This window comes from Modestobacter excelsi, from assembly GCF_005930495.1.
Classification (GTDB): Bacteria; Actinomycetota; Actinomycetes; order Mycobacteriales; family Geodermatophilaceae; genus Modestobacter; species Modestobacter excelsi.
The window spans coordinates 1-55508 of sequence record NZ_SJEX01000017.1 but is presented as its reverse complement, the minus strand read 5'-3'; the positions used below and the strand labels follow the sequence as shown (position 1 = coordinate 55508).

The following is a 55508-nucleotide window of genomic DNA, read 5'->3' as shown; positions in this document are numbered from 1 at the left end:
TGCACGACCCGGGAGTAGTCGCCGTGGATCACCTCGCCGACGACGTAGGCGTCGGGGTGCCGGGCCCGCACCCGGGGGAGCACGGTGGCCCAGAACGACGCCGGGACGGCGTAGGCGGCGTCCAGCCGCCAGCCGTCGGCGCCGCGGTCCAGCCACGCGGTCATCACCTCGGTGACCCAGTCCGCGACCGCCGGCGCGGAGTGGTCCAGCGCCACCAGCTGGCCGTGGCCCTCGAACGTGCCGTACTCCGGCTCGGCGTCCGGCCCGTGCGGCCAGCGCAGCCGGAACCAGTCCGCCGTCGGCGCCGCCGGGCCCTGGTCGAGGACGGCACGGAAGGCCGGGTGCTCCCGGCCCACGTGGTTGAAGACGCCGTCCAGCAGCACCCGCAGGCCGCGGTCGTGCGCGGCGGCCACCAGGACGTCGAAGTCGGCGTCGTCCCCCAGCCGCGGGTCGATCCGCGCGTGGTCGACGGTGTCGTAGCCGTGGGTGCTCGAGGCGAACACCGGACCCAGCGCGAGCCCGTTGGCGCCGAGCTCGACGGCGTAGTCCAGCCACGAGGTCAGCCGGTCGAGCCGGTGGGTGACCGCGCCGTCGGCCGGTGCCTCCCGCTCCGCGCCGACGAAGCCGAGCGGGTGGACGTGCCACCACACCGCGTCCTGCACCCAGTCCGGCATCGCCGTCCCCTCTCCGGTGTCCGGCCCCGAACGCTACGGAGGGCGACCGCACGTCCTCCCGGCGGGCGACGGCCGCTGGACGGAAGCCGGAGCCGGGGTCCGGGGCGCGCCGCAACTACCGTCGGAGGACGTGAGCACCCCGGGGACCTCAGGACCACCCGCCGCCCGCCCCGGCCTGGTTCCGGTGCTGGTGTACCTGGCGATGCTGGTGGCGGTCATCAGCAGCCTGGGCGCCCCGCTGGTCCCGGCGATCGCGGCGGCCAACCACGTCTCGGTCACCAGCGCCCAGTGGTCGCTGACGGTCACCCTGGTCGTCGGCGCCGTCGCCACCCCGGTGATCGGCCGGCTCGGCGACGGCCGGCACCGCCGCGCCGTGGTGCTCGTCGTCCTCACCGTCGTCCTGCTGGGCAGCGTGCTGGCCGCGCTGCCGCTGGGCCTGGGCTGGCTGGTCGCCGGGCGGGCCCTGCAGGGGGTGGGCCTGGGGATCACCCCGCTGGCCATCGCCACCGCGCGCACCGCGCTGGCCGGCGAGCGGTCCCGGTCGACGGTCGCGGCGCTGTCGGTGACCGTCGCGGCCGGGGTGGGGCTCGGCTACCCGCTCACCGGCGCGATCGCCGAGCTCGGCGGGGTGCACACCGCGTTCTGGTTCGGCGCCGGCGCCAGCGCGCTGGCCATCGTCGCCGCGGCGCTGGTCTACCCGCGGTCCCCGGAGGTCCCGCCGCGCCGGCTGGACGTCGCCGGCGCGCTGCTGCTCGGCACCGGTCTGGCCACCGGGCTGCTGGCGCTCGGCGAGGCGGAGACGTGGGGCTGGACCTCGCCGGCGGTCCTCGGGCTCGCCGTCGTGGCGGTGCTGGCGCTGGCCGGCTGGGCGGTGTGGCAGCTGCGGGCGGCTGCGCCGCTGGTCGACCTGCGGCTGGCCCGCGGCCGCACCGCGGCCACCGCGCACGGCGCGGCGCTGCTGGTCGGGCTGGCCAACTACCTGCTGCTCGCCTCGGTCCCGCGGCTGGCCCAGACCCCGGAGTCCACCGGCTACGGGTTCGGGACCTCGATCGTCGTCGCCGGGCTCGTCCTGCTGCCCTTCTCCGTCGCCAGCTTCCTGGCCAGCCGGGCGGCCCGGACGCTGGAGCGCGCCGTCGGCAAGCGTTGGGTGCTCCCGGCCGGTGCGGTGCTGCTGGGCACCGGCGAGGTGCTGTTCGCCTTCGTCCGCACCGACCTGTGGCAGGTCTTCGCCGCCATGGCCGTCGCCGGCTTCGGGGTGGGGACGGTGTTCGCCGCGCTGCCGGCGTTGATCGTCGGCGCCGTCCCCGCCGGGGAGACCGGCAGCGCGATGAGCCTCAACCAGGTGCTCCGCTACATCGGGTTCGCCGTCGGCAGTGCGCTGAGCGCGACGGTGCTGGAGGCTGCGACCGACCGCGGGGCGGAGTGGCCCGACACCTCCGGCTACGCCGCCATCGGGCTGATCGGCCTCGGCGCCTGCGTGGCGCTGGCCCTGCTCACCGCGGCACTGCCGGCCGGTGCCCGTCCGGCGCCCACCCCTTCAACCGCTGCCGCCCCGGCCCGCTGAGCGGACCGGTCAGGCCTCCAGCAGTGCGGACATCTCCGGCAGGTCGAAGAACTGCGCGGTTGCGCGGGCGGTGGGTGAGCCGGCGTCCGGGTCGGCTCCGGCGGCGAGCAGGGCCCGCACTGCGTCGGACGACTGCTTGAACACCGCGGCCGCCAGCGGGCTCTGCCCCCGGTCGTTGATCCGGGCGTGGTCGGCGCCGCGCTCCAGCAGCGCCGCGACGGTGCCGGCGTGGCCGCGGTAGGCGGCCAGGATGAGGAGCGTGTCGCCCTTGTCGTTGGTCAGGTTGGCCGGCACCCCCGCGTCCAGGTAGGCGGTCAGCTGCTCGGTGTCGCCCTCGCGCGCGAGGTCGAAGACCTTGGCGGCCAGCGCGATGACACCGGGGTCGATCGGTTCGCTCACGGTGCCGAGCCTAGGTGCCGGTCCCGGCGCTCCGGCCGGGACCGGCTCCCCGGTCAGCGTGCGGCGACCCGGTCGGCGAGGGCGAGCACGTGCCGCCAGGCGTCGTCGCAGGCCTCGGCCCACTCCCCGAAGGCGCGGTCGAAGAAGGAGTGCGGCGCCCCCTCGTAGACCACGTCGTCGACGTCTGCCCCGGCGGCGCGCATGGTCGCCGCGAGCCGGCGCTGGTCCTCCACCGGCGTCGCCGCGTCCGCCCCGGCGATGATCATGACCACCGGCCGGCGGGCGGCGCCGGCCGCCTCCCCCACCATCTCGGGCTTGCCGTAGAAGCCGGCGCTGCCGGCCAGGTCCAGCTCGCCGGCGGACTGCCGCCACGCGTGGCTGCCCCCGAAGCAGAACCCGACGGTGATGACCGGGAGACCGGGCTCGGTGCGGCTGCGGAGGTACTCGATGCCCGCGGCGGTGTCGGCGTCCACCCCGGCCGGGGTGGTCTGCGGGATGTGGGTCCTCCAGTCGAAGTCCTCCCCCCGGGTGCCGCCCTCGGCCACCCCCGCCGTGCGCCCGAACCAGTCGATCGCCACCGCGGGCAGCCCGGCCTCGGCGAACCGCTCGGCCAGCGCCACGTAGTACGGGTGCAGGCCCCGGATGTCGGGCAGGATCACCACGCCGGCCCGCGCCGGGCCGGCCGGTGCTGCGTACGCGGCGGAGAACTCGGTGCCGTCGGCGGCGCTGAGGGTGAGGGAGCCGCGCTCGGCGACGTCCCCGGAGCGGGGCGGTGCAGGCGGACGGCTGTCGTGGTCGTGGCACATGCCCCGAGTTCTACCTGCGCTCCCGCCGCCCCGCCTGCCCGGGGTCGCTCACGCGTCGGCGGTGCCCGCCAGCACGCCGGGGTCGCCGCCGAACACCGACGCGGCCACCTCACGGCGGGCGTCGGTCAGCCAGCGGTACTGCCGGTTCGCCTGCTCAATCAGCGAGTCGAAGAGCACCGGGTCGATCCGCGGGTCGACCTCCGCGGCGATCCGCAGCGTCTCGAAGCCGCTGCGCTTGCCGCGGACGGCGGAGGCCAGGAACTCGAACTCGACCAGCGAGCTGAGCGGCGAGCGGCTGAGCAGGTGCCCGTTGAGCTTGAGCCGGCTGGCCTTCTCCGCGACCCACACGGCGGCCTGCTTGTACTGCCGCACCGGCAGCCCGAGCGCCTTCGTGGTGGCGGTGAGGTCGCTCTTCTCCTGGCGCAGCTCGTCCAGCAGCTGGCGCAGGCCGTCCTCGTGGGGGCTGCCGCGATGCGCGCCGATCATCCGGGTGACCAGCTCGATGCCGCCCGCCGCGGAGGCGATGTGGTCGTTGCAGTAGACGGCCAGCAGCTCGGGGTGGGCGACGGCGCCGGGAGGCGTCGGGGTGTCGGACACGTGGTCTCCTCGCAGCAGGTGCCGGGTCGGCGTGCCCATCCTGCCGGGTGATCAACCCGGCGGCACCCGCGGCCGGTCACCGGCGGTTGCGGCGGCTCCAGCTGCTCCAGGAGTTGTCGTTGCTGAACACGCTGGTCGCCTCGGCGTCGCGCCGTGACTCGCGGACGTCGCGCCACACGTCGGCGGAGTGCAGCACCCGGGAGCCGCGGCGGCGGACCGCGCGGTCCATCAGCCACCCCACCAGCAGCAGGGCGCTCAGCGCCGCGAGCAGGACGAGCCAGAACCAGACCATGCCGCATGGTGGCGTACCGACACGACGCAGCACCACACCGTCCGCATCTCATGTGTGAGATACGGTGCGCGGCGATGACGCTCACCGATGACACCACCGGCCAGTCGCTCCGCCAGATCGGCGCGCTGGTCCGCGACGCCCGCCGGCACCACGGCCTCACCCAGTCCCAGCTCGCCGAGCGGCTGGGCACCAGCCAGAGCGCGATCGCCCGGATCGAGCAGGGCAACCAGAACCTGACCCTGGAGCTGCTGGGCCGGCTGTCGGCCGCACTGGAGAGCGAGCTGATCACCGTCGGCCGAACCGGCCCCACCCACCTGCGGGTCAGCGGCGGCACCCCGCTGCACGGCAGCGTGACGGTGAAGTCGTCGAAGAACGCCGCGGTGGCCCTGCTGTGCGCCTCGCTGCTCAACCGCGGCCGGACGACGCTGCGCAACGTGTCCCGGATCGTCGAGGTGGACCGGATCCTCGCGGTGCTGACCTCGATCGGCGTCTCCGCCACCTGGGACGCGGCCGGCCGCGACCTGACGATCGTCGTCCCGGAGCAGCTGGACCTGTCGGCGATCGACGCCGACGCGGCCCGCCGGACCCGGAGCATCATCATGTTCCTCGGCCCGCTGCTGCACCGCGCGGAGGAGTTCGAGCTGCCCTACGCCGGCGGCTGCGACCTGGGCACCCGCACCATCGAGCCGCACATGATCGCGCTGCGGCCCTTCGGCCTGTCGGTGGAGGCCCGGGCCGGGGAGTACCACGCGACCGTGCAGCGGCCGGAGTCCCGGGACCGCACGATCGTGCTGACCGAGCGGGGCGACACCGTCACGGAGAACGCGCTGCTGGCCGCCGCGCGGCACGACGGCACCACGACGATCCGCAACGCCAGCCCGAACTACATGGTCCAGGACCTCTGCCTGTACCTGGAGCTGCTCGGCGTGGGCATCGAGGGCTTCGGGACGACGACGCTGCGGGTCACTGGTCAGCCGGTGCTCGACGCCGACGTCGACTACCCGCTCAGCGAGGACCCGGTCGAGGCGATGAGCCTGCTGACCGCCGGCATCGTGACCGGCTCGGAGCTGACCGTGCGCCGCGCCCCGATCGAGTTCCTCGAGATCGAGCTGGCGATCCTCGCCGAGATGGGGCTGCGGTTCGACCTCTCGCCGGAGTACGCCGCCGACAACGGCCGCACCCGGCTGGTCGACGTCACCATCCACCCCTCGCAGCTGCGGGCGCCCATCGACAAGGTGCACCCGATGCCCTTCCCCGGGCTCAACATCGACAACCTGCCGTTCTTCGCGGTCATCGCCGCCACCGCGACCGGCGAGACGGTGATCCACGACTGGGTGTACGACAACCGGGCCATCCACCTGTCCGACCTGACCCGGCTGGGCGCCGACGTCCGGCTGCTCGACCCGCACCGGGTGCTGGTCTCCGGGCCGACCCGGTGGTCGGCCGCGGAGATCGTCTGCCCGCCCGCGCTGCGGCCGGCGGTCTGCATCCTGCTGGCGATGCTGGCGGCCAAGGGCACGTCGGTGCTGCGCAACGTGGACATCATCGCCCGCGGCTACGAGCAGCTCTACGAGCGCCTGGTCGAGATGGGCGCCCAGATCGAGGTCTTCTGATGAAGGACCCCCTTGCCCCCCACCACTCGCAAGCTCGTGGCGGGGCCCGGCAAGGGGGCCGCTGATGGCTGCCGACCGTCAGGTCCAGGGCGGGACGACCACGCCCTCCAGGTCGCGGAGATCGGCGGCGCTGAGCCGGACCACCCGCCAGCCGGCGGCCTCCAGCCGGGCGATCCGGGCCTCGTCGCGGACGATCTGGTGCACCCGCACCTCACGCGGGCCCCTCCAGAGGACCGACGGCGGCCGGACCACGGTGACAGGGTCGTGGGTCGCCGCGAACGGCGCACCGTGCCACGCGGCGGCCGAGTGGCCCGCGATCGTGGTGCCGGCCGGGAGCAGCAGCGCCACGGCGGAGCACCGGAGCCGGTGGTCGAACTCCAGGCCGGGATCTGCGTAGACCCCGTGCACCAGGCGCCGGTAGCTGCGCTCGCGCAGTTGCCTGCGGGTGATGACGCCCTCAGCGATCGCGTGACTCCCGACGAACACGCCGGTCAGGTGGTTGCGCACCTGCCGGAGCGTGCCGGGGCCGCCGGGTCCGCGTCCTCGCCGTCCACAGGCGCGGGCCGTGTTGGCCGACATGGCTCTCGAGGTCAGGACCTCAGCAGGACGGCGACGCCGACGCAGGCGAGGGCCCACAGGCCGCTGGCCAGCGTGCCGATGATGAAGCGCTCCGAGGCGACCGGGGCCTTCAGCTCGTTGAACCGCCCGAGCCCCTTCACCGCGATCAGGACGGCGAGCCCCTCGGCGAAGCCGGCGAGCACCGTGGCCGCGATGGCGGTGCGCTCCAGGACCCCGATCCACGTCCCGCCGCGCAGCACCTCCGGGTCCGACGCCCGCCGCCGGGAAGGGCCGCGGTCGGGGTCGGCGGCGCGGAGCACCGCGGTCGCGACCGGACCCCCGCCGAGGGCCGCGGCGGCCACCGCGAGCAGCACGCCGATGGTCTGCACGTCCTCCCCCACCCGGCCGGTCCGCCAGGCCAGGGCGCCGGCGACGCCGAGCACCGCGACCAGCAGCGAGGCGCTCAGCGCGCTGCGCCGGGTGTCGCTGCGCGGGGTGAGGACGGCGCCGGCGGCCGCGAGGACGCCGAGCAGCACGAGCGTGGCGATGCTCATCCGACCGCCCGCGCCAGCAACCGGGCCGCGGCCGGGCACAGGTCGCGCTCGACCTCCCAGAGCCCGGCGGCCAGTCGCTGACCGACCGCCTGCCGGGAGATGCGGAGCTCGGTGGCGGCCTCGGCCTGGGTGCGCCCCGCCTCGACCAGCCCGATGGCCTCCCACGCCTGCTCGCTGCGCCGCTCGACCAGCGCGGCGAGCGCGGTCAGCACGGCCTGGGCGTCGGCAGCCGGGTCGGCGACCACACCACGGACGGCGACGCGGACCGGTCGCCGCTTGGCCGCCTCCACCGCCGCACGGGCGGCGATGAAGGCAGCCCCGGCGCCCGCGCGGGTGCTGCCGGGCAACGGGGTCTGCACCGGACCCGCGCCGATCCCGACGCTCCAGCCGCCGTCGCGGACCAGCCGGCGGACCACGTCGACGACCACCACCGGGTCGTCGAGCACGCCCTGGAACTCGTCACCGGCGGTGCGCTCGAAGCGGAGCACGGTGGCCACCCCCGAGAGTGCGGCCAGCACGCCGGGCACCCGGTCGGCGCTGCGCCTGCTGCCCCGCTGGTCGACGGTCATCACGAACGGCACCCCGCAAGTCCAGCACCTTGCGGACACAAAAGCAAGCCTAGAGGCTTGTCGGACACCGGCGGGGTCAGGAGGCGGTCAGCTCGGGGGGAACCCGCCGGTCGCGATCGGCCCCCAGCGCTCGATGGTCACCCGCAGCAAGGCCTTGCCCTGCCGCTGCATGGCGGCGCGGTACTCGTCCCAGTCCGGGTGCTCGCCGCTGATCGCGCGGTAGTAGTCGACCAGCGGCTCGAGGGCGTCGGGCAGGTCGAGCACCTCGGCCCGACCGTCCACCTGGACCCAGGCGCCGTCGAAGTCGTCGGACAGCACGCAGAGCGCCACCCGCGGGTCGCGCCGCGCGTTGGCCACCTTCGCCCGCTGCGGGTAGGTCGAGACCACCACCCGTCCCCGGTCGTCGACGCCGCAGGTGACCGGCGACAGCTGCGCCGAACCGTCGCCCCGGTGGGTGAGCAGCAGGGCCTTGTGGCGGGGACGGAGGAAGGCGAGCAGCTCGTCGCGCTCGACCCGGTCGGCGGTGGCGGTCCGTGGCATGAGGTGAACCTACGACCCTGGTAGGACAGCGGGACGGGACCGTCCGTGCGCCTCCCGCCGCGCGACGGGTGGGGGGACGCCGGATGTGTTGGGATCAACGCATGCCCGCCGACCGTTCCGCCGAGCCCGTCACGGCCGCCGACCGCCCGCCGGCCGGGGCCTCTCCGACGGCCGACACCCCCCCTGCTGCCGGCGCTGCCGCTGCCGCCGACACCTCCCCGGAGGCCGGGGTCAGCGGCGCGACGTCCCTCGGGCCGGACGACATCGAGCAGGAGACCATCGGCACCCGGGCGCCGGTCCCGGGGCCGCAGCGCTCCGAGCGCATGCAGGCGGCGACCCGCAGCGTCGCGATCGCCTCCGCGCAGCTCATCCTGATCGTGATCGCCCTGGTGATCCTCGGGTACGTGTTCGGCAAGCTGTGGGTGGTCCTGCTCCCCGTCGTCCTCGGGTTGCTCTTCACCACGGTGCTGTGGCCGGCCACCCGGTTCCTCCGCAAGCACCACTGGCCACCGGCCCTGGCGTCCGCGACGGTGCTGCTGGTCTTCCTCGGCGCGATCGGCGGCATCATCGCGGTGATCGCGCCGCAGGTGGTGGGTCAGGTCGAGGAGCTCGCCGACGGCGTCACCGGCGGGCTGCAGCAGGTGCAGGAGTACCTGGCCGGGCCCCCGTTCAACCTGGGCGACGAGCAGGTCGGCAACGCCGTCGACTCGGTGATCAACACCGTGCAGAGCAACGCCCAGAACATCGCCGGCTACGCGGTCACCACCGCGACCACGATCGGCAACGCACTGGTCAACCTGGTCCTCGCGCTGGTGCTGGCCTTCTTCTTCCTCAAGGACGGCCCCAAGTGGACGCCGTGGCTGGCCGCCCAGACCGGCCCGCGCGCCGCGCCGCACGTGGCCGCGCTCTCCGGCAAGGCCTGGACGACGCTGTCGGAGTTCATCCGCCAGCAGGCGCTGGTCGGCTTCGTCGACGCGTTCTTCATCGGGCTGGGCCTGCTGGTCCTCGACGTGCCGCTGGTCCTGCCGCTGTCCGTGCTGACCTTCTTCGGCGCGTTCATCCCGATCATCGGTGCCTTCGTCGCCGGCGCGTTCGCGGTGCTGATCGCGCTGGTGAGCAACGGCGTCACCACCGCGATCTGGGTCCTGGTCATCGTGCTGCTGGTGCAGCAGCTGGAGGGCAACGTCCTGCAGCCGATCATCCAGGGGCGCGGGCTCAACCTGCACGCGGCCGTGGTCATCCTCGCGGTGACCGCCGGCAGCAGCCTGGCCGGCATCATCGGCGCGTTCCTGTCGGTGCCGGTGGCCGCACTGATCGCGGTGGCCTACCGGTACGGCCGCGACCAGCTCGACGGCCTCACCCCGGAGGTCGGCCCGGACGGGACCAGCCACCAGCTCACCGGGGACTCCTCCGGCGCCCAGCTGGTGCGGCGGCCCGCCGAGGCCGAGCCGCCGGTCAACCCCGAGTCCGAGGACGCCACACCGCAGGAGGCCGCGGCCGGCGGTCGCGGGCTGGGGGTGCTGGGGAATGCCCGGCGTCGACTGCGGCTTCACCGGTGAAGACACCCTCATCCCTGGGAGGACGGACCCGTGCCGCAGCGACCGGAGGACCTCGTCGAGGTGCTCCCCGACGCCGAGCCACTCCTTGCCCGCGAGGCCGCGGTCTCGTCGCCCGAGGAGCGCGCCGGGCTGGTCCTCGTCCACGACCTGGCCGGTGAGTTCGACGCCGCGCACGCCGGCGCCCTGGCCGGCGCCCACCTGCTCGACGCCCTGCCCGCTACGCTGATCGCCCGGTTCGACGTCGACGCGCTGGTCGACTACCGCGGCCACCGGCCCCGGATGGTGTTCAGCGGCGACCGGTACGAGTCGGTGGTCGCCCCCGAGATCGGGCTCTGGGCGCTGGAGGACGACGGCGGCACCCCGTTCCTGCTGCTGCACGGCGCCGAGCCGGACTTCGCCTGGGAGCGGTTCATCGCCGCGGTGCAGCAGCTGGTCGACCGGCTGGGCGTGACCTCGGTGGTGGCGCTGCACGCCATCCCGATGCCGGTGCCGCACACCCGCCCGGTCACCGTCACCGCGCACGCCACGCGCCGGCAGCTCATCGAGTCCTACCCGGTCTACTGGGGCGAGATGCGCATCCCCGGCAGCGTGGGCGCGCTGCTCGAGCTGCGGCTCGGCGAGGCCGGGGTGGACGCCCTCGGGGTGGCCGCCCACGTGCCGCACTACCTGGCCCAGGCCACCTACCCGGCCGCCTCGCTCACGCTGTTGGAGCACCTGGAGACGCTGACCGGGCTGCACGTGCCGACCGAGACGCTGCGCGAGGCCGCGGAGGCCAACCGCACCGAGGTCGACGAGCAGATCGGCCGGTCGAGCGAGAACACCGCCGTCGTCGCCGCGCTGGAGGAGCAGTTCGACTCCTTCACCGCCGCCCGCGACGACACCGGGCTGCTCGGCTTCGGCGGGGAGATGCCCAGCGGCGAGGAGCTCGGCGCGCAGATCGAGCAGTTCCTGGCCGAGCAGGACGGCGACTAGGTCTCCGGGTCGCCCACGTCCATCCGGCGGACCAGCGGCCCGTCCAGGGTGTAGGTGTGCAGGACGAAGGCGTGGCTGAGCAGGTCGCCGTCGGAGTCCCGCACCACCTGCTCGACGAGCACCTCGACCCGGCCGTCCGGCAGCTCGCGCACCCGGCGGGGTGTCACCTGCAGGTCGACCGCCTCCCACTGGCCCAGCCAGTAGGCGCGGACGGCGTCGGCACCGACCACCCGGGTGCCCCGCATCGCGTCCGGCCAGTCCACGTCCGGGGCGAGGTGGGCCACGACGGCGTCGATGTCGCGGCCGGTGAAGGCCTCGTACAGCGCGGCGATGCGGTCCATGGCGGGACGGTACCCAGCCGCCACCCGACCCTGGCACGGTCAGCCGAGCAGCACCCGGGCGACGGCGAGCGCGTGCCGGTCGACCGGCGGGCGCGCCGCGGTCCGCAGCCAGCCGGCGAGCGGACCGGCGACCGCCGGGGACAGGGTGCGGATCCACTCCGCCGTCCGCGCCCGGGCCTCGGCCACGTGCTCGGACCCGCCGTCGGCGGACACCGCGACCACCTCCGGACGCGAGGCGAGCAGACCCCGGACGGTCCAGCTGCCACCGGTCGTGCGCCCGGCGAGGGCCTCCACCCGCTCGGCGGCGGCGAGCAGCAGGTCCACGTCCTGGTCCGCCATGTCGCCAGTGTGGCCGACGTCGAGGCGCGGGGGCGGACCTGCGCCGGTCCCCGCGGCGGGTGAGACTCGGGTCACCCGTCCCCGACCGCGCCGGGGGGCGGGGAACGGAACAGTCGACCTCGCGAGGAGCGACCCATGCTGTCCGATCGATCACGTCCGGTCATCGAGGCCACCCTGCCCATCGTCGGCGACAACATCGAGGAGATCGCCCGACGCTTCTACGCCCACCTGTTCGGCGCCCACCCGGAGCTGCTGGACGGCACGTTCAACCGGGGGAACCAGGCCGAGGGCACCCAGCAGGTGGCGCTGGCCGGGTCCGTCGCGGTGTTCGCCAACGCGCTGCTCGAGAGCCCCGAGCAGGTCCCCGAGCACCTGCTGGCCCGGATCGCGCACAAGCACGCCTCGCTGGGGATCACCCCGGCCCAGTACGAGGTGGTGCACGAGCACCTGTTCTGGGCCATCGTCGACGTGCTGGGCGACGCCGTGACACCGGCCGTGGCCGAGGCCTGGGACGAGGTCTACTGGCTGATGGCCTACGCGCTGATCAACATGGAGCGCGGGCTGTACAGCTCCCGCGGCGTCCGGCCGGAGACGGTCTGGCGGGAGTGGGAGGTGACCCAGAAGGTCGCCGAGACCCCCGACGTCACCACGTTCCGGGTCCGGCGCACCGACGACCGGCTGGTCAAGACGTCCCTGCCCGGCCAGTACGTCACGGTGAAGGTGCAGATGCCCGACGGCGTCCACCAGCCGCGGCAGTACAGCCTGACCCGCGCCGACGACGGTGAGCACCGGCAGTTCTCCGTCAAGCGGGTCCACGGCGGTGACCGGCCGGACGGCGAGGTCTCCGCCCTGCTCTGCGACCAGGTGCAGGTGGGCGACGTGCTGACGCTGTCGCTGCCCTTCGGTGACGTCGTGCTCGACGACTCCGGCCGCCCGGTGGTCTTCGCCAGCGCCGGGATCGGCATCACCCCGATGGCCGGGATGCTGTCGCACCTGACCGCGGCGCGCTCCCGGCTGCCGATCACCGTGCTGCACGCCGACCTGGACGAGGCGTCCTTCGCGCTCCGGGACCAGGTGTTCGGCGACGTCTCGCGGCTGCCGCACTCCACCATGCACGTCTGGTACGAGCGCGGGGCGCACACCGACCTGCCGGTCGACGGGGTGCACGCCGGGACGATGGACCTGGACGACGTCGCCCTGCCCGAGGGCGCCGCCTACTACCTGTGCGGCCCGCTGCCGTTCATGCGGTCGGCGCGCAGCGCCCTCCTGGACCGCGGCGTCCCGGCGCGCGACATCCAGTACGAGGTCTTCGGCCCGGATCTGTGGCAGGCCGACCTGGCCACCGAGCCCGCGCCCGATGCCCACCGGGTGCCCGCCCGCTGAGACCCCGCACAGCGCTGCGGGCCGCGACCGGGGAGTCCGGTCGCGGCCCGCAGGTCCGTCGGGGCGTCAGCCCCGCTGGCTCAGCTGGCCAGCACCTCGTGCTCGTTGGGCACGCAGTGGGTCATCGTCAGCCCGCTGACGTCACGCGGGCCGTTCTTGCCCAGGTTGGCGGCGCGCTGCAGCTCCGCCTCGGTGAGCGTCTGGGTCTGCAGCGGCGCCAGGCCACGGACGTCGTCCGCGCTGATGCCGATGCCGTCGCCGACGCGCTTCCCCAGCTCGTCCTCGGCCATGAACAGGTGCCAGACCATCCGCTCCTGGATCGGCCGGTCGCACTGGGAGAGGCCGTCGACCAGGTTGGCCACCAGGTCGTCCTTCTCCCACTCCTCCGACAGCAGGTACCGCTGGCCGGCCTGCGTGTAGTCGTCGGTGCGGTCGATCCGCTTGCGGGTGAGCCGGCCGGTGATCTCCGGGCCCTGCTCGTCGTGCGTCGGGTACTGCGCCTCACGCAGGCCACCGGTGATCGACGGCTCGTAGTTCACGTGCGGGTTGGTGCCCTCGGCGCGGTCCTGGTGGAAGGCCATCTGACCGTCGCGCTGGTTGGTCGCCACCCGGGTCCGGGGCGCGTTCACCGGCAGCTGCAGGTAGTTGGGGCCCACCCGGTAGCGCTGGGTGTCAGAGTAGGAGAACGTCCGGCCGACCAGCATCTTGTCGTCGGAGAAGTCCAGCCCGTCGACCAGCACGCCGGTGCCGAAGGCGATCTGCTCGCTCTCGGCGAAGAAGTCCTCCGGCGCGCGGTTCAGCGTCAGGGTGCCGACCTTGCGCAGCGGGAAGTCGTTCTCCGGCCACGTCTTGGTGTCGTCCAGCGGGTCGAAGTCCAGCTCCGGGTGGTCGTGGTCGTCCATCAGCTGGACGTGCAGGTCCCAGGAGGGGAAGTCGCCGCGCTCGATGGCCTCGTAGAGGTCCTTCGTGTGCACGCCCAGCTCACGACCCTGCGCGATCTCCGCGTCGGCCTGGGTCCAGGACTTCACGCCCTGCTGGGGCAGCCAGTGGTACTTCACCAGCTTGGTCTCACCAGCGGCGTTGACCCACTTGTAGGTGTTCACGCCGAAGCCCTGCATGAAGCGGTAGCTCGACGGCGTGCCGCGCGGGCTCAGCACCAGCGTGATCATGTGCATCGCCTCGGGCGACTGCGACCAGAAGTCGAACACCCGGTTGGCGACCTGCCGGTCGAAGTTCACCGGGTCGGGCTTCTGCGAGTGGATGAAGTCCGGGAACTTGATGGCGTCCCGGATGAAGAAGACACCCAGGTTGTTGCCGACCAGGTCCCAGTTGCCGTCCTCGGTGTAGAACTTCACCGCGAAGCCGCGGGGGTCGCGGGTGGCCTCGGAGGAGTCCCGGCCGCCGGCGACGGTGGAGAAGCGCAGGGCGACCGGGGTCTCCTTGCCCTTCTCCTGGAACAGCTTGGCGCGGGTGTACGTCGAGATCGGCTCGTCGCCGACGGTGCCGTCGGCCACGAAGACACCGAACGCGGTGGCGCCGCGGGCGTGCACCACGCGCTCCGGGATGCGCTCCCGGTCGAAGTGGCTGATCTTCTCGAGGAACTGGTAGTTCTCCAGCGTGGCCGGGCCACGGGCACCCACTGTGCGCTGGTTCTGGTTGTCGTAGACCGGGTGGCCCTGACGGTTGGTCAGGATCGGCCGGTCGGCCTCACTGGCCGCCGGTCCCTGCGATGCGACGTCGGTCATGCGCGAACTCCTTCTCGGATCGAACTGCTGGTGGTGCCTGTTCCGTACCCGTGCTGCCTGCGCGCGACCTGGCAGTCCGCGCAGAGCCCCCAGAAGACGACCTCGGCCTCGTCGACGGCGAACCCGGCTGCGTCCGAGGGGGCCAGGCACGGGGCCGCCCCCACGACGCAGTCGACGTCCGCGACCAGCCCGCACTCCCGGCAGACCAGGTGGTGGTGGTTGTCGCCGACCCGCAGCTCGTAGAGCGCCGGCCCACCGGCCGGCTCGATGCGGCGGGCGAGGCCGCTCCCGACGAGCGCCTTCAGCACCCCGTAGACCGCCTGCGGCGAGATCGACGGGTGCACGGCGCGCGCCGCGGTGGCGATGGTGTCGGCGTCGACGTGCGGGTGCCCGACGAGGACGTCCAGCACCGCGAGCCGGGGCCGGGTGACGCGGAGCCCAGCGCTGCGCAGCTGCTCCTCCCAGGCCGTCTCCATCGCCGACGACTCAACCCCGTTTTCTTGAGCCAGTCAAATCAAGCGGAGGCGAGGATGGACGGGCCTTGACGGTCCCCCGGTCCTCGACGTGCCGGGTCACCGCCCGGGCCGGCACCACCGGGTCGGCGGCCCCCGGTCAGGGCTGGCGGCCGAGCAGGGCGGCGAGCCGGTCGATCGCCGGCGACCCCTCGGCGGCCGGCAGGGTCGGCGCGAACGGCTGCCGGCCCTCCGGCAGCCGGCCGAGCAGGTCGCGGCTGAACGCCATCTCCCGGTCGGCGAGCTCGTCGGCGAACGGCGCGGCGCGGCCGGTCGCGCGGGCCAGGTCCCAGCCGTGCACCAGCGTCTCGACGGTCCGCAGGTGCACCACCGCCGGCCCGGGCAACGTGCCGACGGGCAGGGTGTGCGCCCGGTCCAGGACGCCCGGGGCAGCCAGCGCCTGCAGCAGCTCGGCGGCCGAGGTGTCGTAGGCCGCGGCGGGGTCGTCGCCGAGCTGGTCGACGTGCCCCCGGCGGCCGAGCTGGTCCAGCGGCGGCAGCGGTTCCCCGCGCAGCACCCGGGTGCAGAGCCGGCCGCCCCCGACGAGGTGGCCGACCAGCTGGCGGACGGTCCAGCCCGGGCACGGCGTCGGCAGCTGCCACTGGTCGTCGGTCACGGCGTGGACCAGCTGCCCGGTGCCGTCGAGTGCGGCGGCCAGCGGTGCCAGGGGATCGGTCACGAGGTCCTCCAGGGGTCCGTCGTCAGGTCGTCGGGAGGTCGGCGCGCCGCCGGGCGGCGACGTCGAAGAGGTCGCCGTGCTCCTCCACCCGGGCCAGGACGTCGTCGGTGCGGAACCGGACCGACGCCGCGTCCCTCCCGTCGCGGAGCGCGTCGACCTCGGTCCACCGCAGCGGCGTCGAGACCGTGGCGAACGGGCGGGCGCGCAGCGAGTACGGCGCGACCGTCGTCTTCGCGGTGTTGTTCTGGCTCCAGTCGACCAGCACCTTGCCCGGTCGCAGGGCCTTCTCCATCCGCCACACGACCTGCTCGGGTGTCTCGCCGCTCAGCCGCTGGGCCAGCGCCTTGGCGTACCGGCTGGGGTGCTCCTTGTCCTCGCACCGGATCGGCGCGTACACCTGCAGGCCCTTGGACCCCGACGTCTTCACCACCGGGTCCAGCCCGTCGGCGGCCAGCTGCTCGCGCAGCCGGTGCGCGACCCGGGCGCAGTCGACGACGTCGGTGCCCGGGCCGGGGTCGAGGTCGAGGACGAGCAGGTCCGGCAGCTGGGCCGTGCCCTGGTCGTCCACCTGCCACTGCGGCACGTGCACCTCCAGCGCGGCCAGGTTCGCCGACCAGACCAGGTCGGGGACGGCGGTCAGCAGCACCATGTCCAGCGTCTCCCGGCCCCGCGACGAGCCGGGGGTCGGGACGGTCACCGACGCCACCCACCCCGGCGCGTGCCGGGCGCTGTTCTTCTCGAAGAACGCCTGGCCGTCGACGCCGTTCGGCCACCGGGTGAAGGTGACCGGCCGGTGCGCGACGTGCGGCAGCAGCACCGGCGCGATCCGCACGTAGTAGTCGATGACCTGCGCCTTGGTGAACGAGACCTCCGGGAACAGCACCTTGTCCAGGTTGGAGACCTCGAGCTGGCGGCCCTCGATGTGCACCCGCTGACGGCTCACGGCTCGATCACCACCGCCGCCGGGTCGACGTCGTCCCTCAGTCCCCGCCAGGCCGGGTGCCGCAGCCGGCCCTCCCGGGTCCACTGGGTGTACCGCACCTCGCCGACCAGCAGCGGTTCCACCCAGTGCGCGTCCCGGACGACCTCACGGGGCAGCGTGTCGGCGAACGGCGAGGACGTGCGCGCGGTGACCAGCCGGCCGAGCTCGGCCAGTGCCGCGGCGGTGAAGCCGGTGCCGACGTGCCCGGCGAAGACCAGCCGCCCGGTGCCGTCGTGCACGCCGACGAGCAGCGAGCCGATCCCGCCGGCCCGCCGGCCCTCGCCCGGCCGCCAGCCGCCGACGACCACCGACTGGGTGCGCAGGTTCTTCACCTTGCGCCAGTCCGGACCCCGCCCGCCGGGCCGGTAGGGCGAGTCGAGCCGCTTGGCGACCACGCCCTCCAGCCCGTTCTCCAGGCTGGCCGCCTGCACCTGCTCGCCGACCCGGGGGGCGTTGCCCCGGAACCACGGGGTGGTGACCCAGCGGTCCGAGGCCAGGCCGAGCGCGTCGAGGCGCTCCCGCCGCTCGGTCCAGGGCAGCGCGAGCAGGCTCTCGCCGTCCAACGCGAGCAGGTCGAACACCAGGTAGGTCACCGGTGCGGCCGCCGCCATCCGGGCGATCTCCGGGCCGGTGCGGTGCATCCGGCCCTGCAGCAGCCCGAAGTCGGGCCGGCCGCGCCTGTCCAGCGCGACGACCTCGCCGTCGAGCACGGCGTCGTGGCCGGCGAGCACCTCGGGCAGCCGGTGCAGCTCGGGATAGGTGCCGGTGACGTCGTTGCCGCTGCGCGCCCGCAGCCGCAGCCTCCCCGCCCGCACGTGCGCCAGCGCCCGGACGCCGTCCCACTTGAACTCGTACCCCCACCGCGGATCGTCGATGCGGGGCAGCTCCCCGATCGCGGCGAGCATCGGCGGCAGGTCCTCCGGCACCCCGGCGACCGGTGTCGGGTTCCCCACCGGAGGTGTGACGTCGAGCTTGCGCACGTTCCAGCTGCCGTCGGGCAGCCGGAACACCACGTACCGGCCGGTCAGCCGCTGCCCGTCGAAGGAGACGGTGACGTGGTCGTCGGCCCACTTCTCGGTGGCGTAGCGGCCGGCGTCCCAGATGCTCACCTGCCCGCCGCCGTACTCGCCGGCGGTGATGGTGCCGGAGAACGAGGCGTACTCCAGCGGGTGGTCCTCGGTGGGGACGGCGAGCCGGTTGACCCCCGGCTCGGTCGGCGGCCCCTTGGGCACCGCCCAGCTCTTCAGGACGCCGTCCCGCTCGAGCCGCAGGTCCCAGTGCACCCGCTGGCCGGTGCGGCCGCGGGGGGTGTGGTGCTCGTGCACGACGAAGGTGTCGTCGTCCCCGGCAGGCAGCGGCTGGTCCGGCGGCGGCACCGGCTCGGCGGTGCGCGCCGGGTCCCGCTTGGCCCGGTAGGGAGCCAGGGGGTCGTGAGGCGCCACGGGTCAGGCGGTCTTGCGGGCCCGGGACGCGCGCTTGGCCGGCTTGGCCGGCTCGTCGTCGGCCTTCCCGGCGGCGGCCTCCTTGGCGGGCGCCTTCTTGGCCGGCGCCTTCCTCGCGGCGGTGGTGGCCTTCTTCGCCGGGGCCTTGCGGGCGGTGGTCTTCGCCGGCGCCGCCTCGTCGGCGTCGTCCGAGCTGTCGTCGTCCGCACCGGCCGCCGGCGCGCTGCCGCCGGCCCGCTCGACGCTGCGCCGCAGCGCGCTCATCAGGTCGACCACCGCGCCACCGCCGTCGTCGGCGGCGTCGGGCGCCTGCTGCACCTCACCGCCGGACTGCTTGGCCTCCAGCAGCTGCTGCATCGCCTCGCGGTAGTCGTCGGTGAACGCCGAGGGGTCGAAGTCGCCGGCCATCGTCGAGATGAGCGACTCGGCCATCGCCAGCTCGGCCGCCTTGACCGGCACCTCCTCGTCGAGGAAGCCGAAGCCGGGCCGGCGGATCTCGTCGGGCCACCGCATGGTGTGCAGCACCAGGACGCCGTCGCGGACCCGCAGCGCGGCCAGCGACTCCCGCTGCCGGATGGCGATCTTGGTGATCGCGACCTGGCCGGCGTTCTCCAGCGCGGTGCGGAGCAGCACGTAGGGGCGGGTGGCCACCCCGTCGGGCTCCAGGTAGTAGGTCTTCTCGAAGTGGATCGGGTCGATCTGCTCCTGGTCGACGAACTGGAGCACCTCGATCTCGTGCGTGGTGCCCAGCGGCAGCTGGTCGAGGTCCTCGTCGGTCAGCACGACGAGCTGGCCGTCAGGGAGCTCGTAGCCCTTGGCGATGTCGGCGTACTCGACCTCCTCGCCGTCGACCGAGCAGACCCGCTTGTACTTCACCCGGCCGCCGTCGGTCACGTGCACCTGGTGGAACCGGATGTCGTGGTCCTCGGTCGCCGAGTACAGCTTCACCGCGATGCTGACCAGGCCGAAGGAGACCGCGCCCTTCCAGATCGAACGCACGCCAACCTCCTGGCTCGGGCCCGCGACACCCATGTCCCGTCAAGATCGCAGGATAGGGCGTCCGGGCCCGTCGCGGCAGCGCGAGGAGGCCACGCTGCGTGGTCGACCACCCGGTCGGGTGACCCGGCGGGCCGCAGGCGGCCACCACCGGGCGGCCAGGCACCCTGAGCGCGACGGCTCAGACGTCCTGGCCGACGGCTCAGACGTCCTGGCCGGTCAGGCTCCCGCCGTCCTCTCCCCGCCCTTCAGCGCACCGTTCTGGATCGCGTCGTAGACGAACTGCAGGACGTCGGAGCCGGCGACCATGGTCATCGTCAGGGCGGCCAGCCGGGTGGCGCGAGGCGCGGTCACGTAGCCGAGCACGAACCCGGTGCCGACCCACTGCGCCATGCAGAAGGGGCAGGTCAGCAGCTCGCCCACGGCGTGCTTGACCCCGCCGTGCTCCCGCACGACCTCGGCGACCTCTGCCTCCCCCGACGTCCCCTGGTATCTGACGAACGGTGCGCGCACGGGCGCGGTGACCGGGTCCTTGGCGATCCGTCGGGCCAGCCGGAACGTGCCGACGGTGAGCAGGACGGCGTCGCCCACCGGGATCCTGCTGGGCAGCTCCCGGCCGGTGGCCCGGATCGCGGCCGCTGCCGTGCCCACCAGTCCGAGGTAGACGCCCATCGCCCCCAGGTCCGCACCCAACGGTCGCGCCTCGCCCTGCGTGTACTCCTGCTTCTGGGTGCGCGCCCATCGCCGGACCGGCTCGCCCATCGCCCGCACGTCTGCCATCGCCATTCCCGGTCGCTACCCGCCTGACGTGATCGACAAGCCCGGACGGCCTCGGCGATGGGTCACGCATGGCGCCGGGACTGGCGGGTAGGGCGATCGCACGACGCCGGTCACCCGATCGGCTCCCCCCGTCCACCGGACGGCGAGCGTGCGCGCACCGCGGCACGCAGAACGGAGGCACCACCATGACCGAGCCCGACCAGGCCGCCCGCGACTCCGCGCTGAACGACGCGGAGTTCCCCGACGACGAGCGCGGCATCACCGGCACCCTGGACCGCGAGGGCGGCAGCACCGAGCCCCAGGGCCAGACCGCGCGCGACATCTCCTACGAGGACGACGGTGTCCCGGACATCGCCGACGACGACCACCCGACCGAGGAGCTGGCCGAGGACCCGGAGTTCGCCCCGGTGCCCGGTGAGCGGGCGAACGCCAGCGTCGACGTCGGCACCACCGCGTTCGAGCAGTCCGAGGGCGAGTCGCTGTCCGGCCGGCTCGACCGGGAGGAGCCCGACACCGGGCTGGACCCGACCGACGACGTGCGGGCCGCGGAGACCCACGACCGGACCGTGCCGCAGATCTCCCAGGACGGCCTGTCCGACCAGGCCGACTCGTTCACCGACAGCGTCAGCGACGACGTGATCGCCAGCGGCGAGGACCCGATCGGCGGGGAGGGTCCCGAGGAGCGGGCCATGCACCTCACCGACGGCTGACCCCGCGGGCGGCCTGATTGGTGCCTCCCTCACCACGAGGCTAGGTTGGGCGCCACGGTTGAGCAGCCAGCCGTCGCCTGCCCAGGCCCTGGGCGGGCGCGTCCGGAACACCCTGCGTGTCCCGGGCCGCGTCGGACCGGCCGGTGCACCGCAGTACATTGGCCGGGTTGAGCGTGCCCGACGGGCATCGCCGCTGAGAGGAGCTGCAGTCCGTGACCTCATCCGAGTCGCCCGCCGAGGGCTCGCGCGACGTGTCGGCCCCGGCTGACTCGAACGAAGCGCCCTTCGACGACGTGATCACGTTGTCGACCTCCACCGACGGCGACGGCACGGTGACCGTGACGGTCGTCGGCGAGGTCGACACCTTCACCGCCCCGGTCCTGCGGGCATCCCTGGACACCCAGCTCGAGCAGCAGCCGACCGCCCTGGTCATCGACCTGTGCGGCGTGCAGTTCCTCGGTTCGGCCGGGCTGGCCGTCCTGGTGGAGACCCAGAAGTCGGCGCGCTCCCGCGACGTCGGTCTGCGGCTGGTAGCCAACACCCGCGCCGTGACCCGCCCGCTGGAGGTCACCGGCCTCATCGACCTCTTCACGATCGCCGAGAAGGCCTAGCACCCCGGTCCTCCCGCGAAGAGCACGACGGGCACCTCTCTCGGGAGCGGTGCCCGTCGTGCTGTTCGGCCCCGCTGCAGGGGCCCGCGCCGAGCGTGGGGGGGCAGCGGGGTCCTTCGTCAGGCGCTGAGCAGGCTGCAGACGCCGGCCTCGAGGGTCCGCTGCGCCGTCCGGTCGTCGGGTGCCTGGGAGGCCTCGGCCAGCGCGTCGGCGATCGTCTCGCCGTGCTCGTACCGGTCGACCACCCGCGGGTCGACGTAGCTGGCCTTGCACACCGCCGGGGTGTTGCCCAGCTGCTCGGAGACCTTCACGTAGGCCTGCCGGACCACCTTGCCCCGCGCCGTCCTGCTCTTCGGCGGGGGACCCTCGGCCAGCGTGGCGGCCATCATCACCGTCGCGGTCCACGTGCGGAAGTCCTTCGCGGTGATCTCCGCGCCGCTGATCTCCTTGAGGTAGGCGTTGATTTCGTCGCTGGTGATGTCGTGCCAGCTGCCGTCGGCCAACGGGTAGCCCAGCAGCTCGTGGCCCTGGTCGGCCGGCCGCCTGAGCAGCTCCCGGACCACCACCGCGGTCGGCTTGTCGATCAGCTCCAGCTCGCGCTCGATGCTGCCCTTGGCGGTGTAGTGGAAGAAGACCTGCTCGCCGCGCACCTCGACGTGCTCGCGGCGCAGGGTGGCCAGCCCGAAGGTGCCGTTGTCCTCGGCGTACTGCTCGCTGCCCACCCGGAAGGCCCCCAGGTCCAGCAGCCGCACACCGCAGGCGAGCACCCGGTCGCGGTTCAGGCCCTTCGTGCCCAGCGCGTCCAGGACGGCATCCCGGACATCGGGCAGCTGGTGGCTGATCTCCAGCACCCGCTCGTGCTTGGCGGCGTCCCGCTTGACCCGCCACAGGTCGTGGTACCGGTACTGCCGCCGACCGGCGGCGTCGGTGCCGACCGCCTGGATGTGGCCGTTGGGCCACGGGCAGATCCACACGTCCTTCCAGGCCGGCGGGATGGCCAGCGACTTCAGCCGGTCCAGCCGGTCGTCCCTGATCAGCACGCCGTCGGAGTCGAAGTAGGCGAACCCGCGTCCGGCGCGGCGTCGCGTCCAGCCCCGGGCGTGCAGGTCACTACGGCGCAGTCTCACGCCGTTGGGATGGGCACGATCGGGTCGGCTCAAACCCGGAGGAGGGGCCCGTCATCGCCAGCAGGAGGGGGTCGCCCCGGTGCCGAGGTGGGGATCCGGGCCGACCGGTCTACCGTCAGGGGTTCCGGGCACAGCCCGGCCCCTCCGCACCGTCCGGCGCTCGCGCGCCTGGCGGGGCCTGCGGTGGGTGCGCTGAGATGGACCGCCACGCTCCTGTCCGGGACGTGGGGACGACGAAGGAGCGAACGACGCATGGTCGACACGACGGGCGCCGATGCCCCCACCGGCGAACGGCGCGCCGAGCGCCTGGAACTGAAGGTCCCGACCTCGCCGACGCAGCTCCCCGCGGTGCGCGCGATGGCTGGTGACCTCGCGATGCGGATGGACTTCGACCTCGACGCGGTCGAGGACCTCCGGCTGGCCGTCGACGAGGCCTGCGCCACGCTGGCCTCGGTCGCGCTGGGCGGCTTCCCGCTGACCGTGGTCTTCGAGGCCAGCCGCGAGGGCCTCCGCATCGATGCGTGGGTGCCCACCTCCCCCGGCGTCGACGTGCCGCGCGACGGCTTCGGCTGGGCGGTGCTGCAGGCGCTGGTCGACACCGTCGAGGCCGGCCCGAGCGACCAGGCCACGGTGGCCGCCGGCAACGGCTCGGACACCCCGGTCGCCGGCATCGCCCTGGTCAAGAAGCTGCGCCGGTACAGCCGGGACGACCTGCTCACCGAGCCCGGCGCTGACGTCTCGGTCGCCCGGTGACCCCGGCGGCTGCCACGGACTCGCCGGCCGCCGACGACGCCGCCGTCCTCGCCGCGGGTGAGACCGCCCGACCCCGCACTCCCGCGGACGACGCACCGGTCGTCCCCGGAGCTGCCCCGGAGACCCTGGAGACGACCACGGACCCCGACGACGCCCCCACGGAACGAGACCCCGCCGACCCGGCGCCGGACGACGTCGTCGTCGAGGCGGTCGAGGTCGTCGAGGAGGTCGAGGTCGCGACCGAGGTCGTCGCGGCACCCGAGGCCCCGGCCGCGGTCCCGCTGTCGGAGAACCGCAGCCGGGCCGAGCGGACCGCGCCGCTGTTCCTGGAGCTGTCCACCCTGGAGAAGGGCGACCCGCGCCGGGAACGGCTGCGGGAGATCCTGGTCGAGGAGCACCTGCCGCTGGTCCGGCACTTCGCCCGCCGGTTCAGCAACCGCGGGGAGCCCTTCGACGACCTGCTGCAGGTCGGCACGCTCGGCCTCATCGCGGCGATCGACCGGTTCGACCCGACCCGCGGGGTGGAGTTCCTCTCCTTCGCCGTCCCCACGATCACCGGGGAGATCAAGCGGCACTTCCGCGACCAGGGCTGGTCGGTACGGGTGCCGCGGCGGCTGCAGGAGCTGCACCTGTCGCTGAACGCGGCGGTCAGCGAGCTGTCCCAGAAGAACGGGCACGCCCCCACGCCGTCGGAGCTGGCCGAGCACCTGGGCATCCCGCGCGCCGAGGTCCTGGAGGGCCTGGCGGTGGCCAACGCCTACCGCAGCAGCTCCCTGGACGAGCGGCTGTCCGGCGAGGAGGACTCCCCCACCCTGGCCGCGACGCTGGGCGAGGAGGACGCCGCGCTCGAGGGCGTGGAGTACCGCGAGTCGCTGCAGCCGCTGCTGGCCACCATCCCGGCCCGCGAGCGCCGCATCCTGATCCTGCGGTTCTTCGGGAACATGACCCAGTCGCAGATCGCCGCGGACATCGGCATCTCGCAGATGCACGTCTCGCGGCTGCTCAGCCAGACCCTGGCCAAGCTCCGCGAGGGGCTGTTGAAGGACTGAGCCCCGGACGACGAACGGCCGGTACCGCAACTGCGGTACCGGCCGTTCGTCGTCTCGGGCTACTCCTGCTCGGGGGCGCCGATCTGGGGCGGCGTGCTGCGGACGTCCTCGGCGGCCTGGGCGAGGGACGGCCGCGGCGGCGCGGCGCTGGGCAGGCCGGGCTCCACGCCGATGCTGGACAGCGAGATCTTCGCCTCGGGCTGCTCGGCGGCCGGCGGCAGGTTCGAGTCGAACCAGCTGCTGGTGTCCAGCGACTGGGCCGCGGCTGCCGGAGCGGCCACCGCCGCAGCCTCGCCAGCGGCCCCGTTGCCGTTGGCCGACGCATCGACGTCCAGCCAGGACCGCTGCTCGCCGTCCGAGCCGCCCAGCCGGGACAGCCCCTCCAGCGCCTTGCTGAACTCGCTGGGGACGATCCACATCTTGTTGGCGTCGCCCTGCGCGATCTTCGGCAGCGTCTGCAGGTACTGGTAGGCCAGCAGCCCCTGGTCGGGCTTGCCGTCGTGGATGGCCTGGAACACCGTCTCGATCGACTTCGCCTGGCCCTGCGCCTGCAGGAACAGCGCCGCCCGCTCACCCTCCGCGCGGAGGATCCGGCTCTGCCGCTCGGCCTCCGCATCGAGGATGGCGGCCTGCTTCTTGCCCTCGGCCGAGAGGATCGCCGACGCCTTCTGCCCTTCGGCCGTGGTGATCGCCGACTGGCGCTGCCCCTCGGCGGTGAGGATGACCGCGCGCTTGTCCCGGTCGGCGCGCATCTGCTTCTCCATGGAGTCCTGGATGGACGGCGGCGGGTCGATCGCCTTGATCTCCACCCGCGCCACCCGCAGCCCCCACGGACCGGTGGTGCCGTCGAGGACCTCACGCAGCTGGGAGTTGATGCCGTCCCGGCCGGTGAGCGCCCCTTCCAGATTGAGCCCGCCGACGACGTTGCGCAGCGTCGTGGTGGTCAGCTGCTCCATGCCGGTGATGTAGTTGGCGATGCCGTACACCGCCAGCCGCGGGTCGGTGACCTGGAAGTACACCACCGTGTCGATGCCGACCTGCAGGTTGTCCGCGGTGATCACCGGCTGCGGCGGGAAGGAGATGACCTGCTCGCGCAGGTCGATGGTGGCGCGGACCCGGTCCACGAACGGGACGAGCAGGGCCAGGCCGGGTGACAGCGTCCGGCTGTACCGGCCCAGACGCTCGACGACCTTCGCCTGGGCCTGCGGGACGATCGTCACGCTCTTGGCGAGGACGATGACCACGAAGAGCGCGATCACGATGAGCGCGATCAGTGCGGGTTCCACGGTGCTCCGTTCCTAGGAGGTGGTGCGTGCCAGCGATCCTGCACCGTCCGAGACGGACACGTCACCGATTCCGTTCCCGGCTTCCGCGGACGGGGCTCAGCAGCGGCCGACGAAGGCGACCGGCCCCTCGATCTGCACGATCCGCACCTCGTCGCCCACCTCGAAGACCTCGTCGTCGAGCTGGGTGCGCGCCGTCCACTCGTCGTGGCCCATCCGGATGCGCCCGGAGTCGTTGTCCACCCGCTGGCTCACCACCGCCGTGCGCCCGACGTAGACGGCCACGCCGTCGATCTGCTCGGGGGTCCGGTCGACCAGGTGCCGCTTGGCGACCGGGCGGACGACGACCAGCAGGGCCACCGAGACGACGGCGAAGGCGAGGAGCTGCAGCGGCACGCTGTCGGTGAGGAACGCCGCGCTCATCCCGCCCAGCGCACCGCCGGCGAACATCAGCAACACCAGGTCCAGGCTGGCCACCTCGCCGGCGGCGAAGAGGCCTGCGGCGATCAACCAGAGCAACCAGGCAGCCACGCTTCGCAGTCTGGCACGCGCCGCCCGTCCGGCGGTGCCCTCGACGACGGGTGGCGCGCGGGTCGTAGCCTCGTCAGTCGTGCACGACATCGCCGCCGGCCGGGTCGCCGTCTGGGCCACCGCCTGGCTCTCCGGCCGGACCTCCTACGACGCCGCCCTCGACGCCCTGCTGGGCGACACCGCCCACCGCGTGGTCGGGCTCCCCGGCACCGACGAGGCGGTCCCGCTGGGCTGGGCGCTGAGCGCGCTGCGCGGGCTCGGGGAGCGGCGGCTGCGGCTGGTGCTGCCGGTGCCCGGGGACACCCGGGGCATCCCGGCCGTCCCCTCGCTGGTCGCGGCGGCGCTGGAGTCCGGCCAGGCCGCGGTCGGTGAGCGGGTCGCACTGGTGCCCGAGGACCTGGGCCCGGAGGCGGTCTCCTGGACGGCGGTCGACCTGGCCGGCGCCCCGCCGGTCCCGCCGGCGGTGGAGGGCAACCTGCGGGCGGTCTCCGGCGAGCTCGACCTCGCCGTCGGCGATGCGGCCCGCACGCTGGTGGCGCTGGACCTGGCGCGCTGGAACCCCGAGGTGCCCGCGCTGCTGGCCGGGCTGGCCAAGACCGTCCGCGCACCCGGGCTGCCCGCCGACCACGACCCGCTGGCGCTGTCGGTGCTGGGCCGGGCGCAGCGGCTCTCCCAGGTGCTCGACCTGGCGATGGCCGATGCCCCCGGCGCCGCCGTGACCCACGCGCAGGCCGCGGCCCGGGACGACGCGCTCCGCCCGCTGGCCGACGCCGTCCGGCACGCCACGGTCGCCGCCTACAACGCCATCCCTCGCTAGGCGCGGCTGCCGACGGGCCGGGCGGGGCGCTGCACGAAACAGCAGCTCGCGGGGCAGTTGGTGCCCAGCCGCGGCTCGCCGCCGGCCCGCCGTTCCTCCAGCAGCTCCCGCAGCGAGGTGACGAAGGCCGGGTGGGTGCCGGCGGTCCCCGCGCGGACGAACGCCAGCCCCAGCTCGCCGGCGGTCTCCTCCGCCTCGTTGTCCAGGTCCCAGATGACCTCGAGGTGGTCGCTGATGAACCCGACCGGGAAGACGACGACCGCCTTCTCCCCCGACCCGGCCAGCGCCCGCAGGTGGTCGTTGACGTCGGGTTCCAGCCACGGCACCGACGGCGGCCCGCTGCGGCTCTGCCAGACCAGGTCGAACGGGCGCCCCGGGGCCGCGGCGTCCACGACCAGCTGGGCCGCCCGCATCAGCTCGGCCTCGTACGCCCCGCCCTGCGGCCCGGCGACGGCGGCCATCGCGTCCGGGATGCTGTGCGCGGTGGCCACCAGCCGGGCGGTGTCGCGCACGTCCTCGGGCAGCGTGGCGATCGCGGCGGCCAGCGCCTCCGCGTTGGCCTGCACGAAGCCGGGTGCGTCGAAGTAGTGCGGCAGCTTCTCCGCGGTCGGGCCGGCCGGCGCGGTCGGGTCGAGCTCCAGCGCGACCCGGGCCCGGGCGACGTCCTCGTGGTACTGCCGGCAGCCGGAGAAGGAGGCGTAGGCCGAGGTCGCGAGCACGTAGGCGTGCGCGATGCCGTCCTCGGCCATCTGCCGCCAGGCGTCCTCGACGTAGGGCGCCCAGTTGCGGTTGCCCCAGTACACCGGCATCTCGATGCCGGCCGTGGCGAGCTCGGCCTGCAGGGCGGCGACCAGCGCCTTGTTCTGGTCGTTGATCGGGCTCACCCCGCCGAAGTGGTGGTAGTGCTCGGCGACAGCCTCGAGCCGCTCCCGCGGGATGCCGCGGCCACGGGTGACGTTCTCCAGGAACGGCATCACGTCGTCGGTGCCCTCGGGGCCGCCGAAGCCGAGCACCAGCAGCGCCTCGCGGCGGCCGGCGGGGGCGGGTGCGCGCGAGGGCTCGACGCCGCCGTTGTTGCGGACGGCGAGCGACGGGTCCTGGTCCGGCTGCTGGCCGGGAGGGGTGAGGGAGGCACCTGCGGGCATCGGGTGCCGGGGGCGTGCGAGGTCGGTCACCGGACCGTCACACCCCCACCGCGGGGCTCCGTCATCACACGCCCACGGCGTGGAAGCCGCCGTCGACGTGCACGATCTCACCGGTCGTCGCCGGGAACCAGTCCGACAGCAGCGCGGCGACGGCCTTGCCGGCAGGCTCGGTGTCGGTGACCGACCAGCCCAGCGGCGCGCGACCCTCCCAGGCCTCCTCGAACTGCGCGCTGCCCGGGATAGACTTCATCGCCATGGTGCGCAGCGGTCCGGCCGCGACCAGGTTCACCCGCACGCCCTCGGAGCCGAGCTCCCGGGCCAGGTAGCGGGAGGTCGACTCCAGCGCCGCCTTCGCGGCGCCCATCCAGCCGTACACCGGCCAGGCAACGGTCGCGTCGAAGGTCAGCCCGACCACGGAGGCGGTGTCGCCGAACAGCGGGCGGCAGGCCTGGGTGAGCGAGGCCAGCGACCAGCTGGACACCTGGAACGCGGTGGCCGCGTGCTCCCACGCCACCTCGGTGAACCCGTCGCCCATCGCCTCCTGGGGAGCGAAGCCGATCGAGTGGACGACGCCGTCCAGACCGTCGACGTGCTCGCGCAGCCGGTCGGCCAGGGTCGACAGGTGCTCGGTGTTCGTGACGTCCAGCTCGACCACCGCCGCCTCGTGCGGCAGCCGCTTGGCGATCCGCTGGCACAGCGACAGGGCGCGGCCGAAGTTGGACAGGACGACGGTGGCACCCTGCTCCTGCGCGATGCGCGCCACCGAGAAGGCGATCGACTGCTCGGTGAGCACGCCGGCGACCAGGATCTTCTTGCCCTCGAGAATGCCCATTGTCAGTGCCCCATCCCTAGTGCCCCATGCCGAGGCCGCCGTCGACCGGGACGACCGCCCCGGTGATGTACCCCGCCTGCTCGCCCGCCAGGAAGCGGACGACGCCGGCGATCTCGTCCGCCTCGGCGAGGCGGCCCAGCGGCACCTGCCCGAGGATCTCCTGCTGCCGTGCCTCCGGCAGCTCCGCGGTCATGTCCGTGGACACGAAGCCCGGCGCCACCACGTTGGCGGTGATGTTGCGGCTGCCCAGCTCGCGGGCGATCGAGCGGGCGAGCCCGACCAGCCCGGACTTGCTGGCTGCGTAGTTGACCTGCCCGGCGGAGCCCAGCAGCCCCACCACCGAGCTGATGAAGACCATCCGGCCGGAGCGGGCGCGCACCATCTTCGGCGCCGCGCGCTTGGCGACCCGGTAGGCGGCGGTGAGGTTGGCGTCGATGACCTCGGTGAACGCGTCCTCGCCCATCCGCAGCAGCAGCCCGTCCCGGGTGATGCCGGCGTTGCTCACCAGCACCTCGACCGGGCCCTGGTGCTGCTCGACCTCGGTGAACGCGCGGTCCACCGCCGCGGCGTCGGTGACGTCGCACTCCACCCCGAACAGTCCCTCGGGAGCACCGCTGCCGCGGTGCGTCACCGCGACCGAGTCGCCGGCCTCCGCGAACGAGCGGGCGATCGCCAGCCCGATCCCCCGGTTCCCGCCGGTCACCAGCACCGACCTGCCCACCGTGCCCACCTCATCGCCGCCGGCCGCCTGTCCCGTCGGGGGTGAACCTATCCGGTGGGCGCAGGTCGCACCCGCCCGAGCCCGGGAGGTCCCGCCCGGTCGGCCGGGCCTTCCGCTGCTGCCCGTCCCTGGCTAGCTTCGGCAGTCCGGAGGCTGGGAGGTGGGTCCGTGGACGCACTGCTGCCGTTCCTCAGCGGCCGCCGGGCCGTGGTCGCCTGGCTGGTGGCCGCGCTGCTGGTCACCTTCCTGACGACCCGCTTCGTCACCCGGGCCATCCGCGCCGGCCGGGGGCCGTTCCGCGACGCCAGCGTCGGCGGGGTCCACCTGCACCACGAGGTCTACGGCATCTTCCTGCTGCTGGGCACCGGCACCGCCGAGTTCACCTACCGCCCCGGCGGAGCGGGGCAGTACGTGCTCGCGGCCCTGTTCGGGGTCGGTGCCGCGCTGACGCTCGACGAGTTCGCGCTGTGGCTGCACCTGGACGACGTCTACTGGTCCGCCGAGGGGCGCAGCTCCGTCGACGCGGTGCTGCTGGCGCTGCTGGTCGGCGGCCTGCTGCTCTTCGGCGCCAACCCCTTCGACACCGACGGGGCCGGCGGCGAGGTCGCGGTGGCGGTCACCGTCGTCGTCAACACGGTGTTCGCGCTGATCAGCATCCTCAAGGGCCGGGTGGTGGCCGGGGTGGTGGGGGTGTTCGTCCCGGCCGTGTCCGTGGTGGCCGCGCTGCGGCTGGCCCGGCCGACCTCCCGCTGGGCCCGCCGCAGGTACCCCGCCGGGTCCGACCGCGCGCGCCGGGCCCAGGAGCGCTTCCCGGCCGGCCGGCGCAACCGCTGGGACGGGTTGGTCGACCTCTTCGCCCCCGGCACGCGCCCGGCGCCACCTCGCAGCGCCGCCCGGGTGGACGGCTGATCGCGGGGCGATCCGATCCCCCCACCTCCGCCCGCAGGAACGGACCTCGCCGGAGCCGGACGCGACTAGCCTGCGGAGGTGGCCCACGAGGACGGCGACACCCGGCGGGCGGGGCGGTCGGCGCAGAGCCGACCCGCTCCCGCCCGTGCCCGGCGTGGCCGTGACGTCGGGGCGGTCGGAGGCCTCGGCGAGGTCATGAGCGAGGTCGCGCGGTCGCTGCAGCAGGAGCACGCCGACGTGGAGGCGACGCTGCAGACGATCACCGCCGGGGCGGTCGACGCCGTGCCGGGTGTCGGCTCGGCGAGCATCAGCTACGTGACCGGGCGCCGCACCGTGGAGTCCCGGGCGGCGACCGGTGAGCTGTCCCGCCGGGCCGACGAGCTGCAGACCGGGCTGCACGAGGGGCCCTGCCTGGACTCGATCTGGACCCAGCGGACGGTCCGCATCGACGACATGGCCACCGAGCGGCGCTGGCCCCGGTTCGCGGCCGGCGCCGCCGCGCTGGGTGCCGGCAGCTCGCTGAGCTTCCGGCTCTTCGTCACGGAGGACGACCTGGGCGCGCTCAACCTCTACTCCACCGAGCCGCACACCTTCGGCGAGGAGTCCGAGGACATCGGCCTGGTCTTCGCCGCGCACGCGGCGGTGGCGCTCGCCGGCGCGCGGCACGAGCACGACCTGCAGGTGGCGCTGGGCAGCCGGGACGTGATCGGGCAGGCCAAGGGCATCCTCATGGAGCGCTACAAGCTGCGGGCGGACGACGCCTTCCTGCTGCTCGCGCGCGTGTCCCAGCGCACCAACCGCAAGCTGGTCGAGATCGCGCGGGAGCTGACCGAGACCGGCGCGCTGCCCTGACCCGGCAGGGCAGGGCGGCGGGGTCGTCGTCGTACGTTGTCGACCGCACGCTGCCGGGTTGGCTCCAGCCGATCACGTCCGGGCCTCCGCCCGCCGATGGAGGGAGCGGGCCGGGAGCACAGGGCGGTGCGCACGACCCCTCGCGGAGCACCGCCAGGACGGGGAGGGCAGTTGACCGACGTGATGTGGGGGAACCGACCCCCGCCCGCACTCGAGGGCGGTGCCGTCCTCGACGGGCGGTGGACCCCGGGGTCCGCGGCCGAGCTGACCCAGTGCCGGCGCCGGCTCGCGGCCGCGCTGGGCGCCGAGCAGGCGGCCGGGACCGTCACCGGAGGTGCGGTCGAGCGGTTGCTGCTGGTGTTCGAGGAGGTCGGCTCGAACGCGCTGCGGCACGGTCGCGGGCCGGTGGAGATCACCCTGACCCGCACGTCCACGCACTGGCTGCTCGAGGTGAGCGACGCCGCCGTCGACGTCGGCCCCGACCCCGCCGTCGACCGGGACGCCGCGCTCGGCGGCCTGGGGCTCTACGTCGTCGCCCGGGTGTGCGGAGCCCACGGCTGGTTCACCGACGGTGCGCGCAAGACCGTCTGGGCGCGGGTCGACCACACCCGCGCCGAGGCCCCGTCGGAGGTCGTCGACGCCCTGCCCAAGCCGCGCCTGGCGGCGACCAGACGGCAGCAGCCCTGCCGGTGACCCCGGGTCCGGTCCTGGACCGGGGAGACTGGTCCCGATGACCGACGCTCCTCCGCCACCCCCTGCGGGTCGCCCGGCGCACCACCACCCCCGGCTCTGGCTGGCGGTGGCGCTGGGCGGGCTCCTCGGTGCGCCCGTCCGGTACGCCGTCGGCCGGTGGCTGCCCACCCCGGCGGAGGGCTGGCCGACCGCGACGTTCCTGGTCAACCTCGCCGGCGCCTTCCTGCTCGGCCTGCTGCTGGAGGCCCTCGCGCGCCGCGGCCCGGACGTCGGTCGCCGGCGGGCGCTGCGGCTGTTCGCCGGGACCGGCTTCTGCGGTGCGCTGACCACCTACAGCACCCTCGCGGTCGAGGTCGACCTGCTGGTCCACCACGACCGCTGGCCGGTCGCCGTCGCGTACGGGGCGGCCAGCGTGGTCGCCGGCCTGGTGGCGGCCGGCGCGGGCATCGCCGTGGCGGTGGGCCACCACCGGGTCCGGCAGGCGCGGACCGCGGACTCCCCGGCCGTCGGGGGCGCCCGGTGATGGCCGTGTGGGTGGCGCTGGCCGGCAGTGCCGGGGCGCTGGCGCGCTTCGGCCTGGACGGCGGCATCAAGCGCCGGTGGCCCACGACCTTCCCCTGGGCCACGCTCCTGATCAACGTCAGCGGGTCGCTCCTGCTCGGGCTGCTGACCGGCCTGGTGCTCTTCCGCGGCGAGCCCGATGCGATCAGGATCGTCGTCGGGACCGGGTTCTGCGGCGGCTACACGACCTTCAGCACCGCCTCCTTCGAGACGGTCCGGCTGCTCCAGACGGGTCGGCGCCTGCAGGCCGCGGTCAACGCCGTCGGCAGCCTGCTGCTGACGGTGCTGGCCGGAGGTGCGGGCCTGGCGCTGTCCCAGCTGGGCTGACCGGGCCGCGCGGCGGCAGGGAGGAGCCCCCATGACCGACGACAGCGCCGCCGACCTGCTCGCCGGACCGGCGGTGACCGTCGCCGGCAGCACACCCCGTCCGGCCCTGCTGGGGAGACCCGTGCCCAAGGCCGTCGTCGTCACCGGTGCCAGTGGCGGGATCGGCCGGGCCTTCACCGTCGCGTTCGCCCGCCGCGGCGACCGGGTGGCCCTGCTCGCCCGGGCCGAGGGCCGGTTCAGCGGGTCGGTCAGTCGGGCGGCGTGCGGCAGGTGGTCACCGCGAAGGTCTCCAGGCTGCTCCGCACGTCGTCGGCGGGGGTGAGCACGAGCGGCCGGGGAGCGCCCTCCCCCAGCGCGACGACCAGCCCGATCAGCCCGGTCCGGTAGCTCTCGCCCAGGGCGTGCACGTCGCAGCGGGCCGGCACCATGTCGACCTCGAGGACCGCGGAGCCGTCGACGAGGGTGGGCAGCGGGCCCACGGCGGTGATGTCGTAGACGGTGTTCGACCCGGTGCCGGTGACGTGGACCGGGTCGGTCCCGGTGAGCCGGCGCAGCTCGATCGACACGCGCATCGCGGGCCCCCGAACCGTCCGGACGGGCTGCGCCGCGACCACCGTGATGTCGGCCTGGCCGCGCAAGGCCTGCTCGGCGCAGTCCTGGTCGTGCAGCCGCTGCACCAGGCCGTCGTCCTCCAGGGGCACCTCCACGGTCCGCTGCGCCCCGGTCCCGTCGCGCAGCCGCAGCGAGACGACCGGGGCGGCGGGCGGCACCGTGCAGTCGGCGGGGCCCATGGTCACCGGGAGGTCCAGCCCGGGCGCCGGGACCAGCACGGCGCCCGGGCCCAGCGCGGGCTCGGTGGTCAGTCCCGGGGCGCGCAGGTCCAGGCCCTCGACCACCAGACCGGCGTTCGCCGCGACCAGCCGGACCTCCAGCCGGTGCCGCTCCACGTCCCGGCGGAACTGCAGCAGCCGACCGCGCACGCCCGCCTGCGCGTCCCCCGCGACCGCGGCGAGCCCGGGAGCCGGCGGATCGGCGGTCGGCGGGTCGACGGTCGAGGCGCGGGTGGGTGTTCCGGCGGACGGCGTCGCCCCTGGGGCGGCGTCGGAGGCGGCGGGGCCGCAGGACGTCGTCGCCAGGCAGGCCAGGGCCAGCACAGCTGCTGCCCGCGACGGGCACCTCCGGACAAGCCCGGCCGGCATCGCGCCTCCTCCCGTCCGCGCGAGCCCCACCTCGCATGCCGACGCCGACGCTTCAGCGTGGGTGCACGCCGCCGGTCGCGCAAGGTGCTGACCGGCCCGAGGTCGCCCCGCTCAGCCGAGCCAGTCGACCGCCTCCCGGACGACGTCGGCGGGGACCGCGTGCGGCCCGGCGAACTCCCGGTAGGTGACCTCGTACCCGTCGTCGCGCAGGTCCGGCACGATCTCCCGGCTGGTCCGGTCGATCGGGAGGACGTCGTCGGCGTCGCCGTGGGAGACGAACACCCGCGGCGTCCCCACCCGCGGTGTCCCCGGCGGCACGAAGCCCGGTGAGAACGCGACGACCCGACGGAACAGCTCGCCGTTGGCCAGCCCCAGGCCGAGCGCGTACGAGGCGCCGTCGGAGAACCCGGCGACGGCCACCCGACCGACGTCCACCGTGAAGGCGGCGAAGACCCGGGCCAGGGCGCGGTCGACGAGCGCGGCGTCGGGCCCGTACCTGCCGCGGACGGCGTCCCACGTCGGCCTCCGGGACGCCGGCGCGAGGAGCAGCAGGCCGCGTTCGTCGGCCAGCGGTCGCAGCAGGGACAGCCCGGCCTCCGCGTCCCCGCCCGCTCCGTGCAGCGTCACCACCAGCGGCAGGGCCGCGTCCGGGGTCCCGGTCGGCGGGACGTGCACCAGCGGGTCCCGTCGGGCCACGAGACCCAGCGGGTGCGTGCCCGGGACCGTGGCCAGCCCGCCGGAGGCACCGGCCGGCCCGGCACCCGGTCGCGCGGTGAGGACGGCGGCGTCCCCGCCTCCCCCGCCCAGGACGCCGCCCGGCAGCCGGGTGCCGCAGGCTGCGAGCACCCCGGCGGCCGCCAGCTGGCCGGCCGCCGCGAGGAGCCCCCTGCGGGTGAGCACGGACCTGCTCTACCCCCGCCGGGCCGCGCGGAGTCACGACCGGGCGGGACGACGGCGCTCGGGACCGCCGGGAAACCCGCCGTCCCGGCCTAGGCTGCCGGGGAGGAACGCGACAGCGAGGCGGACCGACCATGAGCCAGCGACCCCGGTGCTGCGACAGGCCCGGCGGGGCCGCGGCCCGGTCCCGGGGGTGGCGGCCGTGACCGACCTCGCGCTCTCGGCGGAGGCGCGGCTGGAGCGCCTGCTGGACCGGCTGCTCCGGTCGGCGGAGACCCTCCTCGCGGCCGGGGAGCTGGAGCTCGCCCGGTCCACCGCCGAGGAGGTCCGCGCCGTCGACCCGGACAACCCGCGCGCGGCCTCGGTGCTGCGCCGGGTGTCGGCCCGCCAGCTGGGACCGTCCGGCGAGCGGGTGCTGATGACCCTGCTGTTCTCCGACCTGGTCGGCTCCACGATGCTGTCCGAGCGGGTGGAGCCCGAGCAGCTCCGCGACCTGTTCGGCTTCTACCGGACGGCGGCCCGGGAGGCCGTCGACCGGTACAGCGGCTACGTCATGCAGTACTCCGGCGACGGCATCCTCGCCGGGTTCGGGCACCCCACCACCCACGAGGACGACGCCCGCCGGGCGGTGCTGGCCGCGCTCGACCTGCTGGTGACCATGCGGGACGCCCGGCCCGAGCTGGACCGCCGCTTCGGGGTGGCCCCCGAGCTGCGGGTGGGCCTCCACACCGGCCGGGTGGTGGTCACCGACCTGAGCGGGGACGACGGCGTCGCCGAGCGGGACTCGATCGTCGGGCTGGTCCCCAACCTGGCCGCCCGCGTCCAGCAGGCGGCCGACCCGGGCATGGTGGTGATCAGCGACGTCACCCAGCAGCTGGTCGACGCCGACTTCGTCCTGCACTCCCTGGGCGAGCGGCACCTCAAGGGGATCAGCCGGCCGGTCGAGGTCTTCGCCGTGGAGCGGCCCCGGTACGCCGCGGCCCGGTTCGAGGCCGAGCGCTACCGGCAGGCCGGCCTGGTCGGGCGGGACGCCCCGCGGGACCGGCTGCTCTCGGCGTGGGGCGTGGTGCGGCGGACGACCGGGCCGTCGTCGGCCGCCACCTTCCTGATCGTCGGCGAGGCGGGCATCGGCAAGTCCCGGCTGGTGGCGGAGGTGCTCGACCGGGTGGAGGCCAGCGGGGGCCGGGTGCTCGGCGCGGCGTGCCTGCCCTACCACGCGAACGTCTCGCTCTGGCCGATCGCGCAGATGCTGGAGCGCGAGGTCGGCGCGGTGTCCGACGACGCCGAGCGGCTGCCCGCCCTACTCGCCCACCTCGACCAGCTGGGGGTGGACCCGGCCGGGTCGGTGCCCTTCCTCGGCCCCCTCCTGGGGATCCCGCCGACGCCCGAGCACCCGGCGCCCGCGCTGGACCCCACCGCGCTGCTCGACGAGACCCTCGACCGGCTCGCCGACTGGGTCGCCGCCCGGACCGCCCGGCCGCCGTACCTGGTCGCCGTCGAGGACCTGCACTGGGCCGACCCCTCCACCCTGGAGCTGCTGGGGCGGCTGGTCGGCCGGCAGCTGCCCGGCGTCCTGCTGGTCGCGACCAGCCGGGAAGACGCGGTGGTGCCCTGGCGGGACGCCGCCGAGGTCCTGCAGCTGCGGAGGCTGGACGGGTCCGCCGCCACGCGGCTGGTGGAGAACCTCACAGCCGGGCGGGGACTCGGCGCGGACCAGCGGGCCTCGATCATCGCGCACGCCGAGGGCATCCCGCTGTTCCTGGAGGAGCTGACCCGGTCCAGCCTCGACGAGCACCGCTCCGACCCGATGCCGCTCCGGTTGCAGGAGCTGTTCACCTGGCGGCTCAAGGCGCCGGGCATCGACCTCCGCGTGGTCCAGGTCGCCGCCACCGTGGGGCCGACCTTCGACGCCGCGACGGTCTCGGCGGTGGTCGGCGACCCCGCCGCCGTCGCCGAGCAGCTCGGGCTGCTGGCCGAGCAGGGGATCGTCGAACCGGCCGGCCCGGCGGTGGCCAGCTACCGCTTCCGGCACGCCCTGATGCGCGATGCCGCCTACGAGACCCAGGTGCTCGACGTGCGCCGCGAGACGCACGCCCGGGTGGCCGACGCCCTCACCGGGGCCGGCGCCGAGCCGGCCCTGATCGCCCAGCACCTGGACCTGGCCGGCGCCGCTGCTCGCGCCGCCGCGCTCTACCTGGTCTCCGCCCAGGCCCAGCACGCCCGCGGGGCGCACACCGAGGCCACCGAGCTGCTCACCCGGGCTCTGGAGCTGCTGGAGACCCTCCCGGCGTCGGAGGACCGCGACCTCAGCGAGCTCACCGCCCGGCTGCTGCGGGGGCTGAGCGTCAGCTCGATGCACGGCTACGCCGCTCCGATGGTGCAGTCCGACCACCGGCGCGCCGAGGAGCTCGCCGTCCGGCTGGGGCGACCGGAGGTGCTGCCCGCGCTGATCGCGCTGTGGGCCTACCGCTTCACCAGCGGCGGCCTCACCACGGCCCGCGAACTGGTCGACCGGCTCACCGGCATGGTGCGCCAGCCTGCCTTCGCCGGGTTCGAGCCGGAGGTGGCGACGTGCGCCGGGTTCACCGACCTGCACCAGGGCCGGCTCCTGTCGGCCCCGGTGCACCTGGAGCGTGCGCTGGCCGGCTTCGCCGCCCGGCCGCCGGAGGCGGTGGTCTCCCGGGTGTGGCCGCTGCCCAACGACCCGGTGGCGGGGGCGGCCATCGCGCTGGCGTGCGTGAGTGCAACGCGGGGCGAGCTCGACGACGCGGCGCGGTGGGAGGCGCAGGCGCTTCGCCGGGCCGGGGAGATCGGACCGCCGCTCGGCCCGTCGAGCCTGGCGTTCGTCCAGGTCTACGCCGCCTGGATCCGCCGCTTCCTCGGCAACGACGAGGGCACACGGCGGCTCGGCGCCGAGGTACTCGCCCTCGGCCGGGAGCACGGCTACGCCTTCTGGACGGCGCTCGGCGCGGTGTACCTGGCCGCCCCCGAGCCCGGGGACGAGCCGGACCGCGCGTTCGTGGAGCAGACCGTCGGCACGCTGCGGCTCATGGGGCACGAGTCCTTCGCCGCCTCCCACCTGATCTACCTCGCCCGCCTGGACGCGGCCGCCGGGGACCTCGACAGCGCCGCCGGGCACATCTCCGACGGCTTGGCCGCGGTGCGGGAGGCGGCCGAGCACCTGCACCTGCCCGGGCTGCTGCGGCTGCGGGCGGTCTACGCGCTGGCCCGGGGGGCGGCGGCCGAGGAGGCGGTGGCCGACCTGCGGGAGGCCGTCCGGGTGTCGATCGAGCAGGGCAACCGGGTGAGCCGGCTGCGCGCGGCGCTGGAGCTCGCGGCGATCCCGCCGCCGGCCCGGCCCGACGACTGGCGCACGGTCCTGGCGGAGGCGCGCGCGGACATGCCGGCGTCCTTCGTCAGCGACTGGGCGGCGGCCGCCGACGCCCTGCTGGACCCGTGACTCAGCGCCGCCGGGGCAGCACGACGCGGGCGCGGGTGACGTCGTCCGCGGAGGTCAGGGTGAGCCGGCCGTGGTGCTTCTGCGCCACCACGGACAGCGAGGTCGCCAGCCCCAGCCCGGTGCCCTCCCCGACCGGCTTGGTGGTGTAGAAGGCGTCGAAGGCCCGGGCCAGCACCTCCGGCGGCACGGTCGGCCCGCTGTCCTCCACGTCGACCACCACCGCGTCCTCCTCCCCGCAGGTGCGGACCGTCACCGTGCCGCCGGGCTCGACGGCGGACAGGGCGTTGTCCAGCAGATTGGTCCACACCAGCGCCAGGTCGGCGGGCCAGCCCTGGACCACCTGCGGGGTCGGGTCGAGGTCACGGACCAGTCGCACCCCGGCGGGCACCTTGTGCCGGAGCAGCACGAGCGCCTGCTCCAGGCTGGCGTGCACGTCGACGTCGGTCATCGACTCGTCGGCGGAGTAGGCCAGCGGGCGCACCCCCGACACGATCCGGGACAGCTGGTCGGCGCCGGCGGAGACCTCGTCGAGGAGGGCGGCGACCTCCCCGGCGCGGGCGGTGCCGTGCACGGCCGGCCCCCGCTCGGCCGCGGGGAGGGCGTCCAGCGCCGTCCGCAGCGCGGCCGGGTCGATGCCCAGCCGCACCAGCCGCGCGGCGGCGTCCCAGCCGCGGTCCACCCCGGCGGCGGCGAGGACGTCGGTGAGCGCCCGTTCGGCGTCCGCGCGGAGCAGCGGGTCCTCCGGTGCCGGTACCGCGCCGACCAGCCGCTGCAGCGGCTGCTCGGCGCCCGTGGCCTCCGCCAGCAGCGACCGCAGCCGGGAGGCGCCCCGCTGCACGGCGCTCGCCGGGTTGTTCAGCTCGTGCAGCAGGCCCGCCGACAGCGTGCCGAGCGCGGCCATCCGCTCGTGCTGGCGCACCAGCCCCTCCTCGACGTCGAGCCGCCGGGTGGCGGCCAGCAACAGCGCCCGGGCCGACTGCGGATGGGTGAGCAGCCGGTCCAGCGCCTCGGCGCCGATCCGCTGGACCCGGGCGCGGGTGCGGGCGCGGACCGTCGCGGAGCGGGGCCGGCGGTGCGCGATGCCGAGCTCGCCGAGCAGGTCCCCGGCGGCGCACACGTTGAGCAGCACGTCGGAGCCACCGACGTTCCGGGCCACCTCCAGCTCGCCGTCCAGGACGACGTACATCGCCTCCGGTGGGGAGCCCTCGGCCATCAGCACCTCGCCGGGCGCCAGGTCGACGGTGCGGCTGGTGGCGGCCAGGACGTGGAGGTCGGCCTCCGGCAGCTCCGCGAACAACCGGGAGCCCCGCAGCGCGGTGGCGAGGTCCCGGTCCGGGGCCAGGGTCACCGGGAGCTCAGCCGCTGGTGGGCGAAGCGGACCGCCATCGCCCCCTCCCCCACCGCCGACGCGATCCGGGTGCCCGACCCGTGCCGGACGTCGCCGGCCGCGAACACCCCCGGGACGGAGGTCTCCAGCGGCAGCGGCGGGACGGGCAGCGGCCAGTCCGGCGGGACGATGCCGCCGTCGGTCCCCAGGTCGGTGCCGGTGAGCAGGAACCCGCGCTCGTCGCGCCGGACGACGCCGTCCAGCCAGCTGGTCCGGGGTGCCTGGCCGATGAAGACGAACAGCGCGTCCGCCGGGGTCTCCCGGTCGTCGGTGCCCGAGCGGAGCCGCAGGCCCTCCAGCCGCCGGGTGCCCAGCGCGCCGGCCACCTCCGTCCGGTACTCGACGGTGATCTTCTCCTCGGCGGCCAGCCGGTCGACCAGGTACCGGGACATGGTCGACTCCAGGTCGGCGCCGCGGATCAGCACCGTCACCGAGGCGGCGAACTGGGAGAGGAACAGCGCGGCCTGCCCGGCCGAGTTCCCGCCGCCCACCACGAACACCCGGTCGCCCTGGTGGTCGACGCCCTCGGCCCGGCCCGCTCCGTAGTAGACGCCGACCCCGGTGAGCCCGGCGGCCCCGGGCACGTCGAGCGTGCGGTAGTTGACGCCGGTGGCGACCAGCAGGGTCGAGGCGCTGACCTCGCTGCCGTCCTGCAGCGCGACCACCGTGTAGGGGTCGGCCCGGCGCACCCCGACCACCTCGGCGGGGACGAGCAGCTCCGCGCCGAACCGGATCGCCTGCTCCCGGGCGCGCATGGTCAGGTCCGCGCCGGAGAGGCCGACCGGGAAGCCCAGGTAGTTCTCGATCCGGCTGGAGGTGCCCGCCTGCCCGCCGGGAGCGCTGCACTCGACCACCAGCGTGGACAGGCCCTCGGACGCGCCGTACACGGCGGCGGCCAGGCCGGCCGGCCCGGCGCCCACCACCACCAGGTCGTAGCCGGGCCGCTCGGCGCGGGCCCGCAGCCCGATGCGGGCCCCCACCTCGTGCAGGTCGGGCTGGACGAGCACCTCCCCGTCGTCCAGCACGACCACCGGCAGCGCGCCGGCGTCGAGCTGGGCCACGTCGAGCAGCTCCCGGGCCTGCGCGTCGGTCTCCACGTCCAGCCAGTGGTAGGGGACCAGGTTCCGGGCCAGGAACTCCCGCACCGCGTGGCTGGCCTGCGACCACCGGTCGCCGATCACCCGCAGGTTCGCCACGGGTGGCGGCGGCCGCCAGGTCTGCAGCAGGTCGTCCAGCACCGGGTAGAGCCGGTCCTCCGGCGGGTCCCACGGCTTGAGCAGGTAGTGCTGGACGTCGGCGTCGTTGATCGCCTTGATCGCCGCGTCGGTGTCGGCGTAGGCGGTGAGCAGCACCCGGCGGGCCTCCGGGTGCAGCTTGCGCGCCGCCGCCAGCAGCTCCACGCCGCTCATCCCGGGCATCCGCTGGTCGACCAGGAGCAGCGCCACCGGGTCCTCGCGCAGCCGCAGCCGGCGCAGCAGGTCCAGGCCCTGCTCCCCGGAGGACGCCGTGTACACCTGGTAGTGCTCGGCGTACCGCGCCCGCAGGTCCCGCTCCACAGCGGTCAGCACCGGCCCGTCGTCATCGACGGCCATCAACGCCGGCTTGGTCATGTCGCCTCCTCCACGATCGGTGGGAGTGCGGGGCGACGGGACGGCCGTCGACCCGGGACGGGGGACGAGCAGCGATCTCCTCGGCCGCACCGAGCGCGGCCAGGCCGGCGTCCAGCGCGGCCCAGGGGCCGGCGGTCGCCCCGGCGGTCCGTTCCCGCGGCTCGTCGTCGGCGTCCAGCGCGGCGTGCACGGCGGCGGTCAGCCGGTCGATCGAGGGGCGGAGCAGCGGCTCCCCGACGACGCCCAGCGCCGCCCGGGCCGCGTCGGCGGCGCCGGCCAGCCGGGCCGCCGCCCGGGGCACCCCTCGGGCCAGCACCAGCCCGGCGAGGCCGTCGAGGCAGGTGGCCAGGCCCGCGGCGTCGCGGACCTGCCGGTGCAGCTCCGCGGACTCGGCCAGCCGGTCCCGGGCGGCCCCGAGGTCACCGCCGAGCACCGCGTCGATCCCGAGCCGGTCCAGCACGGCGGCGACCAGCAGCGGGTCGCCGGTGCGGCGGGCCAGCTCCAGCGCCTCCCGGTGGGCCCGGGCCGCGCCGGGACGGTCGCCGACGGCGCCTGCGGCGTCGGCGGCGGACGCCAGGGCGTAGCCGAGCGACCAGGCGTCGCCGCTGCGCCGGAGGGCGGTCCCCGCCTCGGCGAGCAGGCCGGGCAGCCCGGGGTCGTCCGGGGCGCGGGTGCCGGCCAGGGCGACCAGGCCGTGCCCGAGCAGCCAGGGGTCGTCCCGCTCCCGTGCCCCGGCGACGACGCTGGACAGCAGCGCCGCCGCTCCCGCGGCCCGCCCGCGCAGCACCCGGGTCAGGCCGCAGGCCCAGGCCAGCCGCGCCCCGGCGTCCGGGTCGAGGGCTGCGGCGGAGGGCAGCCGGGCGGTCTCCTCGGCGATCTCCGCGAGCGGGACGACCAGGCCGCGCGCCCACCACCAGCGGGCCAGCGGTGCGGCGATCCGGACGACCAGGTCGGCCCGGTCGTGCTCGACCGCCCAGCCCAGGGCGGCGAGCAGGTCGCCGGTCTCCGCCTCCAGCCGGGCCTGCCAGCGGGCGCGCTCGGGCCCCAGCAACCCGGCTCCCGCCGCGGGGGCCACCGCCGCCAGGTGCTCGGCCAGCCGCAGCCGGGTCCGGTCCTCCTCACCCCGCTCGCGCAGCTGCTCCTCGGCGAAGGCCCGCACCAGCGCCGACATGCGGAACCGCGGCTCCCCCTCCCCGGTGTCGGTGGCGGTCAGCATGCTGTGCGCGACCAGCGCCGACAGGCTCTCCAGGACGTCGAGGTCGCCGTGGACCGCGCCGATGTGCTCGGCGGTGTCCAGCGTGCAGCCGCCGGTGCACGGCGAGAGCCGGGCGAGCAGCGTCCGGTCGGGGTCGTCGAGCAGGTCGTGGCTCCAGGCGATCGTCGTCCGGAGGGTGCGCTGCCGGTCCGGGGCATCCACGTCCGGGTCGCGGAGCTCCAGCGCCTGGTCCAGTGCGGCGGTCAGCCGGCGGACCAGCAGGGCGGGCGGCAGCGTCCGCACCCGGGCGGCGGCCAGCTCCACCGCGAGGGGCAGGCCCTCGAGCCGGCGGACGACCTCGGCCACCGCCGCTGCGTTGGCCGCCGTCACGGTGAACGACGGGTCGGCGCGACGGGCGCGGGCGGTGAACAGCTGCACGGCGGGCGCCGTCGCCACGACGTCCGGCGACGTCTCCCCCGCACCCGGGACGGCGAGCGGGCCGAGCGGCACGTCGTGCTCCCCGCGCAGGCCCAGCAGGCTGCGGCTGGTGACCAGCAGCTGGGTGCCGCCGCAGCGGCTCAGCAGGTGCCAGAGGTCCGGGGCGGCGGCCAGCACCTGCTCGGCGTTGTCGATCACGAGCAGCGCGCGCCGGCTGGCCAGCCGCTCGACGACGAGCTCCAGCACCGGCCCCTCGGCGGGGACCCCGATCGCGGCGGCGACCAGGCTGGGGACGGCTGCAGGGTCCCGCGCCGCGGCCAGGTCGACCCACCAGACGTCGTCCCGCTCGCCGACCAGGTCCTCGGCGGCGGCCAGCGCCAGCCGGGTCTTGCCGGTGCCGCCGGGGCCGGTGAGCGTCACCAGCCGCACGGCCGGGTCGCGCAGCAGCCCCAGCACCATCGCCCGCTCGTCGGTGCGGTCGACCAGGGGGGCCACCGGGGTGGGCAGCCGGCCGGGGACGGGGCCCGGCGGGGCCCGCCGGGCGGCGAACCGCTCCGACAGCAGGACGGCCAGGTCCTCGGAGACGAGCTCGCGCAGCGACGCCGGGTCGTCGTAGGAGGACGTGGACACGTCGCCCGCGGCCTGCATCCGGTCGATGAGCGCGCTGAGCCGGGGGTCGCGCGCGGGTGCCGACCGCCGGACGTAGACCAGCCGGGGCATGCCGGCCGAGAACTCGTACTCGTCCTCCAGGCCGGACACCTCCATGTCGGGGGCCACCCAGCCGTAGGACTCCCCGTAGACGCCCACGAAGACGTCGCTCTGCGACAGGTAGGCGCGGTACAGGGCCCGCGGCGGGTGCGCCCGCGCGCCGAGCTCGAACAGCACGGGGATCAGCCGCAGCCCGGTGACGGCGTCGCGGACCGCCTGCCGCTCCTCGGCCAGCTCCACCATGGTCGAGGAGATGAAGACCCGCAGGCGCTGGTCCGGGGTGGGGATCGACCGCGCGCCGTTCCCAGCACCGGGCGGCGGTCGGTCCACCGGCCCACCTCCCGGGGGAGCAGTGGCGTGGTCGCCAGCGAGCATGGCGCACCGCGGGCACCCGCGCCAGGGTCTCAGCCGGGAGCGAGCGAGACGCCGAAGCCGCGCACCGCCAGGCGGAGCAGCACCGGGCCGGGCCGGAGCAGGTCGGCGACCCGGCCGTCGCTGAGCGTCTCGAGCTCGGCCAGCCGGCGCCGGTACTCCCGGTCGCCGGCCAGCCGCGCCTGGTGCAGCACCGTGGTGTTGGCCCACACCTTGCGCCGCGACTCCCGCAGGAAGACCCGGGTGGCGAGGTGGTTGACCGGGGTGAGCAGCCGGTCCAGCCAGGTGCGCGGGTCACCCGCCCGCTGCAGCTCGAGGTCCTCGGTGGCCACCCGGGAGGCCAGCACGCCGTCGATCCGCTCGTGGTCACGCCGGCGCCGGGCCATCGCCTCCGGGTCGGCGAACTCCTCGGTCGGGATGACCCGGACCAGCGACTGCGGCAGGTCGAAGTTGATGTGCGCGTTGACGCCGAGCAGCACGTGCCCCTCCGGGCGCAGCGTCGGCGAGGCCGCGAACGCCCGCCGCCACGGCGCCGGCGCGGTGGCCGGGTCCCGGCGGGAGGCCTCCAGCGCGTCGAGGTAGAGGCCGGCGAAGTCGACGTCCCACGCCTCGACCCAGTCGGGGTCCTCGAACAGCCCCTCGCCCAGCGCGCCCGCCACCGCCCGGGTGATCCGCAGGTAGGTGCCGAGGAAGAACCGGCCCGGGTCGCCGTCGTCCTCCAGCGAGGTCAGCAGCGCCACCATCCGCGCGATGAGGTCGTGCACCGTCTCGCCCACGCGGCCTCCTCAGCCTGTGCTGGGGAGAGGCTCCCGCGCCGGGTACGTCGCCGTCCAGCCTCCCGGGGGGTCCTCAGCCGGCCGCCCCGCGCCAGCGGAGGAGCTCCAGGGCGGTGGCGACGGCGAGGACGTCGTCGGCCAGCGGCCGTGGGAGCAGGTCGTCGGCGCGGGCCAGCCGGCGCAGCACGGTGTTCCGGTGCGTGTAGAGCTGCTGCGCCGTCCGGGTGGCGTTGCCCAGCTCGCGCACGTAGGTCAGCACCGTCTGCTGCGGCTCGGGGTCGGCACCGAGCAGGCCGCCGAGGGTGTCGGCGAGGAACTCGTCGACCCGGGTGGGCTGACTGGTCAGCAGCGCGACGAGCTGGGCGTCCTCGTAGCGGGCGACCTGCTGCGGCGAGGTGAGCCGGGCGAGCACCTGCTGGGTGGTGGCCGCGTCCAGGTGGCTGCGCCGGAAGCCGTCGACGTCGCTGCCCGGCCGACCGGCAGCCACACCCACAGGGCGGTGGCGCCGGCCACCACGGTCAGCCGCCGCGCGGCGCCACCGGCCCGCATGGTCGCCTCCGCCGCGGCCTCCAGCTGCTCCGGCACCCCGACCCCCGAGCCGCCCCAGACGATCAGCGCCGTGTGGCGGCCCGGTGAGCCCGTAGCCGAGCTGGGCCTCGGCCCGGGCCCGGCCCAGCGGCGCGCCCTCCAGCAGCAGCGAGACCGCGGCCCGCCGTTCGGCGTGCGCACCGCGGGTCAGCTCGGCCCGCTCGGCGGCCATCCGCGCCGCGGCCACGGAGGTGCACTCCGTGCTGGCAGCAGGTGGCCGGGGTCACGCACAGTGGAGTCAGTCGTCCCCGATGCTGGAGCTCCCATGACCCTCCCGACCCCGGTCGAGCACCTCGACGTCCTCGTCGTCGGTGCCGGCATCTCCGGCATCGGCGCCGCGTACCACCTGCAGCGCGACCACCCGCAGCGCAGCTTCGCGCTGCTCGAGGCGCGGGCGGCCACCGGCGGAACGTGGGACCTGTTCCGCTACCCGGGCATCCGGTCGGACTCGGACCTGCACACCTTCGGCTACGAGTTCAAGCCGTGGCGGGACGAGCGGTCCATCGCCGGGGCCGACCGGATCCTGGCCTACCTCCGGGAGACCGCCGCCGAGCACGGCATCGACCGGCACGTCCGGTTCCACTCGACGGTGCTCAGCGCCTCGTGGTCCTCGGCGGAGGCGCGCTGGACCGTCGAGGTGGAGCGCACCGGCACCGGCGAGCGGACGACGCTCACCTGCGGCTGGCTGTTCTGCGCGGGTGGCTACTACCGCTACGACGAGGGCTTCACCCCGCACTTCGAGGGGCGTGAGCGCTTCGCCGGGCCGATCGTGCACCCGCAGCACTGGCCCGCGGACCTGGACACCGCCGGCAAGCGGGTCGTGGTCATCGGCAGCGGCGCCACCGCGGTGACCCTGGTGCCCGCGCTCGCGGAGACCGCCGGGCACGTGACCATGCTGCAGCGCACCCCGAGCTACGTGCTGCCGGTGCCGGCCGAGGACAAGCTGGCCAACCGGTTGCGGAAGGTGCTCGGCGAGGAGCGCGCCTACCCGATCGTGCGGCGCAAGAACATCGCCAAGGGCCGGTTGATCTGGCGCTTCTGCCAGGAGCACCCGGAGCGGGCGCGGAGGTTGATCCGCTGGGTCAACACCAAGCACCTGCCCGAGGGCTATCCGGTCGACGAGCACTTCAACCCGCCCTACGGGCCCTGGGACCAGCGGCTGTGCGCCGTCCCGGACGGCGACCTGTTCCGCACCATCCGGGAGGGGACGGCGGAGGTGGTCACCGACCGGATCGCCACCTTCACCGAGCGGGGCGTGCAGCTGGCGTCCGGCCGCGAGCTGGCGGCCGACGTCATCGTGACCGCCACCGGGCTGAACGTGCAGGCCCTCGGGGGCATCCGGTTGACCGTGGACGGCGCCGAGGTGCGGCTGCCCGAGACGGTCGCCTACAAGGGCATGATGCTGTCCGGCGTGCCCAACCTCGCCTACGCGATCGGCTACACCAACAGCTCCTGGACGCTGAAGGTCGGCCTGCTCTGCGAGCACTTCACCCGGCTGCTGCGGCACATGGACACCCACGGGTACGACACCTGCCGACCGGAGCTCGCGGACCCGGCCATGCCCACCCGGCCGTTCCTGGACTTCGGTGCGGGCTACATCCGGCGCGCGGTCGACCAGCTGCCCCAGCAGGGGGACCGGGTGCCGTGGCTGACCTCGATGGACTACCGCACCGACGTGGAGCTGCTGCGGGCCGACAGCGTCGTCGACCCCGAGCTGCACTTCTCCTGCGCCGCGGTCCGGGCGGGGGTGGGCGCGTGACCGCCCCGACCTCCGGTCCGGTGCGCGCCGAGGACACCTCCGGCGACCGGTTCGCCGACCTGCCGGCCGGGCCGCGGCTGTGCCACCGGACCGAGGGGCCCGACGACGGCGTCCCGCCGGGCCGGCTCCGCCAGCTGCTCGCCCGGCCGCGTCCCGACGCCTACGACCTCGCCGACATGGCCGCGGACACCGTCGGGCTGCTCCAGCACCTGGGGATCGACCGGGTGCACCTGGTCGGCATGTCGATGGGCGGGATGATCGCGCAGACCGTCGCCGCCCGGCACCCCGACCGGGTCGCCAGCCTCACCTCGATCTCCTCCACCACCGGGGACCGGCGGGTCGGGCAGCCGGCCCGGTTCACGCTGGTCCGCCTGGCGCGGGGCCCGGCGCGCACGGTGGAGGAGTCGGTGCAGCGGCACCTGGGGATGCTGCGGCACATCGGCTCGCCGACCGCGCTGCCCGACGACGACCTCGAGCGCGCGTGGGCCGTCGGGTTCTGGGAGCGCGGCGGCGGCGTCGCCGCCCGGGCCGGCGTGCCCCGGCGGATCAGCGCCATCCAGGCCTCCGGCGACCGCACCGCCGAGCTGCGGCGGATCACCGCGCCGACGCTCGTCGTCCACGGCTCGACCGACCGGATGGTGCACCCGACCGGCGGCCGGGCGACGGCCGCCGCCGTCCCGGGCGCCCCCCTGCCGGCAGGAGCACCCCGATGAGCACCGTGGCCGGCAAGGTCGCCGTCGTCACCGGCGCCGGGTCCGGCATCGGCCGGGCGCTGGCCCTCGAGCTGGCCCGGCGCGGCGCGCGGCTGGCGCTGTCCGACGTCGACGAGGCAGGTCTGGCCGCGACCGCCGACCGGGCCCGAGCCCTCGGCGCCGAGGTGCACACCTCCCGGCTGGACGTCGCCGACCGGGCTGCCGTGCTGGCCCACGCGGCCGCGGTCGCCGACCACTTCGGCGTCGTCCACCAGGTCTACAACAACGCCGGGGTCGCCGGCGGTGGCACCGTGCTGGACAGCGACTGGGAGGACTACGACCGGATCCTCGGCATCAACCTCTTCGGCGTCCTGCACGGCACGAAGGCGTTCCTCCCCCACCTCATCGCCTCCGGCGACGGGCACGTGGTGAACGTGTCCAGCCTGAACGGGATCATGGCGCAGGCGTCGATCAACGCCTACAGCGCAAGCAAGTTCGCCGTCCGGGGGTTCACCGAGGCGCTGCGCAGCGAGATGCTGCAGGCCGGGCACCCGGTGCAGGTCACCGTGGTGCACCCGGGCGGGGTGCGGACCAACATCTCGACGGCGGCGGTCGAGCGGGCCCGGGAGCGCGGTGTGCTGACCCCGGAGGACGAGCGGCGGGCGGCGCTGTACGACGACAAGCTGCTGCGGATGCCGCCGGAGCAGGCGGCGCGGACCATCGTGGCCGGCGTGGAGGCCGGGCGACCGCGCATCCTGGTCGGCAACGACGCCAAGGTCGTCGACCTGCTGGTCCGGCTGCTCCCCCGGGCCTACCCCCGGCTCGCGGTGGCCGTCCAGCGGCGGGCACAGCGGACCTGAGCGGCCGGGGTCAGCCGGGCAGGCCCCTGCCGCAGGTCGGCCAGGCGCCCTTGCCCTGCGCGGCCAGCACCTCCTCCGCGACGGCGATCTGCTCGGCCTTGGTGGCCAGGTCCGCGCGGGCGGCGTAGGCCGCACCGCCGTAGGCGTTCCAGGTCGACTGGCCGAACTGCAGCCCGCCGTAGTAGCCGTTGCCGGTGTTGATGCTCCAGTTGCCGCCGGACTCGCACGCTGCGACGGCGTCCCAGTCGTGCGCGGCCGGGGCGGGCGCCGGCGCGGCGGGAGCCGGTGAGGGGCTGGTCGTCGGCCGGGCCGGGGTCGGCCGTGCGGTGCTCGGCGGTGCGGCCGGCGCCTGGGCGGGAGACGGCGGCGCGGCCGGGGCCGGGGCCGGGGCCACCGAGGTCTGCGCCGCCTCGGCCTGCGCCGCCTCCTGCTGGGCGGCCTCCTGCTGGGCGGCCTCCTGCTGGGCGGCCTCGGCCGCGGCGGTGCGCTGGTCCTGCAGGGCCACCAGGGTGGTGCGGGCCTGGTCGAGCTGGGCCTGCAGAGTGGCCTGGTCCGCGGCGGAGGCGTCGGCCTGCCGGCGGGCGTCGGCCTCGAGCCGCTCGGCCGCGGCCAGGTCGTCGGCGGCCTGGTCCTCGAGCCCGGCCGCCGCGGCCAGCGCGTCCCGCGCCGCCGCCGAGGCGTCGTCGGCCTGCTGCTGGACGACGGTGAGCCGGCCCACGACGTCGGCCCGGCCCTGCCCGACGGCGTCGAGGAGCGCGGCCCGCTCGAGCAGCTGGTCCAGCCCGCCGGCGGTCACCAGCGCCTGCAGCCCCGGGGAGGTGCTGCCGTCCTTGTAGCTGCTCCGGGCGAACGCCGCGACGTCGGCGCGGGCGCCCGTCAGCTGCTGCTGCGCCTGCCGGGTCGCCGCCTGCGCGGTGTCGGCGGCCACCTGGGCGCGCTGCTGCTCGGCGAGGTCCTGCTCGTACGCCGCCCGGGCGGCGTCGGCGGAGGCGTGCGCGGAGGTCACCGCCTGCTGCGCGGCGCCGGCCCGGGCCAGCAGCCGGCCGACCTCGGCCGCGGCGGCGTCCGCGGTCTGCTGAGCCGCGCTGACCTCGGCGTCGGTGGGGGCCTGCGGCGCCGCCGACGCCGTCCCGGGGGCGGTGCCGACCGCGAGGGCCACGGCGACCGCGATGCCGGCGGTGCGGCCCGCCGGCCGACGGCGCACGGCCGCACTGGTCCCTGCTCCCTGGTGCACTGAACGCCCTCTCCCCGTGTGCCCGGTCCCCTCGCGGGGACCGCTGCGCGACCCCGGCGCTGACCGGATCGGCACGACCGCCCGGGTGCTCGAGGGTCCGGCGCGCGTGGCCCCCACCTCCGGGTGACCCCGGGTGCACGGTAGGTGCCGTCCCGGCCGCCGCTCCGGCCGGGCGTGTCAGCGGCGGCGCCGGGCCCGGGCGGCCTCGGCCAGCTCGGCCAGCACCAGCTCCGTCGTCCCGGGGTCGACGCAGGCGTCGGTGACGCTCTTGCCGTACTGCAGCCTCCCGGGGTGCCGGCGGTCCAGGTCCTGCCGCCCGGCGACGAGGTTGCTCTCCACCATCACGCCGCGGATGGCCTGCTCGCCCCCCGCGACCTGCCCGGCCAGGTCGGCGACGACGTCGACCTGGCGCCGGTGGTCCTTCTGGCTGTTGCCGTGCGAGGCGTCGACCACGACGACCTCGGGCAGGCCCCGGGCCGCCAGCCGCCGCTTGGTGTCGGCGATGTGCCGCGCGGAGTAGTTCGGCCCGTCCTTGTCGCCGCGCAGGATGACGTGGCCGGTGTCGTTGCCGGTCGTCGACAGCTGCGCGCTGACCCCGTGGTGGTCGACGCCGAGGAACTCGTGCGGGGCCCGGGCGGTCAGCACCGCAGAGATGGCGGCCTCGATGCTGCCCTCCGGGGAGTTCTTGAAGCCGACGACGGAGGAGAAGCCGGAGACCCGCTCCCGGGCGGTCTGGTCGGTGACGTTGCGCGCGCCGACGCCGTTGTAGGTGACGAGCCCGTTCACGTACTGCGGGGTGAGCGCGTTCAGCGGCTCGGCGGCCACCGGCACACCGAGGGCGGTGATGCGGCCCATCAGCAGCCGGGTGGCGACGAGCCCGACGCTGATCCGGCTCGAGCCGTCGAGGAACGGGTCGTAGGCGAAGCCCTTCCAGTCCACCTCGGTCCGCGGCTTCTCGGTGTAGGTCCGCATCAGGACCTCGAGGTCCGCGCCGTGCCGTTCCCGCATCCGGGCGATGAACCCGGCGTATTCCAGGGCGGCAGCCGGGTCGTGGATCGAGCAGGGGCCGGCGATGACCGCCAACCGGTCGTCGCGCCCGGTGACGATGTCGGTGACCGCCCGGCGGCCGGCGCGGGTGGTCGCCGCGGACTCGGCCGACAGCGGGACGACGGTCGCGACCGCCGCCGGGGTGACGACGACGCTGGAACCGGTGATCCGGGCGTTGACCAGGTCGGAGAGGTCGACGTCGTCGCCCGGTGCGACGCCCAGCTGCTGCTCGACGGCGGGCAGCAGCTCCGCGAGGGTCGCGTCGATCTGCCCGTTCACCTGGGTCTGGACCTCCAGCAGCAGGTCGGCGACGCGTGTCGCCAGGTCCAGGATCTGGTCGGCCGGGATGGGGTGCCTCCTCCGTCGTCGCGGTCGCCGGCCCCTCGGGGGAGCGCCCCGCCCGGGGCCGGCACGGTCCCAGCATCCCTGGCGCGGGACCGGCACCGGCACCCGGTCTCCACCGCGGTCACGTGCGGACGCCTCGCTCCTGGACGACGGCACCGTCGGGCCCCGTCGCCGGAACCGGCCACCTCCAGACCGCCCAGGACCTCGCATGATCGCCATGCGGTACCGGATCACCCTGCCCGCCGACCGCGACATGGGCGTCATCCGCCACCGTGTCGCCAGCACGGGGCAGCTGCTGGACGCCTGCCCCGACGGTGCCGCGCTGACCCGGGGTCAACCCGGGCCGGTGGCCGCCTGGACGACGGGCACGCCCAGCTGCACCAGCCGCACCACCACCTCGTGGGTGGGCGGGGCGTCGGTGACGATCCCGGCGACGTCGGACAGCGGCAGCACCGTGAACGGGGAGGCAGCGCCGATCTTCTCGGTGCTGGCCAGCACGTACGTGTCCGCGGCCCGCCGGGCCAGCGCACGCTTCATGGCCGCCTCGTCGGCGTCCCCGGTGGTCAGCCCGCTGTCCGGGTGCACACCGGTCACGCCCAGCAGGAACAGGTCGGCGTTGACCGCCGCGGCGGCCTCGACCGCTGCCGCCCCGCAGGTGACGGCGGAGTGCTTGAACAGCCGGCCCCCGAGCACGTAGACCTCCACGCCCGGGTGGTCGACCAGCGCGGCGGCGACGGTGGGGCTGTGCGTGACGATCGTCGCGTCGAGGTCCCGCGGCAGGGCCGAGGCGACGGCGAGCGCCGTCGTGCCCCCGTCGAGGACGACGGTGCTCCCCGGGGCGATCAACCGCACGGCGGCCGCGGCCACCCGCGCCTTGCTGTCCACGGCCACGCCCTGCCGGGTCGCGTAGTCCGCGGCCGCCGGTGAGGCCGGGAGGGCGCCGCCGTAGACGCGCTGGCACAGCCCCGCGGCCGCCATCTCCCGCAGGTCGCGCCGGACGCTGTCCTCGCTCAGGCCCAGCTCGCCGGCCACGTCCTTGGCGATGACCCGGCCGTCGCGACGCAGCCGGTCGAGCAGCAGCTCCCTGCGCTCGGTGACGAGCACGCCGACCTCCTCTGCACGGTACTTCACGTTTCTGCCTGCTTCAGCGTACTCTCCGGCGCCATGACCACGACGCAGCAGCCGTTGCTCATCCTCATCGCGGGCCCGTACCGGTCGGGCACCGGCGGCGACCCCGCCCTCATGGCGGCCAACCTGGCCCGGCTGGAGGAGGCGGCCTGGCCGTTGTTCCGGGCCGGGCACGTCCCGATGATCGGCGAGTGGGTCGCCCTGCCGGTCCTCCGCAGCGCCGGGGCCGACGTCGACGACCCGTTGGCGGAGCAGGTGCTGTACCCCGCGGCTGCCCGGCTGCTGGCCCGGTGCGACGCGGTGCTGCGCCTGCCGGGAGGGTCGACCGGCGCTGACCAGGACGTCGCGATCGCGCGGGGGCGCGGGCTGCCGGTGTACCACCGCATCGAGGACGTCCCCGGCGTCCTCGTCGTGGACGCGGCATGACCGCGTCCAGGGCCGGCCGGCGGCTGGGTCCCGGCCTGCACGTCCCGGACGCGCGCGGCCGCACCGGCCTCGACCGCGTCGGGCGGGACCTCACCGGCAACCCGGACGTCCGCGTCCGGGACGTCGAGCTGCTGGCGGCGGCCTGGCACGTGCTGCGCCGCACGACCCTCGAGGTGCGGCGCGGCGACGGGACCTGGCAGGTGCAGCAGCGGGAGACCTACGACCGCGGCAACGGCGCCACCGTGCTGCTGTACGACCCGGACCGCCGCACCGTGCTCCTGGCGCGGCAGTTCCGCTATCCCGTCTACGTCAACGGCCACCCCGACGGGGTGCTGCTGGAGACCGCCGCCGGCCTCCTGGACGACGACGACCCCGCCACCGCGATCCGCCGCGAGGCCGCCGAGGAGCTCGGGGTCGTCATCGGCGAGATGCAGGAGGTCTTCCAGGTCTACATGAGCCCCGGCTCGGTGACCGAGCGCCTGCACTTCTACGCCGCGCCCTACTCCCCCGGCTCGCGCGCCGCCCGGGGCGGCGGGCTCGCCGAGGAGGGCGAGGACATCGAGGTGTGCGAACTCGGCTTCGACGACGCGCTCGCCGGGACCACCGACGGCCGCATCGTGGACGCCAAGACGATCATGCTGCTGCAGTGGGCGGCGCTGTCGGGACCCTTCTCCGCCGCCGCCTGAGCAGTTCCGCCTCGACGAGCTCGTCCGCCAGGGGCTCAGCGCCCAGGACGACCCCGGCACGTGGTCGCGGACCCGGCGGCCCGCTACTCCGGCGCGGAGCTGGCGGAGCGGACGCTGCCGCCCCGCGACGCCGCCGTCCTCTCCGCGACGCGGTCCGCCGACAGGCTCACCCGGAACCACGCTGCGGCTGCAGTCGAGTGGTCTCCCGGCGGGTCATATTCCGAATCGACACCGTCCTGTTCACTGAGAGCGATGGCGCGCCCGCAGGTTGTTGACTGCTCCGCCGCAGGCCGCTTGCGTGCACGTACCGGGCGCTGAACAGCGGCGTCCCGACGCCGGGGAGTGCGCATGCCGATCTGGACGGTGGGGACGACGGAGGGCCAGGACGAGCGGATCGAGGCCGACCTGCTGACGACCGAGGGCGGCGCGCTGCTCGCCCTGTCGGACGAGGGGCTCATGCTGCGGGCCTGGGCTCCGGGACAGTGGCGGACGGTCGGCCACCTCACGGGCCGGGACGCCCACCCCGCCGGCACGGCGCACGTCCACGACTCGGTGGTGGTCGGGCTGCCCCGCCGCTGAACGGGGCTCCACTCCGGGCGCCCCAGGCCGCAGGATGGACCTGTGTGCACCGTGGTGGTCCGCTGGTCCGCAGGACACCCCGTCCGGGTGCTGGCGCTGCGGGACGAGCTGACCAGCCGCCCGTTCGACGACCCCGCACGGTGGTGGCCCGATTTCCCGGACGCCGCCGGCGGCCGCGACCGGGCCGCCGGGGGGACCTGGTGCGCGACCGACATCCGGAGCGGGGCCACCGCGCTGGTCCTCAACCGACCCCAGGGCCGGGCAGCCGAGGCAGGAGCACCGAGTCGCGGCGTCCTGCCGCTGCTCGGGGCCACGTACGGGGCCGGCTGGCGGGCACACGTACGCGTCGAGGGGATGGCCGCCTTCCTGCTCGTCCTGGCGACACCCGAGCGGCTGGTCACCTGGGACGTCGACGGCGACGTGGTGCAGGAGACCGAGCACGCCCCCGGGACGGTCATGGTCACCTCGGGCGGCCCGGAGGACCGCAAGGCCGAGCGGCACCTGGCTGCGTTCCGGGCCGCCGACCCCGACGACTGGCCCGGCCTGCTGCGGACCGGACCCCCGGCGGACGACCCGGGCGCCCTGGTCGTGCGGCACGAGCGGGACGGCCAGGTGTTCGCCACCGTCTTCGGCGAGCTGCTCGAGGCAGCTCCCGGGCTGCTCCGGCTGTCGCACAGCCGTGAGCCGTGGACGACCCGCCCCTGGACCGACCTCACCCTCGCCGGCGGGTGACCGACGATCGGGCGCGGCTGGCCGCTGCTGACCGGTGAGCGGGGCGAGTACGAGCCCGCCGCCGGCATCGACGCGCAGGAGCGTCCGGACACCATGGCCCGGTCCGCCGACGACACCCCGCTGTCCTGGAGCCGCGCCGGGTCCATCCGGCTGGCCCGGGCCATCGACGCCGGCCGGCCGATCGACACCCCGGAGCTGGTGGCCTGCCGGTACGGGACGTCGCTCTGCCGGCGGTGACCCGCCGCGGTCCCCGCGGTCAGGAGTCCGGGGACAGCTCGTCGCGTCCGGGCTCGAGACCTCCAGGCCGGAGTTCAGGAAGCCCATCGCCACGGCGACCGTCCCCAGGCGCCTCGCGCACCACACGGGCCCCCGTCCGGCGCACGGTCAACATCTGACGAACCGGACCGGTTCGTCTCGTTCGCTGCTGTGCTCGCGCTGACCGTCACCATTCCGTTACGGTCAGTCTCAACACGGACGCGCACCGTTGTCGGCGACGAGCTGGCCTGCGCATCCCCGTGGACCGCCACCGAGAGGAACGACGTGTCCCTGCCCCAGCGCTCCCCCGCTCCGACC

General features: G+C 75.2%; 59 protein-coding genes and 1 pseudogene (1 of these 60 running past the window's edge). 26 read left to right on the top strand and 34 right to left on the bottom strand.

The features are described 5' to 3' along the window. A protein-coding gene (locus FHL80_RS08525) for an alpha-amylase family protein (protein ID WP_138732996.1) crosses the window boundary here: on the bottom strand, positions 1–674 show its 5' portion. Its footprint begins 634 nt before the window's first position; the window shows 674 of its 1308 coding nt (coding positions 1–674); the start codon lies at positions 672–674; the stop codon falls past the left edge of the window. A gap of 130 nt (positions 675–804) precedes the next feature. On the opposite strand from FHL80_RS08525, the gene FHL80_RS08520 reads away from it, so the two are divergent. Then, positions 805–2238 carry an MFS transporter gene (locus FHL80_RS08520; protein WP_246078555.1) on the top strand — a complete coding sequence of 478 codons (1434 nt, stop codon included), beginning with the start codon at positions 805–807 and terminating at the stop codon, positions 2236–2238. Positions 2239–2247: 9 nt separating this feature from the next. On the opposite strand, the gene FHL80_RS08515 is transcribed toward FHL80_RS08520, so the two are convergent. From FHL80_RS08515 to FHL80_RS08500, 4 genes are all read right to left on the bottom strand, one after another. Beyond that, positions 2248–2637, bottom strand: coding sequence for an ankyrin repeat domain-containing protein (locus FHL80_RS08515; protein ID WP_138732995.1), 390 nt, complete (start codon positions 2635–2637; stop codon positions 2248–2250). A gap of 53 nt (positions 2638–2690) precedes the next feature. Next, positions 2691–3443: a dienelactone hydrolase family protein gene (locus FHL80_RS08510; protein ID WP_138732994.1), complete on the bottom strand. Its 753-nt coding sequence runs from the start codon at positions 3441–3443 to the stop codon at positions 2691–2693. 48 nt (positions 3444–3491) lie between these two features. Then, positions 3492–4040 (bottom strand): hypothetical protein, encoded by a 549-nt coding sequence (locus FHL80_RS08505; protein ID WP_138732993.1) that lies wholly within the window; start codon positions 4038–4040, stop codon positions 3492–3494. A 76-nt stretch (positions 4041–4116) separates the two neighbouring features. Further along, positions 4117–4332: a hypothetical protein gene (locus FHL80_RS08500; RefSeq protein WP_138732992.1), complete on the bottom strand. Its 216-nt coding sequence runs from the start codon at positions 4330–4332 to the stop codon at positions 4117–4119. A 74-nt stretch (positions 4333–4406) separates the two neighbouring features. On the opposite strand from FHL80_RS08500, the gene FHL80_RS08495 reads away from it, so the two are divergent. Then, positions 4407–5945, top strand: coding sequence for a helix-turn-helix domain-containing protein (locus tag FHL80_RS08495; RefSeq protein WP_138732991.1), 1539 nt, complete (start codon positions 4407–4409; stop codon positions 5943–5945). 78 nt (positions 5946–6023) lie between these two features. Here the strand turns inward: FHL80_RS08495 and FHL80_RS08490 are convergent, their stop codons facing one another. The 4 genes from FHL80_RS08490 to FHL80_RS08475 all read right to left on the bottom strand — a co-directional run bounded on the left by FHL80_RS08490 (position 6024) and on the right by FHL80_RS08475 (position 8166). Next, entirely contained in the window at positions 6024–6452 is a 429-nt protein-coding gene (locus tag FHL80_RS08490; protein ID WP_138732990.1) for a hypothetical protein, read from the bottom strand. Positions 6453–6535: 83 nt separating this feature from the next. Continuing rightward, entirely contained in the window at positions 6536–7057 is a 522-nt protein-coding gene (locus FHL80_RS08485) for a hypothetical protein (protein ID WP_138732989.1), read from the bottom strand. Further along, a complete protein-coding gene (locus FHL80_RS08480) occupies positions 7054–7638 on the bottom strand; it encodes a hypothetical protein (protein WP_216870532.1) in 585 nt (194 codons plus the stop codon). The genes FHL80_RS08485 and FHL80_RS08480 overlap by 4 nt, the downstream gene beginning before the upstream one ends. A 75-nt stretch (positions 7639–7713) precedes the next feature. Then, complete coding sequence (locus FHL80_RS08475) at positions 7714–8166, bottom strand: PPOX class F420-dependent oxidoreductase (protein ID WP_138732988.1); 453 nt, start codon at positions 8164–8166, stop codon at positions 7714–7716. Between the two features lie 101 nt (positions 8167–8267). Here FHL80_RS08475 and FHL80_RS08470 point away from each other — a divergent pair, with 101 nt between their 5' ends. Together FHL80_RS08470 and FHL80_RS08465 are read left to right on the top strand one after the other, a co-directional pair. Continuing rightward, the gene (locus FHL80_RS08470; RefSeq protein ID WP_138732987.1) at positions 8268–9725 is read left to right on the top strand and encodes an AI-2E family transporter; all 1458 of its coding nucleotides are present in this window, start codon (positions 8268–8270) and stop codon (positions 9723–9725) included. Positions 9726–9755: 30 nt separating this feature from the next. Next, a complete protein-coding gene (locus FHL80_RS08465; protein ID WP_138732986.1) occupies positions 9756–10697 on the top strand; it encodes a proteasome assembly chaperone family protein in 942 nt (313 codons plus the stop codon). On the opposite strand, the gene FHL80_RS08460 is transcribed toward FHL80_RS08465, so the two are convergent. After that, positions 10694–11038 (bottom strand): nuclear transport factor 2 family protein, encoded by a 345-nt coding sequence (locus tag FHL80_RS08460; protein WP_138732985.1) that lies wholly within the window; start codon positions 11036–11038, stop codon positions 10694–10696. The two genes, FHL80_RS08465 and FHL80_RS08460, sit on opposite strands and share 4 nt — an antisense overlap. A gap of 39 nt (positions 11039–11077) precedes the next feature. After that, complete coding sequence (locus FHL80_RS08455; protein WP_138732984.1) at positions 11078–11377, bottom strand: hypothetical protein; 300 nt, start codon at positions 11375–11377, stop codon at positions 11078–11080. 135 nt (positions 11378–11512) lie between these two features. Between FHL80_RS08455 and FHL80_RS08450 the strand changes: the two genes are divergently transcribed. Continuing rightward, entirely contained in the window at positions 11513–12760 is a 1248-nt protein-coding gene (locus FHL80_RS08450; protein WP_138732983.1) for a globin domain-containing protein, read from the top strand. 80 nt (positions 12761–12840) lie between these two features. Here the strand turns inward: FHL80_RS08450 and FHL80_RS08445 are convergent, their stop codons facing one another. The 7 genes from FHL80_RS08445 to FHL80_RS08415 form a co-directional block, all read right to left on the bottom strand. Beyond that, the gene (locus FHL80_RS08445) at positions 12841–14505 is read right to left on the bottom strand and encodes a catalase (protein ID WP_138732982.1); all 1665 of its coding nucleotides are present in this window, start codon (positions 14503–14505) and stop codon (positions 12841–12843) included. Beyond that, a complete protein-coding gene (locus FHL80_RS08440; protein ID WP_138732981.1) occupies positions 14502–14981 on the bottom strand; it encodes a Fur family transcriptional regulator in 480 nt (159 codons plus the stop codon). The genes FHL80_RS08445 and FHL80_RS08440 overlap by 4 nt, the downstream gene beginning before the upstream one ends. 136 nt (positions 14982–15117) lie before the next feature. After that, on the bottom strand, positions 15118–15696 hold the full coding sequence (locus FHL80_RS08435; protein WP_138732980.1) for a TIGR03086 family metal-binding protein: 579 nt from the start codon (positions 15694–15696) through the stop codon (positions 15118–15120). Between the two features lie 22 nt (positions 15697–15718). After that, positions 15719–16639, bottom strand: a complete 921-nt coding sequence (ligD, locus tag FHL80_RS08430; RefSeq protein ID WP_138732979.1) for a non-homologous end-joining DNA ligase — start codon at positions 16637–16639, stop codon at positions 15719–15721. Further along, the gene (ligD, locus tag FHL80_RS08425) at positions 16636–18120 is read right to left on the bottom strand and encodes a non-homologous end-joining DNA ligase (RefSeq protein ID WP_138732978.1); all 1485 of its coding nucleotides are present in this window, start codon (positions 18118–18120) and stop codon (positions 16636–16638) included. The genes ligD (FHL80_RS08430) and ligD (FHL80_RS08425) overlap by 4 nt, the downstream gene beginning before the upstream one ends. Positions 18121–18123: 3 nt before the next feature. Further along, positions 18124–19119, bottom strand: a complete 996-nt coding sequence (gene ku / locus FHL80_RS08420) for a non-homologous end joining protein Ku (protein ID WP_138732977.1) — start codon at positions 19117–19119, stop codon at positions 18124–18126. 216 nt (positions 19120–19335) lie between these two features. After that, a complete protein-coding gene (locus FHL80_RS08415) occupies positions 19336–19902 on the bottom strand; it encodes a DUF1360 domain-containing protein (RefSeq protein ID WP_138732976.1) in 567 nt (188 codons plus the stop codon). Positions 19903–20081: 179 nt separating this feature from the next. On the opposite strand from FHL80_RS08415, the gene FHL80_RS08410 reads away from it, so the two are divergent. Further along, entirely contained in the window at positions 20082–20606 is a 525-nt protein-coding gene (locus FHL80_RS08410; protein WP_138732975.1) for a hypothetical protein, read from the top strand. 212 nt (positions 20607–20818) lie between these two features. Further along, complete coding sequence (locus FHL80_RS08405; RefSeq protein WP_138732974.1) at positions 20819–21217, top strand: STAS domain-containing protein; 399 nt, start codon at positions 20819–20821, stop codon at positions 21215–21217. Between the two features lie 119 nt (positions 21218–21336). Here the strand turns inward: FHL80_RS08405 and FHL80_RS08400 are convergent, their stop codons facing one another. Continuing rightward, the gene (locus FHL80_RS08400) at positions 21337–22344 is read right to left on the bottom strand and encodes a DNA topoisomerase IB (RefSeq protein ID WP_246078554.1); all 1008 of its coding nucleotides are present in this window, start codon (positions 22342–22344) and stop codon (positions 21337–21339) included. Between the two features lie 252 nt (positions 22345–22596). On the opposite strand from FHL80_RS08400, the gene FHL80_RS08395 reads away from it, so the two are divergent. Both FHL80_RS08395 and FHL80_RS08390 read left to right on the top strand, forming a co-directional pair. Then, the gene (locus FHL80_RS08395) at positions 22597–23097 is read left to right on the top strand and encodes an ATP-binding protein (RefSeq protein ID WP_138732973.1); all 501 of its coding nucleotides are present in this window, start codon (positions 22597–22599) and stop codon (positions 23095–23097) included. Continuing rightward, positions 23094–24146 carry an RNA polymerase sigma factor SigF gene (locus tag FHL80_RS08390; RefSeq protein WP_138732972.1) on the top strand — a complete coding sequence of 351 codons (1053 nt, stop codon included), beginning with the start codon at positions 23094–23096 and terminating at the stop codon, positions 24144–24146. Before FHL80_RS08395 ends, FHL80_RS08390 begins: the two co-directional genes overlap by 4 nt. A gap of 59 nt (positions 24147–24205) precedes the next feature. Here FHL80_RS08390 and FHL80_RS08385 read toward each other — a convergent pair whose 3' ends face one another. Further along, a complete protein-coding gene (locus tag FHL80_RS08385) occupies positions 24206–25432 on the bottom strand; it encodes an SPFH domain-containing protein (protein ID WP_138732971.1) in 1227 nt (408 codons plus the stop codon). Between the two features lie 96 nt (positions 25433–25528). Further along, positions 25529–25960 (bottom strand): NfeD family protein, encoded by a 432-nt coding sequence (locus tag FHL80_RS08380; RefSeq protein ID WP_138732970.1) that lies wholly within the window; start codon positions 25958–25960, stop codon positions 25529–25531. A gap of 79 nt (positions 25961–26039) precedes the next feature. Here FHL80_RS08380 and FHL80_RS08375 point away from each other — a divergent pair, with 79 nt between their 5' ends. Next, on the top strand, positions 26040–26777 hold the full coding sequence (locus FHL80_RS08375) for an Rv1486c family protein (RefSeq protein ID WP_138732969.1): 738 nt from the start codon (positions 26040–26042) through the stop codon (positions 26775–26777). On the opposite strand, the gene FHL80_RS08370 is transcribed toward FHL80_RS08375, so the two are convergent. The 3 genes from FHL80_RS08370 to fabG are packed head-to-tail and all read right to left on the bottom strand — an operon-like array spanning position 26774 to position 29475. Next, positions 26774–27952: a ferrochelatase gene (locus FHL80_RS08370; protein ID WP_246078553.1), complete on the bottom strand. Its 1179-nt coding sequence runs from the start codon at positions 27950–27952 to the stop codon at positions 26774–26776. The two genes, FHL80_RS08375 and FHL80_RS08370, sit on opposite strands and share 4 nt — an antisense overlap. A 34-nt stretch (positions 27953–27986) precedes the next feature. Next, the gene (gene fabI / locus FHL80_RS08365; RefSeq protein ID WP_246078552.1) at positions 27987–28754 is read right to left on the bottom strand and encodes an enoyl-ACP reductase FabI; all 768 of its coding nucleotides are present in this window, start codon (positions 28752–28754) and stop codon (positions 27987–27989) included. A gap of 16 nt (positions 28755–28770) precedes the next feature. Further along, positions 28771–29475: a 3-oxoacyl-ACP reductase FabG gene (gene fabG / locus FHL80_RS08360; protein ID WP_138732967.1), complete on the bottom strand. Its 705-nt coding sequence runs from the start codon at positions 29473–29475 to the stop codon at positions 28771–28773. Between the two features lie 168 nt (positions 29476–29643). Between fabG and FHL80_RS08355 the strand changes: the two genes are divergently transcribed. The 6 genes from FHL80_RS08355 (at position 29644) to FHL80_RS26175 (ending at position 33139) form a co-directional block, all read left to right on the top strand. Beyond that, positions 29644–30384 (top strand): hypothetical protein, encoded by a 741-nt coding sequence (locus FHL80_RS08355; protein WP_138732966.1) that lies wholly within the window; start codon positions 29644–29646, stop codon positions 30382–30384. A 78-nt stretch (positions 30385–30462) separates the two neighbouring features. After that, complete coding sequence (locus tag FHL80_RS08350; RefSeq protein WP_246078551.1) at positions 30463–31236, top strand: GAF and ANTAR domain-containing protein; 774 nt, start codon at positions 30463–30465, stop codon at positions 31234–31236. A gap of 180 nt (positions 31237–31416) precedes the next feature. After that, positions 31417–31929, top strand: a complete 513-nt coding sequence (locus FHL80_RS08345; protein ID WP_246078556.1) for an ATP-binding protein — start codon at positions 31417–31419, stop codon at positions 31927–31929. Positions 31930–31966: 37 nt separating this feature from the next. Next, positions 31967–32452 (top strand): fluoride efflux transporter FluC, encoded by a 486-nt coding sequence (locus FHL80_RS08340; protein WP_138732964.1) that lies wholly within the window; start codon positions 31967–31969, stop codon positions 32450–32452. After that, positions 32452–32817 (top strand): fluoride efflux transporter CrcB, encoded by a 366-nt coding sequence (crcB, locus tag FHL80_RS08335; protein WP_246078550.1) that lies wholly within the window; start codon positions 32452–32454, stop codon positions 32815–32817. The genes FHL80_RS08340 and crcB overlap by 1 nt, the downstream gene beginning before the upstream one ends. A 31-nt stretch (positions 32818–32848) precedes the next feature. Beyond that, on the top strand, positions 32849–33139 hold the full coding sequence (locus tag FHL80_RS26175) for an SDR family NAD(P)-dependent oxidoreductase (protein WP_246078549.1): 291 nt from the start codon (positions 32849–32851) through the stop codon (positions 33137–33139). On the opposite strand, the gene FHL80_RS08325 is transcribed toward FHL80_RS26175, so the two are convergent. Beyond that, positions 33066–34016: a hypothetical protein gene (locus tag FHL80_RS08325; protein WP_138732962.1), complete on the bottom strand. Its 951-nt coding sequence runs from the start codon at positions 34014–34016 to the stop codon at positions 33066–33068. The genes FHL80_RS26175 and FHL80_RS08325 overlap by 74 nt on opposite strands. A gap of 111 nt (positions 34017–34127) precedes the next feature. Beyond that, positions 34128–34916 (bottom strand): alpha/beta hydrolase, encoded by a 789-nt coding sequence (locus tag FHL80_RS08320; protein WP_138732961.1) that lies wholly within the window; start codon positions 34914–34916, stop codon positions 34128–34130. A 199-nt stretch (positions 34917–35115) separates the two neighbouring features. On the opposite strand from FHL80_RS08320, the gene FHL80_RS08315 reads away from it, so the two are divergent. Further along, on the top strand, positions 35116–38373 hold the full coding sequence (locus tag FHL80_RS08315; RefSeq protein WP_138732960.1) for an ATP-binding protein: 3258 nt from the start codon (positions 35116–35118) through the stop codon (positions 38371–38373). Position 38374: 1 nt separating this feature from the next. Here FHL80_RS08315 and FHL80_RS08310 read toward each other — a convergent pair whose 3' ends face one another. From FHL80_RS08310 to FHL80_RS08290, 5 genes are all read right to left on the bottom strand, one after another. Continuing rightward, the gene (locus FHL80_RS08310) at positions 38375–39721 is read right to left on the bottom strand and encodes a sensor histidine kinase (RefSeq protein ID WP_138732959.1); all 1347 of its coding nucleotides are present in this window, start codon (positions 39719–39721) and stop codon (positions 38375–38377) included. Beyond that, on the bottom strand, positions 39718–41370 hold the full coding sequence (locus tag FHL80_RS08305; protein ID WP_138732958.1) for an FAD-dependent oxidoreductase: 1653 nt from the start codon (positions 41368–41370) through the stop codon (positions 39718–39720). The genes FHL80_RS08310 and FHL80_RS08305 overlap by 4 nt, the downstream gene beginning before the upstream one ends. Next, positions 41339–44041, bottom strand: coding sequence for an ATP-binding protein (locus tag FHL80_RS08300; protein WP_216870531.1), 2703 nt, complete (start codon positions 44039–44041; stop codon positions 41339–41341). The genes FHL80_RS08305 and FHL80_RS08300 overlap by 32 nt, the downstream gene beginning before the upstream one ends. 74 nt (positions 44042–44115) lie before the next feature. Then, positions 44116–44859 (bottom strand): DUF5995 family protein, encoded by a 744-nt coding sequence (locus FHL80_RS08295; RefSeq protein WP_138732956.1) that lies wholly within the window; start codon positions 44857–44859, stop codon positions 44116–44118. Positions 44860–44932: 73 nt separating this feature from the next. Then, the gene (locus tag FHL80_RS08290) at positions 44933–45634 is read right to left on the bottom strand and encodes a PucR family transcriptional regulator (RefSeq protein ID WP_246078548.1); all 702 of its coding nucleotides are present in this window, start codon (positions 45632–45634) and stop codon (positions 44933–44935) included. A gap of 78 nt (positions 45635–45712) precedes the next feature. Here FHL80_RS08290 and FHL80_RS08285 point away from each other — a divergent pair, with 78 nt between their 5' ends. The 3 genes from FHL80_RS08285 to FHL80_RS08275 are packed head-to-tail and all read left to right on the top strand — an operon-like array spanning position 45713 to position 48758. Next, positions 45713–47206: a flavin-containing monooxygenase gene (locus FHL80_RS08285; protein ID WP_138732955.1), complete on the top strand. Its 1494-nt coding sequence runs from the start codon at positions 45713–45715 to the stop codon at positions 47204–47206. After that, positions 47203–47919, top strand: a complete 717-nt coding sequence (locus FHL80_RS08280; RefSeq protein WP_246078547.1) for an alpha/beta hydrolase — start codon at positions 47203–47205, stop codon at positions 47917–47919. The genes FHL80_RS08285 and FHL80_RS08280 overlap by 4 nt, the downstream gene beginning before the upstream one ends. After that, the gene (locus FHL80_RS08275) at positions 47916–48758 is read left to right on the top strand and encodes an SDR family NAD(P)-dependent oxidoreductase (protein ID WP_138732954.1); all 843 of its coding nucleotides are present in this window, start codon (positions 47916–47918) and stop codon (positions 48756–48758) included. Before FHL80_RS08280 ends, FHL80_RS08275 begins: the two co-directional genes overlap by 4 nt. A gap of 10 nt (positions 48759–48768) precedes the next feature. Here FHL80_RS08275 and FHL80_RS26690 read toward each other — a convergent pair whose 3' ends face one another. Then, positions 48769–49962, bottom strand: a complete 1194-nt coding sequence (locus FHL80_RS26690) for a transglycosylase family protein (protein WP_281283446.1) — start codon at positions 49960–49962, stop codon at positions 48769–48771. 207 nt (positions 49963–50169) lie between these two features. Next, positions 50170–51318 (bottom strand): 3-deoxy-7-phosphoheptulonate synthase, encoded by a 1149-nt coding sequence (locus tag FHL80_RS08265; RefSeq protein WP_246078546.1) that lies wholly within the window; start codon positions 51316–51318, stop codon positions 50170–50172. 67 nt (positions 51319–51385) lie between these two features. Here FHL80_RS08265 and FHL80_RS27055 point away from each other — a divergent pair. Further along, positions 51386–51682 (top strand): annotated as a pseudogene (locus FHL80_RS27055) (DUF4865 family protein); the annotation flags it as partial. A 35-nt stretch (positions 51683–51717) separates the two neighbouring features. Here FHL80_RS27055 and FHL80_RS08255 read toward each other — a convergent pair. After that, the gene (locus FHL80_RS08255) at positions 51718–52515 is read right to left on the bottom strand and encodes a DeoR/GlpR family DNA-binding transcription regulator (RefSeq protein ID WP_246078545.1); all 798 of its coding nucleotides are present in this window, start codon (positions 52513–52515) and stop codon (positions 51718–51720) included. Positions 52516–52548: 33 nt separating this feature from the next. Between FHL80_RS08255 and FHL80_RS08250 the strand changes: the two genes are divergently transcribed. The 5 genes from FHL80_RS08250 (at position 52549) to FHL80_RS25310 (ending at position 55172) form a co-directional block, all read left to right on the top strand. Next, on the top strand, positions 52549–52938 hold the full coding sequence (locus FHL80_RS08250) for a DUF4406 domain-containing protein (protein ID WP_138732953.1): 390 nt from the start codon (positions 52549–52551) through the stop codon (positions 52936–52938). Continuing rightward, entirely contained in the window at positions 52935–53624 is a 690-nt protein-coding gene (locus tag FHL80_RS08245; protein ID WP_138732952.1) for an NUDIX domain-containing protein, read from the top strand. The genes FHL80_RS08250 and FHL80_RS08245 overlap by 4 nt, the downstream gene beginning before the upstream one ends. 348 nt (positions 53625–53972) lie before the next feature. Beyond that, positions 53973–54203, top strand: a complete 231-nt coding sequence (locus FHL80_RS08240; RefSeq protein ID WP_138732951.1) for a hypothetical protein — start codon at positions 53973–53975, stop codon at positions 54201–54203. Between the two features lie 42 nt (positions 54204–54245). After that, complete coding sequence (locus FHL80_RS08235) at positions 54246–54935, top strand: NRDE family protein (RefSeq protein ID WP_246078544.1); 690 nt, start codon at positions 54246–54248, stop codon at positions 54933–54935. Positions 54936–55028: 93 nt separating this feature from the next. Next, positions 55029–55172: a hypothetical protein gene (locus FHL80_RS25310; protein WP_216870530.1), complete on the top strand. Its 144-nt coding sequence runs from the start codon at positions 55029–55031 to the stop codon at positions 55170–55172. The last annotated feature ends 336 nt before the right edge of the window (positions 55173–55508 follow it).

Excerpts from the sequence above, each read along its gene's own strand:
- FHL80_RS08510 (WP_138732994.1), bottom strand. The coding sequence starts at position 3,443 with ATGTGCCACGACCACGACAGCCGTCCGCCTGCACCGCCCCGCTCCGGG.
- FHL80_RS08500 (WP_138732992.1), bottom strand. The coding sequence starts at position 4,332 with ATGGTCTGGTTCTGGCTCGTCCTGCTCGCGGCGCTGAGCGCCCTGCTG.
- FHL80_RS08495 (WP_138732991.1), top strand. The coding sequence starts at position 4,407 with ATGACGCTCACCGATGACACCACCGGCCAGTCGCTCCGCCAGATCGGC.
- FHL80_RS08485 (WP_138732989.1), bottom strand. The coding sequence starts at position 7,057 with ATGAGCATCGCCACGCTCGTGCTGCTCGGCGTCCTCGCGGCCGCCGGC.
- FHL80_RS08475 (WP_138732988.1), bottom strand. The coding sequence starts at position 8,166 with ATGCCACGGACCGCCACCGCCGACCGGGTCGAGCGCGACGAGCTGCTC.
- FHL80_RS08470 (WP_138732987.1), top strand. The coding sequence starts at position 8,268 with ATGCCCGCCGACCGTTCCGCCGAGCCCGTCACGGCCGCCGACCGCCCG.
- FHL80_RS08460 (WP_138732985.1), bottom strand. The coding sequence starts at position 11,038 with ATGGACCGCATCGCCGCGCTGTACGAGGCCTTCACCGGCCGCGACATC.
- FHL80_RS08455 (WP_138732984.1), bottom strand. The coding sequence starts at position 11,377 with ATGGCGGACCAGGACGTGGACCTGCTGCTCGCCGCCGCCGAGCGGGTG.
- FHL80_RS08450 (WP_138732983.1), top strand. The coding sequence starts at position 11,513 with ATGCTGTCCGATCGATCACGTCCGGTCATCGAGGCCACCCTGCCCATC.
- FHL80_RS08445 (WP_138732982.1), bottom strand. The coding sequence starts at position 14,505 with ATGACCGACGTCGCATCGCAGGGACCGGCGGCCAGTGAGGCCGACCGG.
- FHL80_RS08440 (WP_138732981.1), bottom strand. The coding sequence starts at position 14,981 with ATGGAGACGGCCTGGGAGGAGCAGCTGCGCAGCGCTGGGCTCCGCGTC.
- FHL80_RS08415 (WP_138732976.1), bottom strand. The coding sequence starts at position 19,902 with ATGGCGATGGCAGACGTGCGGGCGATGGGCGAGCCGGTCCGGCGATGG.
- FHL80_RS08410 (WP_138732975.1), top strand. The coding sequence starts at position 20,082 with ATGACCGAGCCCGACCAGGCCGCCCGCGACTCCGCGCTGAACGACGCG.
- FHL80_RS08395 (WP_138732973.1), top strand. The coding sequence starts at position 22,597 with ATGGTCGACACGACGGGCGCCGATGCCCCCACCGGCGAACGGCGCGCC.
- fabI (WP_246078552.1), bottom strand. The coding sequence starts at position 28,754 with ATGGGCATTCTCGAGGGCAAGAAGATCCTGGTCGCCGGCGTGCTCACC.
- FHL80_RS08340 (WP_138732964.1), top strand. The coding sequence starts at position 31,967 with ATGACCGACGCTCCTCCGCCACCCCCTGCGGGTCGCCCGGCGCACCAC.
- crcB (WP_246078550.1), top strand. The coding sequence starts at position 32,452 with ATGGCCGTGTGGGTGGCGCTGGCCGGCAGTGCCGGGGCGCTGGCGCGC.
- FHL80_RS26175 (WP_246078549.1), top strand. The coding sequence starts at position 32,849 with ATGACCGACGACAGCGCCGCCGACCTGCTCGCCGGACCGGCGGTGACC.
- FHL80_RS08325 (WP_138732962.1), bottom strand. The coding sequence starts at position 34,016 with ATGCCGGCCGGGCTTGTCCGGAGGTGCCCGTCGCGGGCAGCAGCTGTG.
- FHL80_RS08305 (WP_138732958.1), bottom strand. The coding sequence starts at position 41,370 with ATGACCAAGCCGGCGTTGATGGCCGTCGATGACGACGGGCCGGTGCTG.
- FHL80_RS08285 (WP_138732955.1), top strand. The coding sequence starts at position 45,713 with ATGACCCTCCCGACCCCGGTCGAGCACCTCGACGTCCTCGTCGTCGGT.
- FHL80_RS08275 (WP_138732954.1), top strand. The coding sequence starts at position 47,916 with ATGAGCACCGTGGCCGGCAAGGTCGCCGTCGTCACCGGCGCCGGGTCC.
- FHL80_RS08250 (WP_138732953.1), top strand. The coding sequence starts at position 52,549 with ATGACCACGACGCAGCAGCCGTTGCTCATCCTCATCGCGGGCCCGTAC.
- FHL80_RS08245 (WP_138732952.1), top strand. The coding sequence starts at position 52,935 with ATGACCGCGTCCAGGGCCGGCCGGCGGCTGGGTCCCGGCCTGCACGTC.
- FHL80_RS08240 (WP_138732951.1), top strand. The coding sequence starts at position 53,973 with ATGCCGATCTGGACGGTGGGGACGACGGAGGGCCAGGACGAGCGGATC.
- FHL80_RS25310 (WP_216870530.1), top strand. The coding sequence starts at position 55,029 with ATGGCCCGGTCCGCCGACGACACCCCGCTGTCCTGGAGCCGCGCCGGG.